This window comes from Massilia sp. Root351 (assembly GCF_001425045.1).
In the GTDB taxonomy this organism is placed as follows: Bacteria; Pseudomonadota; Gammaproteobacteria; order Burkholderiales; family Burkholderiaceae_D; genus Rugamonas.
This window is the reverse complement of the sequence record NZ_LMDJ01000007.1, coordinates 57,672-115,342: the sequence shown is the minus strand read 5'-3', so window position 1 is coordinate 115,342 and position 57,671 is coordinate 57,672. Positions and strand designations below refer to the sequence as shown.

At 67.9% G+C, this 57,671-nt stretch carries 42 protein-coding genes (2 of these 42 cut by a window edge); 22 read left to right on the top strand and 20 right to left on the bottom strand.

What is annotated here, in order from left to right; genetic code table 11:
* A protein-coding gene (locus ASD15_RS11565) for a hypothetical protein (protein ID WP_057154999.1) crosses the window boundary here: on the bottom strand, positions 1-905 show its 5' portion. It extends 697 nt beyond the left edge of the window; only the first 905 of its 1,602 coding nucleotides appear in the window; it begins with the start codon at positions 903-905; its stop codon lies off the left edge, out of view.
* 179 nt (positions 906-1,084) lie between these two features.
* On the bottom strand, positions 1,085-1,567 hold the full coding sequence (locus ASD15_RS11560) for a cache domain-containing protein (RefSeq protein WP_307188278.1): 483 nt from the start codon (positions 1,565-1,567) through the stop codon (positions 1,085-1,087).
* Between the two features lie 203 nt (positions 1,568-1,770).
* Between ASD15_RS11560 and ASD15_RS11555 the strand changes: the two genes are divergently transcribed.
* Positions 1,771-2,898 carry a hypothetical protein gene (locus ASD15_RS11555; protein ID WP_057154998.1) on the top strand — a complete coding sequence of 376 codons (1,128 nt, stop codon included), beginning with the start codon at positions 1,771-1,773 and terminating at the stop codon, positions 2,896-2,898.
* Positions 2,895-4,397 carry a choice-of-anchor X domain-containing protein gene (locus ASD15_RS11550; RefSeq protein ID WP_157200905.1) on the top strand — a complete coding sequence of 501 codons (1,503 nt, stop codon included), beginning with the start codon at positions 2,895-2,897 and terminating at the stop codon, positions 4,395-4,397. Before ASD15_RS11555 ends, ASD15_RS11550 begins: the two co-directional genes overlap by 4 nt.
* Before the next feature lie 22 nt (positions 4,398-4,419).
* Here the strand turns inward: ASD15_RS11550 and ASD15_RS11545 are convergent, their stop codons facing one another.
* Complete coding sequence (locus tag ASD15_RS11545; protein WP_057154996.1) at positions 4,420-4,875, bottom strand: hypothetical protein; 456 nt, start codon at positions 4,873-4,875, stop codon at positions 4,420-4,422.
* Positions 4,876-5,026: 151 nt separating this feature from the next.
* Here ASD15_RS11545 and ASD15_RS11540 point away from each other — a divergent pair, with 151 nt between their 5' ends.
* The gene (locus ASD15_RS11540) at positions 5,027-6,097 is read left to right on the top strand and encodes a hypothetical protein (protein WP_373888171.1); all 1,071 of its coding nucleotides are present in this window, start codon (positions 5,027-5,029) and stop codon (positions 6,095-6,097) included.
* 39 nt (positions 6,098-6,136) lie between these two features.
* Complete coding sequence (locus ASD15_RS11535) at positions 6,137-9,628, top strand: ATP-binding protein (protein ID WP_082551769.1); 3,492 nt, start codon at positions 6,137-6,139, stop codon at positions 9,626-9,628.
* Positions 9,629-9,651: 23 nt separating this feature from the next.
* On the opposite strand, the gene ASD15_RS11530 is transcribed toward ASD15_RS11535, so the two are convergent.
* A complete protein-coding gene (locus tag ASD15_RS11530; protein WP_229418156.1) occupies positions 9,652-10,581 on the bottom strand; it encodes a LysR family transcriptional regulator in 930 nt (309 codons plus the stop codon).
* A 118-nt stretch (positions 10,582-10,699) separates the two neighbouring features.
* On the opposite strand from ASD15_RS11530, the gene ASD15_RS11525 reads away from it, so the two are divergent.
* A complete protein-coding gene (locus tag ASD15_RS11525) occupies positions 10,700-11,539 on the top strand; it encodes a phytanoyl-CoA dioxygenase family protein (RefSeq protein WP_057154992.1) in 840 nt (279 codons plus the stop codon).
* Between the two features lie 13 nt (positions 11,540-11,552).
* Positions 11,553-12,368 (top strand): sugar phosphate isomerase/epimerase, encoded by an 816-nt coding sequence (locus ASD15_RS11520; RefSeq protein ID WP_057154991.1) that lies wholly within the window; start codon positions 11,553-11,555, stop codon positions 12,366-12,368.
* Positions 12,369-12,375: 7 nt separating this feature from the next.
* On the opposite strand, the gene ASD15_RS11515 is transcribed toward ASD15_RS11520, so the two are convergent.
* From ASD15_RS11515 to ASD15_RS11505, 3 genes are all read right to left on the bottom strand, one after another.
* Positions 12,376-14,385, bottom strand: a complete 2,010-nt coding sequence (locus ASD15_RS11515) for a CHASE domain-containing protein (RefSeq protein WP_057155036.1) — start codon at positions 14,383-14,385, stop codon at positions 12,376-12,378.
* 106 nt (positions 14,386-14,491) lie between these two features.
* Complete coding sequence (locus tag ASD15_RS11510) at positions 14,492-15,589, bottom strand: HD-GYP domain-containing protein (RefSeq protein ID WP_057154990.1); 1,098 nt, start codon at positions 15,587-15,589, stop codon at positions 14,492-14,494.
* Positions 15,590-15,669: 80 nt separating this feature from the next.
* Entirely contained in the window at positions 15,670-15,951 is a 282-nt protein-coding gene (locus tag ASD15_RS11505; RefSeq protein WP_157200904.1) for a hypothetical protein, read from the bottom strand.
* A 132-nt stretch (positions 15,952-16,083) separates the two neighbouring features.
* On the opposite strand from ASD15_RS11505, the gene ASD15_RS11500 reads away from it, so the two are divergent.
* From ASD15_RS11500 to ASD15_RS11455, 11 genes are all read left to right on the top strand, one after another.
* Positions 16,084-16,572: a MarR family winged helix-turn-helix transcriptional regulator gene (locus ASD15_RS11500; protein WP_082551768.1), complete on the top strand. Its 489-nt coding sequence runs from the start codon at positions 16,084-16,086 to the stop codon at positions 16,570-16,572.
* A gap of 582 nt (positions 16,573-17,154) precedes the next feature.
* Positions 17,155-19,554 carry a M1 family metallopeptidase gene (locus tag ASD15_RS11495; protein WP_057154988.1) on the top strand — a complete coding sequence of 800 codons (2,400 nt, stop codon included), beginning with the start codon at positions 17,155-17,157 and terminating at the stop codon, positions 19,552-19,554.
* A complete protein-coding gene (locus ASD15_RS11490) occupies positions 19,551-20,066 on the top strand; it encodes a DUF6702 family protein (protein WP_082551767.1) in 516 nt (171 codons plus the stop codon). Before ASD15_RS11495 ends, ASD15_RS11490 begins: the two co-directional genes overlap by 4 nt.
* Before the next feature lie 127 nt (positions 20,067-20,193).
* The gene (locus tag ASD15_RS33655) at positions 20,194-20,538 is read left to right on the top strand and encodes a hypothetical protein (RefSeq protein ID WP_307188277.1); all 345 of its coding nucleotides are present in this window, start codon (positions 20,194-20,196) and stop codon (positions 20,536-20,538) included.
* Positions 20,477-22,096 (top strand): PAS domain S-box protein, encoded by a 1,620-nt coding sequence (locus tag ASD15_RS11485; RefSeq protein WP_307188276.1) that lies wholly within the window; start codon positions 20,477-20,479, stop codon positions 22,094-22,096. The genes ASD15_RS33655 and ASD15_RS11485 overlap by 62 nt, the downstream gene beginning before the upstream one ends.
* Positions 22,097-22,183: 87 nt before the next feature.
* Positions 22,184-23,638, top strand: a complete 1,455-nt coding sequence (locus ASD15_RS11480; RefSeq protein WP_057154987.1) for a hypothetical protein — start codon at positions 22,184-22,186, stop codon at positions 23,636-23,638.
* A 45-nt stretch (positions 23,639-23,683) separates the two neighbouring features.
* Positions 23,684-25,747: a TonB-dependent receptor gene (locus ASD15_RS11475; protein ID WP_057154986.1), complete on the top strand. Its 2,064-nt coding sequence runs from the start codon at positions 23,684-23,686 to the stop codon at positions 25,745-25,747.
* A gap of 44 nt (positions 25,748-25,791) precedes the next feature.
* On the top strand, positions 25,792-26,553 hold the full coding sequence (locus ASD15_RS11470) for a 2OG-Fe dioxygenase family protein (protein WP_057154985.1): 762 nt from the start codon (positions 25,792-25,794) through the stop codon (positions 26,551-26,553).
* Positions 26,554-26,687: 134 nt separating this feature from the next.
* Entirely contained in the window at positions 26,688-28,040 is a 1,353-nt protein-coding gene (locus ASD15_RS11465; RefSeq protein ID WP_057154984.1) for a hybrid sensor histidine kinase/response regulator, read from the top strand.
* Between the two features lie 28 nt (positions 28,041-28,068).
* On the top strand, positions 28,069-28,911 hold the full coding sequence (locus ASD15_RS32900) for a response regulator (RefSeq protein ID WP_082551766.1): 843 nt from the start codon (positions 28,069-28,071) through the stop codon (positions 28,909-28,911).
* A gap of 259 nt (positions 28,912-29,170) precedes the next feature.
* Positions 29,171-31,186 carry a patatin-like phospholipase family protein gene (locus ASD15_RS11455; RefSeq protein ID WP_157200903.1) on the top strand — a complete coding sequence of 672 codons (2,016 nt, stop codon included), beginning with the start codon at positions 29,171-29,173 and terminating at the stop codon, positions 31,184-31,186.
* A 7-nt stretch (positions 31,187-31,193) separates the two neighbouring features.
* Here the strand turns inward: ASD15_RS11455 and ASD15_RS11450 are convergent, their stop codons facing one another.
* Positions 31,194-32,426: a DUF1501 domain-containing protein gene (locus ASD15_RS11450; protein ID WP_057154982.1), complete on the bottom strand. Its 1,233-nt coding sequence runs from the start codon at positions 32,424-32,426 to the stop codon at positions 31,194-31,196.
* 31 nt (positions 32,427-32,457) lie between these two features.
* Entirely contained in the window at positions 32,458-33,891 is a 1,434-nt protein-coding gene (locus ASD15_RS11445) for a DUF1800 domain-containing protein (RefSeq protein WP_057154981.1), read from the bottom strand.
* 179 nt (positions 33,892-34,070) lie between these two features.
* Between ASD15_RS11445 and ASD15_RS11440 the strand changes: the two genes are divergently transcribed.
* Genes ASD15_RS11440 through ASD15_RS11420 form a run of 5 tightly spaced genes read left to right on the top strand, consistent with a single transcriptional unit; the run spans position 34,071 to position 40,959 of the window.
* The gene (locus ASD15_RS11440) at positions 34,071-34,739 is read left to right on the top strand and encodes a CerR family C-terminal domain-containing protein (RefSeq protein WP_057154980.1); all 669 of its coding nucleotides are present in this window, start codon (positions 34,071-34,073) and stop codon (positions 34,737-34,739) included.
* Positions 34,736-36,163 carry an efflux transporter outer membrane subunit gene (locus tag ASD15_RS11435; protein ID WP_373888170.1) on the top strand — a complete coding sequence of 476 codons (1,428 nt, stop codon included), beginning with the start codon at positions 34,736-34,738 and terminating at the stop codon, positions 36,161-36,163. The genes ASD15_RS11440 and ASD15_RS11435 overlap by 4 nt, the downstream gene beginning before the upstream one ends.
* On the top strand, positions 36,163-37,347 hold the full coding sequence (locus tag ASD15_RS11430; protein WP_229418155.1) for an efflux RND transporter periplasmic adaptor subunit: 1,185 nt from the start codon (positions 36,163-36,165) through the stop codon (positions 37,345-37,347). Before ASD15_RS11435 ends, ASD15_RS11430 begins: the two co-directional genes overlap by 1 nt.
* Before the next feature lie 9 nt (positions 37,348-37,356).
* On the top strand, positions 37,357-40,485 hold the full coding sequence (locus ASD15_RS11425; RefSeq protein WP_057154979.1) for an efflux RND transporter permease subunit: 3,129 nt from the start codon (positions 37,357-37,359) through the stop codon (positions 40,483-40,485).
* 12 nt (positions 40,486-40,497) lie between these two features.
* The gene (locus ASD15_RS11420) at positions 40,498-40,959 is read left to right on the top strand and encodes a GyrI-like domain-containing protein (protein ID WP_057154978.1); all 462 of its coding nucleotides are present in this window, start codon (positions 40,498-40,500) and stop codon (positions 40,957-40,959) included.
* Positions 40,960-41,051: 92 nt separating this feature from the next.
* On the opposite strand, the gene ASD15_RS11415 is transcribed toward ASD15_RS11420, so the two are convergent.
* From ASD15_RS11415 to ASD15_RS11365, 11 genes are all read right to left on the bottom strand, one after another.
* The gene (locus ASD15_RS11415) at positions 41,052-42,434 is read right to left on the bottom strand and encodes an efflux transporter outer membrane subunit (protein ID WP_057154977.1); all 1,383 of its coding nucleotides are present in this window, start codon (positions 42,432-42,434) and stop codon (positions 41,052-41,054) included.
* On the bottom strand, positions 42,431-43,729 hold the full coding sequence (locus tag ASD15_RS11410; protein ID WP_082551765.1) for an HlyD family secretion protein: 1,299 nt from the start codon (positions 43,727-43,729) through the stop codon (positions 42,431-42,433). The genes ASD15_RS11415 and ASD15_RS11410 overlap by 4 nt, the downstream gene beginning before the upstream one ends.
* Positions 43,726-45,402 (bottom strand): MFS transporter, encoded by a 1,677-nt coding sequence (locus tag ASD15_RS11405; RefSeq protein ID WP_057154975.1) that lies wholly within the window; start codon positions 45,400-45,402, stop codon positions 43,726-43,728. The genes ASD15_RS11410 and ASD15_RS11405 overlap by 4 nt, the downstream gene beginning before the upstream one ends.
* Positions 45,403-45,463: 61 nt before the next feature.
* Entirely contained in the window at positions 45,464-47,767 is a 2,304-nt protein-coding gene (locus tag ASD15_RS11400; protein ID WP_082551764.1) for a catalase, read from the bottom strand.
* A 113-nt stretch (positions 47,768-47,880) separates the two neighbouring features.
* The gene (locus ASD15_RS11395) at positions 47,881-48,828 is read right to left on the bottom strand and encodes a hypothetical protein (protein ID WP_229418154.1); all 948 of its coding nucleotides are present in this window, start codon (positions 48,826-48,828) and stop codon (positions 47,881-47,883) included.
* Between the two features lie 59 nt (positions 48,829-48,887).
* On the bottom strand, positions 48,888-49,301 hold the full coding sequence (locus ASD15_RS11390) for a hypothetical protein (RefSeq protein ID WP_057154974.1): 414 nt from the start codon (positions 49,299-49,301) through the stop codon (positions 48,888-48,890).
* Between the two features lie 119 nt (positions 49,302-49,420).
* On the bottom strand, positions 49,421-50,374 hold the full coding sequence (locus ASD15_RS11385; protein WP_082551771.1) for an alpha/beta fold hydrolase: 954 nt from the start codon (positions 50,372-50,374) through the stop codon (positions 49,421-49,423).
* 189 nt (positions 50,375-50,563) lie between these two features.
* Positions 50,564-51,661 carry a LacI family DNA-binding transcriptional regulator gene (locus ASD15_RS11380; RefSeq protein ID WP_057154972.1) on the bottom strand — a complete coding sequence of 366 codons (1,098 nt, stop codon included), beginning with the start codon at positions 51,659-51,661 and terminating at the stop codon, positions 50,564-50,566.
* A gap of 123 nt (positions 51,662-51,784) precedes the next feature.
* The gene (locus ASD15_RS11375; protein WP_229418153.1) at positions 51,785-54,082 is read right to left on the bottom strand and encodes an alpha-glucuronidase family glycosyl hydrolase; all 2,298 of its coding nucleotides are present in this window, start codon (positions 54,080-54,082) and stop codon (positions 51,785-51,787) included.
* Positions 54,083-54,119: 37 nt separating this feature from the next.
* Positions 54,120-57,014, bottom strand: coding sequence for a glycosyl hydrolase 115 family protein (locus tag ASD15_RS11370; RefSeq protein ID WP_057154971.1), 2,895 nt, complete (start codon positions 57,012-57,014; stop codon positions 54,120-54,122).
* A 52-nt stretch (positions 57,015-57,066) separates the two neighbouring features.
* A protein-coding gene (locus ASD15_RS11365) for an SGNH/GDSL hydrolase family protein (RefSeq protein ID WP_229418152.1) crosses the window boundary here: on the bottom strand, positions 57,067-57,671 show its 3' portion. It continues 649 nt past the right edge of the window; only the last 605 of its 1,254 coding nucleotides appear in the window; its start codon lies off the right edge, out of view; the stop codon is at positions 57,067-57,069.

Below are 57,671 nucleotides of genomic sequence, written 5' to 3'. Positions count from 1 at the left end.
GCATCCGGGTCCGGGATCGCATCAGGCGCCGCCGAAGTGCCCGGTTCCGCCGCAATCTCCAGCGTCTCTCCGTCCGCTCCCTCGGCATCGGCCGTCCACAGGCGCACGCCGGCGGGGGCCGCGATCAGGCAGGCCATGCGCCGCCCCACCATGCCGGGCGAACTGGCCAGCCGGGCCGACAGCACCACTTCAGTATGGAAACTCTCGCTGACCGGATTGATCACCAGCCGCACCAGCCCCTGTCCCGACGGCACCAGCGCCACCTCGCCGCGCCGCGCGCCGCCATGCGCCGGCAGCCAGGCGTAGGCCGACGCGCTGAAGCTCAGGTCCGCCAGATGATCTTCGCACGTCATGACGTGCCAGCGCGCGGCGGCCGGGTCCCAGTACTGCAGCACGTTGCGGGTGTAAGCCAGCGCCAGCAAGCGCTGCGCGGCAAAGCCGAAGTCCGCCGCCGCGAACATGCAGACCGCGTTCGGCGGCGCCGGGATCTTCAATTCGGCCTGCCCCACTTCCGGCTCCGGCGGCCGTGATTCCAGGCTGGCCGCCAGCGGCAGCGCCGTCAGCGGCAGGCCGTGCGGCGCATGCCGCGGCAGCGGCGCCTCGTTCACCGGCAGCGGCGCCGTGCTCGGCCCCCACCACGCGGGCAGGCGCTGCGCCGCCGGCGCGCACGCCTGCAGCGCCGCGCCGCATTCCGGACAGTACGCAAAGCCTTGCGGATAGATGGCCGCGTGCGCGCAGCCCGCAGGCAGCGACGCGCCCAATAGCTGCGCCACGTCCGGCAGGCGGCTGCGCGCCTGCGCCTGCCACTCGATGCGGCTTAAGCCCTGGCTGGACGCCAGCTGAAATTGCCCACTTTCATCGTCCTCCAGCCAGACGCTGTCGGAAGTCTCCCACCTGTATGCCATGTATGTGCTCGAATTAATCCGCTTGCGGAACCTGAGCTCCGCCTGGGCAAGCTCAAGTTGTTCTTTGCATCATAACGCAGCGCCTTGCGGTTCGGGCAAGACACCACAAAAAAATACGCCCCATTTTACTGGGGCGTATTGCGCTGTATCGCGGATTTTAGCCGAACTTTCGCGGCAGACTATTTGTAGATGCCGACGCCTATCAGCACATCGCCGAATTTCTCGATATATGTGGATTTGTCTTCCATGTTCTTGCTCACCGAATTGGGCCATTTGTACGAGACCCAGCCCTTGCCGGCCGGGCTGTTGGCCACTTTCAGGAATTCCTTGATGGGAAACACGCCGCCGGCGTTCAGCTCGGTCAGGTTCTTGTTGACCATCTTGGCGTTCTGGCCATGCGCCAGCGCCACGCCCTGCTGCTCGCCCGTGGTGCCGAACATGAAGACGTACAGATCGCCCTTGATGAATTCGCCCTTCGGGTCGTTGAAGGCGGCAATGGCCTTGTCGCGTCCGTTCTTGTCCATGTAGGCGCCGGCTTTCTTCACCATGGCCACCGCCTCGTCGGCTGTGCCGCGGTGGGCGGCGTCCTGCGCGCGGGCGGCGCCACCGATGGACAAGGCCAGCACGGCGGCAAACAGGACCTGGAATGCATGTTTCATCATAAAACGTCTCCTTGGGGATAGGCGCGGACAGATCGTTGCTGCCCGTCACTCAAACATAGCACATGCCTTACAGCAACACTAAGACTTCCGCAAGCGGGTTGCGCAAAGCAGACGCCAGAGTCTGATATGCATCAAATTGCCGCCCAGCCAGCGGCATAAGCTGGACAGCGGGGTCTTCCCGCACTGCTTCCGAAAGGACTGTCATGCCTGCTCACATCACCATCCGCGACGGTTCGCCATACTGGTGGGCCAGCACCGATATCTGGGTCGTGCCCGGCGCCGATCCGAACGGCGCGCCCGGCACGCCGGTGGCCGGCCAGCCGGCCTACCTCTGGGCCCACGCCGTCAACAGCGGCAACACGGTTGCCAACGGCACCCGCATCGATTTCTACTGGGCCGACCCGAGCGCCCAGGTGGTGGTCGGCACCGCCAATCCGATCGGCTCGGCCTTCGTGGACCTGGACCTGGACCCGGCCGGGCAGGACGTGCTGTGCCTGGTGCCCTGGGTGCCGGTCATCGTCAACGGCGGGCACGAATGCCTGCTGGCCGTGGCGCACAGCCCTGGCGACAGCAACCCGATACCCGATCCGCTGCCGAACGGCTATGTGTTCGACCCGCCCGCGCACGACCAGATCGCGCAGCGCAACATCACCGTGCTGATGGCCAGCATGCTGGCGGCAGCCATGGTGATCAGCGTGCGCGCCCTGCCGCGCCAGGACAAGGAAGCCTTCATCAGCGTGGAATACGGCGGCGAACTGGACCAGCGGCAAATGGCGCTGCTGGGCCTGGACAAGCTGGACTTGCGGCCGGCGCCGCAACGCTCCGTGCAGGTGGAACTGAGCCTGGAGCCGGTTTGCGGCGGCAAGCACCGGCATGGGCCTGACCGCGGCGACAGCGCGGGCACTGGCGGCGGTGAAGCAGGCCGGCAGGGCGGCCAGGAGCAAGTACTGGCGGTGAGCATGTCCAAGACCTACGCGGCCGGCTCCGAAGTCGGCGGCGACGAGACGCTGGAGCAGGAACCCGGCGTGGTGGAAGACGACATGGGCGCGGCGGGCGGCGCGGCCCGGCCCGGCGGCGCGGCAGCCGGCAGCGGCGCCGTCCACAGCGGCGAACCGGAAGGCGCGGACTACGGCAGGCACGGCGGCCGCGGCCTGCGCGTGAACCTGCGGCGCGGCATGGCCGCCGCCGTGTACGCCGCCTTCAGCGCGGACGGCCTGCGCCCCGGCCAGTACCAGCTGGTGCACATCATCGAACGCAGCCAGGGCAAGGTGGTGGGCGGCGTCAGTTATGTCGTGGCTCGGCCCAACCCAGGGCAAGGAGAGAAAAAATGAGCGCTACCCCCATGCAGGTGCTCACGCGCCCGTTCGCGATTGAGCCGGTCACCAGCATCATGCTGCCGGACGGTATTTTCGACAACGCCATTTATGGCCTGCGCATTGCCGCCCACATCACCAATCTGTCCTCCAGCGAACTGACCAACGTCACCGTGTGGCTGGAAAGCGTGGGCGACCCCGGCATCGCGCCGGTAGCGCGCACCTTCCATTTCGCCAGCATCCCGGCCGGCGCCGCCATCCAGGTGATGTGGGACGCCGACTTCCAGCACGCCAGCCCCGGCAAGCCGCTGGTCAGCATCCTGGCGCGCGCCGACGGCTTTACCGCGCGCCGCTCGATCCAGCAAATCTTCGTCTCGGAAACCCGTTTCGACGCCGTCAACAACACCTACACTTGCACCGTGCAGGAAGGCACGCTGACGGTGTCCGGCCTGAAAGGCCACTTGCCCGGCAGGCGCTGGGGCCAGACCGGACCGGATGGCAAAGAGTGCATCTGTCCGCCCGGCGGCGGCCCCGTGGTGCCGACCGGGCTGACCATGGTGTGGGTGCCGAATCCGCCCTTCGCCGGCGTGCACGGCGAGCTGCCCTTTGCCGACCCGTGGTGGAAGATCCTCGCCATCATCATCGCCATCATCGCCGCGCTGGTGGCCATCATCGCGGCCGCGCTGGGGGCGGGCAAGGCCAGCTTCAGCGTGGGCGGCAGCGTCGAGGAAACCGACCCCAGCGTCACCTGCTGCTCGCTGGACGGCGCCGCCTCGGGCCAGCCGGAATATACGGTGGCCGGGGTGGCCTCGGCCATCGCCTCGGTGGCCATCGCCGTGGCCTGCTCGGACGCGGCCGACCCGTTCTGGCGCGGCCAGGAAGCCACGGCGCCGGCCCCCGGCGAACTGACCGTGGGCGAACGCGTGGTGGCCGAATGGACCATGCTGGAAGCGCCCAATGCCGGCGTGCCCTACGCCACCGACGTCAGCTGGACCTACCAGCGCATCACCACCGGCGCCACCTACAGCCACAGCGTGACGGAAACCCAGACCAACATCCATACCGCCGGCGCGGTGGACGTGGAAACGCCGCCGCAGGTGCAAGCCTTCAGTCCCTTGTGGGTGCGCGCCAGGTTCCACCGCGAGGACGGCAGCCTGTTCCACGGCACCGACCTGTATTCCTTCGCCATCTTCCAGGCGCCGCAGGGCTTGAATTTCATCGTCCCGCTCACCGACGACGGCCTGGGCTTCGACCCCGGCGCCAACGACGGCGTCTACGCGGGCAGCCTGAACCTGGAGCTGGCCTACCGCATCCTGCTCAAGTTCAAGCAAACCGTCTATGGCATGTGGCGCCTTTTCCTGTTCGCGCAGGACGTGAACCTGACCAAGCCGGGCACGCCGCCGGAAATCGCCGCGCAGCACATCGGCGGCTTCTTCGTGGCCAGCGCCGTCGCGATCACCTTCGACGACACGCTGCCCTGCCCGCTGAAGGCGCAGGCCAGCATCATGGTGGTGTAGCGGGCGGGCCGGGAGGCAGGACCTACTCGGCCACGATCTTCTTGGGCGGCGGCGGCGGCGCGAAGGCCACGGTTTCGCCGCCGGGCGCGCTGTCCATCGCGTCCGAGTACTCGAGCCAGCGGTTCAGCGCGTCCATGCGGCGGATCACGATGCCCTTGCTGCTGATATAGCCGACTTGCTCGAAGTTCTCCGGCTTGCTGACCATCTTGCTGGTGGTCGGCAGGTTGTCGAGCAGGCGCTCGAAGCACTTGCGCGCCTTCTGCTCCCATTTCGCCAGCGTCGGCTCGGCGAAGCGGTTGCTCTCGTAATAAATGGTCAAGGTGCGGTCATGGTTGCCGAACCCGACGATGGCTGCGCCCTTGCGCACCGTTTGCAGCACTTCTTCCTTGATGGCCGTGGTCGGCACGAACAGCGCCGCCCGTCCGTCGCCATCGTCAGGCCGTTCCAGCGGCAAATCCATTCCCTTCACTGAGCTCATCGCTGCCTCCTGGCCTGTAGTGTGACACCGGATCTATAAGTTGCCGTCCGGCTATATTCCAACGATTTTACGCGCCTCCCCTGCGCTGTACAAGGAAATTGCAAGGCATATAATGCTCCTGCCTCCAATATGTATTACTTCTGATTAAAAAATGACACAGTTGTCCGATCTCCCGCCTTCCGCCTCCCCCGCCCCGGCCGGCGCCATGCCCGCAGCCGCCGTCGACACGGCCGCCCGCAACGTCGCCGACCTGCTGGCCATGGCCATCGAATACGCGCCGCCGCAGCGCGCGCTGGTGGTGCACGACCGGCGCTGCGAGCTGAACCAGGCGTTGACCGAAGCCTACCGCCGCGCCCTGCCGGACGGCCGTTTCATCGATTTCGACACCGTGGCCCCGGACCAGGTGCTGGCCGCGTTCGCCGAACTGGGCCGGGACGACCTGGTGGTGCTGATCCAGTCCACCAGTTTCCGGCTGGAAGCGTTCCGCATCCGCATCGAACTGTTCAAGCGCGGCCTGAAGGTGATCGAACATGTGCACCTGTCGCGCATGCCCGGCGAGCAGGGCCTGCACTACATCGCCTCGCTGGCCTACGACCCGGCCTACTACCGCGGCGTGGGCCGCGCCCTGAAGGCGCGCATCGACGCCGCGCAGTCGGCCGTGGTGGACAGCGGCGACGGCGCGCTGCTGCGCTTCGACTCGCCGCTGGAACCGGCCAAGCTCAATATCGGCGACTACCGCGACATGAACAACGTCGGCGGCCAGTTCCCCATCGGCGAAGTGTTCACCGAAGCGCAGGACCTGGAAGCGGTCAGCGGCCGGGTGCGCGTGTTCGTGTTCGGCGACACCTCCTTCCACGTGAACCACCCGGCCAAGCCGATCACCATGATCGTCGAGCAGGGCCGGGTCACCGGCGCCATCGATTCCACGCCCGAATTCGACAACATGCTGGCCATCATCCGCGCCCACGAAGGCGAAGTGTGGCTGCGCGAACTGGGCTTCGGCATGAACCGCGCGTTCTCGCGCCACTGCCTGGTCAACGACATCGGCACCTTCGAGCGCATGTGCGGCATCCACCTGTCGCTGGGCGCCAAGCACGGGCAATACCAGAAACCGCAGTTCAAGCGCAAGGATGCGCGCTATCATGTGGACGTGTTCGCCGTGACCGAAGCGGTCTGGCTGGACCAGCAAGCGGTCTACCGGGACGGCGCCTGGCAGGTTTAAGGGCCAGGCCCAAGGGCATACACATCGGGAACGGAGCTCATGCACGCAGTGATTACTATGCTGGAAGCGCTGTTCAACCAGATTCCGCTCAGCCTGCTCGAAGTGTGGGGCCGGCTGGGTTACCTGATCGGCATCGCGCTGATGCTGTGCGCCTATGGCGGCGTGACCTTCCGCGCCGGCGGGCGCTGGGCGCCGGGCCGCACCAGCCAGTGCTGGAACAGCCGCGCGCTGATCGCCGCCGTCTTCACCTTCGCCATGGTGTTCATCACCGGCTACCTGGGCTCGTCCATCGTGCTGGTGCCGGGCGCGCAAACCTTCGAATCGCTGAAGGACTTGTCGGTCTTCCTGTGCATCGTGCTGTTCGGCTATCCGGCGCTGCTGGCGGCGCCCTTCGCCTACGGCCTGTCCGACCTGGTCGAAGGCGTGCCGCCGGCCTTCCTCGGCGACTGGCTGTTCGGTTACTTCATCAATCCGGCCTGCTTCTGGCTGGCGCACCAGCTGATCGGGCGCGATCCCGACTTCCGCCGCGCCCGCACCTGGGGCTGGTACGCGCTGTTCGTGCTGGCCTTCATGGCCATCGAACCGCTGCTGTGGGGCTACATCACCTCGCCCCAGTTCACGCCCGAGCTGGCCTACCGCAGCGTGACCCCGGCGCTGGCGTTCACCACCCTGGTCACCTGGGCCCTGGCGCCCTTCGCCATGCTGCTGGCACTGCCGCTGGCGCGGCGCTGCGGCATGTTCTGGGCCGACGTGCCGCGCCATGTGCAGGAACGCGCCTTCGGCCAGCCGGCATGGCGCTGGGCCGGCGCGGCTACCGGCGGCCAAGCGGACGGCGCCGGCGACGGCGGCGTGCCCATCCCGGCCCTGCTGGCTGCGCCTTTCATCGCACTGGTCCTGCTGCTGGTGGGCGCCACCGCCTTCCTCACGCTGCGCAGCGCGGAAACCTCGGCCGACAAGCTGGCCACGCGCCTGCACCAGGAAATCGCCGACAACATCAACTTGCGGCTGGACGACTACCTGGCCGCGCGCCAGGCCGCCGGCAGCCCGGCCCCGGCGCGCGAGCCTGCCGACGCGGCCCAGCTGGCCGGCATGCTGCAAGGCCTGCCGCTGGCTGGCCATGGCCGCGCCATCGTCATCGACCGGCTGGGACGCGTGGTGGCGCGCTCCCGGCCTGCCGCGCAGCAGGCCGGCGGCGCCGCCGACCCGGTGGCGCAGGCCGCGCTGCAAGCGCTGCTCACGCGCGCCGGCAGTTACATGGCCATCCAGGCGCCGCTGCAGCTGGACTTTGACGTGCTGACCAGCAAGCCGCTGTCGCGCGAACGCTGGCTGCTGCAGGCCACGCCCTACCTGGACCGCAACGGCGGCCACGACTGGCTGCTGCTCACCGCCATGCCGCAAGCGTGGTACCAGGACGGCGTCCGCGCCGGCAACAGCCAGTCCGCCATGGTGGTGGCGGTGGCCCTGCTGCTGTCGCTGGTGGCCGCCAGCCTGCTGTCGGCCATGGTGACGGCGCCCATCCGCCGCATCGCGCGCGCCAGCGGCGCCATGGCGGCGGGCGACCTCAGCCAGCGCGTGCCGGTCAGCCGGCTGGCCGAGCTGGGCGAGCTGGGGCAGGCCTTCAACAACATGGCCGGACGGCTGCAAAACTCCTTCGACCAGCTGCACGCCATGGCCGACCAGCTGGCCGCGCGCGAACGGGCGCTCGAGCAAAGCGAGCGGCGCTACCGCAACCTGTACGAAGACGTGCCCATCCCGCTGTTCCGCACCAACCGCGACGGCATGCTGGACGAAATCAACGACGCCGGCATGCGCCTGCTGGGCGTGCAGCGCCGCGAGCAGGTGCGCAGCCAGAACGTGCTCGACCTGTACGCCGACCCCGCCAGCCGCCTGCGCTGGCAGGCAGACATGGAACGCGACGGCGGCATTTCACGCCGCACCGCCGTGCTGATGCGCCGTCCCGGCGACGGCAAGGAAATGTACGTCAATGTGGTGGCGCGCCCCGTTGCCGACCCCGATACCGGGCAGCTGGCCTACATCGAAGGCTGCGTGGAAGACATCACCGAGCGCAAGCAAGCCGAAGACGAGCTGCGCCGCCACCGCGCCCACCTGGAGGAACTGGTGCGCGAACGCACCGCCGAACTGTCGGTGGCGCTCAGCCGCGCCGAGGCCGCCAGCCATGCCAAAAGCGTGTTCCTGTCCAATATGAGCCACGAACTGCGCACCCCGCTCAACGCCGTCATCGGCTTCTCGCAATTGCTGCAGAACGACAGGGACGTAGGCGAGCCGCAAAAGGAGCAGCTGGCCATGATCAACCGCTCCGGCCACCACCTGCTTACGCTCATCAACGACATCCTGGAACTGTCGAAAATCGAATCCGGCCGCACCGAACTGCAGCTGCTGCCGGTCGATCTGCACAGCCTGTTCGATTCGGTGCTGGGCATGCTGCGCCTGCGCGCCGCCCAGCACGGCATCGCACTCAAGCTGGAAGCAGCCGGCGTGCCGCAGGTGATCCTCGCGGACGGCCCCAAGCTGCGCCAGGTGCTGCTCAACCTGCTCTCCAACGCCGTCAAGTTCACCGAGCACGGCAAGGTCACGCTGTCGGTGCGCGGCAGCGCCGCCGAAGGCGACACGGTGCGGCTGCGCTTCGCCGTGGTGGACACCGGCCCCGGCATCGCCGAGGACGACCGGCACCGCATCTTCCAGCCCTTCATCCAGGCCGGCAGCGCCACCAGCCAGGCCGGCACCGGCCTGGGCCTGACCATCAGCCGCGAGTTCGTGCAACTGATGGGCGGCGACCTGCAATTGCAGTCATCGCCCGGGGCCGGCTCCACCTTCAGCTTCGCGCTGACGGTACGCCAGCGGCCCGGCGCGCTGTCGCCGGCGCAGGCGCGCGACCGGGTGGCAGGCTTGCCGGCATCCGAGCGCGGCAAGACCATCCTGGTGGTGGACGACAACGCCGACGGCCGCCAGCTGCTGCACACCCTGCTCGCGCCGCTCGGCTTCGCCCTGCACGAAGCGCGCGACGGGGTGGAAGGCCTGCAGCGCATCCTGGCGCTGCAGCCGGACCTGGTGCTGCTGGACTGGCGCATGCCGAACATGGACGGGCTGGAAGTGACGCGCCAGGTGCGCGAGCAGCCCGGCCTGAAGCAGCCGCGCATCGTGATCCTGACCGCCAGCGCCTTCGAGGAAGAGCGCCGCGAAGCGCTGCAGTCGGGCGCCGACGATTTCCTGCGCAAGCCGCTGGAGCAGGACGACCTGTTCGCCATGCTGGAACTGCAGCTCGGCCTGCATTTCCTGCGCGAGCCGCTGTCCGCCTCGGCCGCCGCGGCGCACGCGCCGCTGCTCGCTGCGGACCTGGCGCCGCTGCCGGACGAGCTGCGCAGCGCGCTGAAGCAAGCCGTGGCCGACCTCGACCCGGCCCGCATCGAACGCCTGACCGGCCAGCTGGCCGCCAGCGCCCCCGACCTGGCCACACGCTTGCACGCCATGCTGGAGCGCGCCGAGTTCAGGCAGCTGTGGGAACTGCTGTGATGGTTTGCCTGGCCTGAATTGGCTCAGGCGGCCAGCAAGGCCTTGTCCCACGGCGGTACCGGCTGGTACTCCGCCACCAGGAAATCGATCAGCGCGCGCACCCTCGGCGACGGCTGGCGGCTGGCGGGATACAGGGCGCTGAGGTAGTTGAGCGGCAGTTCCCAGTCCTCCAGCACCGGCACCAGGGTGCCGTACAGCAGCGCTTCGCACGCCAGGAAGGTGGTGCTGTAGACGATGCCGAGGCCGCGCAGCGCGGCCTGGTGCAGCACCAGGCCGTTGTTGGCGGTGAAGGCGGCGTTGATGCGCACGGCGCGGCGCTCCTCCCCTTTCGCGAAATGCCAGGTGGCGCCGTCGGTCAGGTGGCTGAAGTGCAGGCACTGGTGCTGCGCCAGGTCTTCCGGCACGGCCGGCCGGCCGGCGCGCGCCAGATAGGCCGGGCTGGCGCACAGCACGCCCTTGCACGGCGCCAGCGGGCGCAGCGACAGCGCGCGGCTGTCCGGAATGCCGCCCACCCGTATCGTCAGGTCGAAGCCGTGCTCGATGGGGTCGAGCAGCGCGTCGTCCACGTAGAGCAGCGGCGTGAGGCGCGGATGCGGCAGGCTGAAGCGGGCCACGGCGTCCGCCAGCCAGGCGCTGCCGAAGCTGGACGGGGCCTGGATGCGCAGCGGCCCGGCCAGTTCGCCGCCGGCCTCGCGCACGCCGGTAACCACATGCGCCGCCTCCTGCGCCTGGGCCACCGTGGCCATGCACGGCGCCAGGTAAGCCTGGCCGATGTCGGTCAGGCTCACCTCGCGGGTCGAGCGGTGCAGCAGCCGCGCCTGCAGCTTGTCCTCCAGTTGCATGATGTGCTTGCTCACCATGGCGCGCGTCAGCCCCAGCCGGCGGCCGGCCGCGCTGAAGCTGCGCAGCCGCGCCACTTCGACGAATATTTCCATTGCCCTGAGCTGGTCCATGGCGCATTGTCTCCATTTTAGCGACAATGTGTCAACCGTTTGCGGATTGTGACGCTGCCGGGGCGACCGTACAATGGCTGTTCCCTATTCCCATCCTATCCTTCCGGAGTTCCCCGCCATGTTGACCGAAGCACAAAAACAGCAATACGAGCGCGATGGCTACATCGTCCTGCCCGGTTTCAAGCGCCTGGACGAGATCGCCGCGCTGCGCGAACGCGCCGCCAGCATTGTCAACGAATTCGATCCAACCGTGGCGCAGGGCATCTTCACCACCAAGGACCAGGAGCAGAAGGCCGACGAGTACTTCCTGCGTTCGGACAACACCATCCGCTGCTTCTTCGAGGAAGAAGCCTTCGGCCCGGACGGCCAGCTGAAGCAGGCCAAGGAGCTGTCGATCAACAAGATCGGCCACGCCATGCACGACCTGGACCCGGTGTTCCGCGCCTTCTCGGCCGACCCGAAACTGGCGGCCGTGGCGCGCGACCTGGGCCTGGCCGAGGCGCAGGTGTGGCAGTCGATGTACATCTTCAAGCAGCCGGGCATCGGCGGCGAAGTGCGCTGGCACCAGGACGCCACTTATTTCGACACCACGCCCATCAGCGTGACCACGTTCTGGTTCGCGCTGGAGGACGCCACCCTGGACAACGGCTGCCTGTGGGCCGAGCCGGGCGGCCACCGCACGCCGCTGCGCGAGCGCTTCGTGCGCAATGGCGACCATATCCGCGTCGAGAAGCTGGACGCCATGCCGTGGCCGGACGACTCCACCGCCGTGCCGCTGGAATGCCAGGCCGGCAGCCTGGTGTGCTTCCACGGCCTGCTGCCGCACTACAGCGCGCCCAACCGCTCGCCGGTGTCGCGCCACGCCTACACGCTGCACGCCACCGACGCGCGCACCGCATACTCGCCGCAGAACTGGATACAGCGCGGCGCCGATTTCCCGGTGCGCGGCTTCATCTGACAGGCAAAACCACATGCAGATCAAGATTTTCGCCCCGCACTGGGGCAGCAACGGGCTGGCGCCGCAGGCCTTCATCGACAAGGTGCAAGCGGCCGGCTTCGACGGCATCGAGATGTCGCTGCCGCTGGACGGCGCCGCGCGCGGCGACTGGACGCGCCGCATTGCCGAGGCCGGCCTGGCGCTGATTGCGCAGCAGTGGGAAACCGTGTTCCACCCGCAGTTCGGGGCGCACAAAAAGGCGCTGGCCGAACTGCTGCACAACGCCTGCGCCGCGCGCCCGGTGCTGGTCAACAGCCACACCGGCAAGGACTTCTACAGCCCGGCGCAGAACCTGGAACTGATTGCGCTGGCCGACGCCATCTCGCTGGAGCACGGCGTGCCCATCGTGCATGAAATCCACCGCAGCCGTTTCAGCGGGCATCCGATGCTGCTGCTACCCTATCTGGACAAGCTGCCGCAGTTGCAGTTGACGGCGGACCTGTCGCACTGGTGCTGCGCCTGCGAATCGCTGCTGGAAGACCAGCCGGAAACGCTGGCCGCCACCCTGCCGCATGTGCGCCACATCCATGCCCGCGTGGGCCATGCGCAAGGGCCGCAGGTGGCGGACTTCCGCGCGCCGGAGGCGGCGGATGCGCTGCAGGCGCACCTGCAGTGGTGGGACCGCATCGTGGAACTGCGCCGCGCCGCCGGCGCCGGCGTGCTGACCATGACGCCGGAATTCGGCCCGGCGCCCTATCTGCAAACGCTGCCCTACACCGGCCAGCCTACTGTCGACCAGTGGCAGCTGAACCTGGCCATGCTGCAGCTGCTGCGCGCGCGCTACGCCTGAGCACCAGCTACAGGCGGGCCGCCGCGCTGCTTTCCTCCTCGCCGTCCCGGGCCGGCACCGCCAGCGGCAGCACCAGCGTCACGGTGGTGCCCAGGCCGGGCTCGGACTGGATCGCAATCGTCCCGTGCAACACGCCGGTGACGATGTTGTACACGATGTTCATCCCCAGCCCGGAACCGCCCTGCCCCATCTTGGTGGTGAAGAAGGGATCGAAAATCTGGTGCAGCGTGCGCGCCGACATGCCCACGCCATTGTCGCTGAATTCGATCTGCACCTGTGCCCCCTCCAGCGCCTCGGCGCGCAGCCGGATGGTGCCGCTGTTGCGGCCTTCGAACGCGTGCAGCATGGCATTGTTGATCAGGTTGCTCAGCACCTGGCTCACGCTGCCCGGATAGGAATCGAACTCCAGCTCCTCCGGCACGTCCAGCAACACCTCGCAGCTGGCGCGCCGCAGCTGCGCCGCGTAGGTGGCCAGCACGTCGCCCGCCACGCCGGCCAGCCGGAAGCGGCGCCGCTGGCCGCTGCTCTGGTCCACCGCCACCTGCTTGAACGAGGTGATCAGCTCGGCCGCCCGGCCCAGCGAACCGGCGATGATGGCGCAGGCGGTGCGCGCATCGCGCAGGTGGGCGTCCAGCGCCGACCGCTTGATGCCGCCGTCGGCCAGCTTGCGGTCGAAGTCGGCCACCATGTCGCTCAGCGCGGTGGCCGTCAGCAGGCTGTTGCCGATGGGCGTGTTCAGCTCGTGCGCGATGCCGGCCACCAGCGCGCCCAGCGACGCCATCTTTTCGGACGTGATCAAATTGGCCTGCGCCTGCTTCAGCGTGGCCAGCACCAGTGTCAGGTCGCGGTGCGCCAGCTCGGCGTTGGCCTTCTGCGCGGCCAGCTCGTCCAGGCTGCGCTCCAGCCCATGCTGGGTGTGCACCAGTGCCGCTTCGGTCTTCTGGCGCTCGGCGATGTCGCGCCGCAGCTGCTCGGCCAGCGCGCTGTTGCGCTGTGACACCATCAGCAGCAGCGCAATCAGCGCGCTGATCAGGGTGCCGGCAGCGGCGATCATGCCGACCCGGAAGTGGCCGGTGCTGTAGCGCGTGCCTTCATGGCCGCTGAACTCCATCAGCCAGCGCCGCTCGCCCACGTTGAGGCTGGCCTTGGTGTTCAGCCCTGGCAAGGCCAAGGCCCGTTCGCCGCTGCCGATCTTGCCGGCGCTGTCGTACATCAGCGTGTCCATATTGCGCGGCAACACGCTGTCGTCGCGCAGGTAGCCGCCGTCGTGGATCTGGATCGACATATGGCCCAGCAGCGGCGTGTCGATCACCTCGCGCATCAGGTTGTTGACCCGGAACACGATGGCGACAAAGCCGATCAGCGCGGCGCGGCGCTGCTCCACCGTCTCGAGCGGGCCGTTGCGGTAGATCGGCGCGCGCGCCACGAAGCCGGGCTGGCCGCTGGCATCCTGCACCAGCGTGATGCGCTCGGTGGCGATGATCTGCCCGCTGTCGCGCCCCATCTCCAGCGCGCGCCGGTGCGGCGGCAGCGCCCCCAGGTCAAGGCCGAAGGCGTTCTCGTTGCCCACCATGGGCTCGTTGTATTCGATGATGTAGTGCAGGTCGCGCACGGCGGCCGGGTGGATGTTGAATTGCGGGTAGCCGTCCGGCAGCAAGCTGGTGTCGGCCTGCACGCTGTCGGCAAAACCGGCCAGGCGCCCGGCCGGCACCAGGCGCACGAACTGGATGGCCTGGAAGCCCGGATAGCGCTCGCCCAGGCGCAGCTCGTGCACGTAGCGGTTGAACTCGCTGCGGCTGACCTGGCCGCCGCGCACGGCATACATGCCTTTGATGCTGAGCAGGGTGTCGAAGTAGGTTTGCAGGCGGACGGCGGTGTCGCGCGCGATCTTGTCGGTGTCGCGCTGGAATGTGGTGCGCAAGTTGGACAGCTGGGCGTCGGACACGAACAGGCACACCCACACGGTAATGCAGATGCCGACAACGAACGCCAGGTAACCGTGGATGCGCAAATGCATGGCCATGCTCGACAAGGGGTGCGGCCGCCAGCCTGGCCGCAGGGCTGAATCGACTATAGCATAGCCATGTCGCTACAGAAACAGAAGCTATACATCCAAGCAACAGTTATTGCACCGGATCCTGGAATTCCGCCGCGATGGCCATGAATTGCTGTTCCGCCATCAGCATCGCGTCCACCACGTCCGGATCGAAATGCTCGCCGCTGCCCTGGCGTATCAGTTCGATCGCCGTTTCGTGCGTGAACGCGGGCTTGTAGACCCGCTTGGAAATCAGCGCATCGTACACATCGGCCACCGCCATCAGGCGCGCCGAGACCGGGATGGCTTCGCCGGCCAAGCCTTGCGGGTAGCCGGAACCGTCGTATTTCTCCTGGTGCGAATAGGCGATTTCACGCGCGAAGCGCAGGAAGTCGTTGGAAAAGCCCAGGTGCTGCTCCACCCCGGCAATGGCGTCGCGGCCATACACGGTATGCAGCTTCATCTGCTCGAATTCCTCGGCGCTGAGGCGGCCGGGCTTGAGCAGGATGGCGTCCGGGATGCCGACCTTGCCGATGTCGTGCAACGGCGCGGCCTTGTACAGGAAATCGATATTGCGCTTGCTCAGTTCATGCCCGAAGCGCGGGTGGTCCTGCAGTTCGCGCGCCAGCGCCACCACATAGCGCTGCACGCGGTGGATGTGGTTGGCGCTTTCGCGGTCGCGCGTTTCCGCCAGCGTGGCCAGCGCCCAGATCACCGCGTCCACCATCATCGTCAGTTCGGTGGTGGTTTCCGTCACCAGCTCTTCCAGGTGCAGGCGCTGGTGGGCCAGCAGTTCTGCCGAGCGCTTCAGCTGCAGTTGCAGCGCCACGCGGGCCAGCACGGTTTCGGCGATCAGCGGATGGCTGATGACGTCGGCCGCGCCGTCGCAGTGGCCGCGCTGCTCCAGCTCGTGCCGGCCGTGCGGCACCAGCAGCAGCAGCGGCAGGCCGGCCGTGTCGGGGTTGCGCTTGAGCTGCTGGCACACGGCGAAGCCGTCCAGGTCCGGCAGGTGGGCGTCCAGCAGCACCAGGTCGGGGCGCGGCACCTGCTGGGCAATGCGCAGCGCGGACGGGCCGTCGGCCGCCAGCTTGACCTCGTACTGGTCTTGCAGCAGGCCGCTCAGCCACAGCAGGTTGTCCGGCGCCGCGTCGGCGATCAGGAGGATGGCCTTGTTGTTGTCGTTCATGGACTGCGTCCCATAGAAGCTGTCTGCGCTGGAGAGTAGACTCGATAGTTACCAGCCAGCATCATAGCAGGGAGCGCAAGCTATTCGCACAATGCGGGCGTGCCGTCCTCGAACAGGGCGCCGAAGCAGCGCGTGCAGTGGAAGCAGAACAGGTGGGCGATGCGGACGTTGTCCTGGCGCGGCACCAGCTGCAGCTGGCCCTGGCGGCAAGCCGGGCAGAATTCCCGCATGCTGCCGACGGCGGCCACGTCGCCGGCCAGATAGGTATCATCGAAGCGCTCGCCGTCGACCACCGTGACGGGATCGAGTTCAACCAACAACAAGGACGGAGCGTTGCCCCGCAATTCCGGTGTCCGTTTCATCTGATTCATCCCCTCGCCGCTTTCTGGGGAAGCGGACTCTCTCACCATAGCCAAATCGTGATTGACTGACAAGCGAAACTTTTTTATGAGCGTTTGCTTGCAATTAAATAGCGCACTATCTATACTGTGCGCATGGATACCGCTACGACCACCCCCGCCGCCTCGCCCGCCCCCGCCGACACCACGCCGCGCCCAGTGCCGCGCCTGGACGGCCAGCTGTGCTTCGCCCTGTACTCGACCTCGCTGGCGATGAACAAGCTGTACCGCAAACTGCTGCGCAAGCTGGGCCTGACCTATTCCCAGTACCTGGTGATGATGGTGCTGTGGGAAAAGAACGAACAAACCGTGTCGGAACTGGGCGAGCGCCTGTTCCTGGACTCGGCCACGCTGACGCCGCTACTCAAGCGCATGGAGCAGGCTGAGCTGCTGACGCGCACCCGTTGCCCGAACGACGAGCGGCAAGTGATCATCGCGCTCAGTCCCCACGGCGACGCGCTGCGCCACGAAGCGGCCAAGCTGCCGCCGGAAATCCTTGGCGCCACCAACTGCACGCTGGACCAGGTGGTCGACATGAAAGAACAGCTGACCGCGCTGCGCGACAGCCTGATGAAAAACGCCTGAGCCCGCGCGGCGCCTTGCGGCGCGTCAAATCCATGGTGCCGCCGGATGCTGCCCGCAGGCGTAACATGAACTGGACCAGCGGCCTGCGGGAGGGTGAAGTGGCTACGGCAGCTACCACGGTTGATCAGTATTCCGAAGTCTTCAGCCAACATCTGGCACCGCCCAGGAAGTCGTTCATGAACTAAACCTGACGCTCGCGGGGCCGCCGGAGATATCCGCGTGCTATTCGCCGGCGGTGCCGGTCCCCGGCGTGCCGAGTCATGGCCGGGGGCGTCACAATCAGCTCATAGCTCAGTTAAGTAAGCCCTCCCCTCAGGTGCCACAGCTGCTGCGATCACATTCGCTCGCTATCGGCAACGCGCTGTTGGCAATCGGCCATTTGCGCATCCCGGCAGACTACCACCTGAGCACCACCATACCCACCAGACAGCTCAGCCAGGCTGCGCAGCGGAGCTCCGCCACCTTCGCCCTGGCTTGACGCGCAATGTATCAAGTAATTTACAAATGAACACAGCTGGACAAACAATTGCTTGAGTAGAATTGCCGCTTAACTTTTTCTTTAGAAAACAGGGATAGCGGAAGATGAAGCGTTTGCCGATCAGTATTGCAGCACTGTGCCTCTCCTTATCGGCCCATGCCGCCGATGCCTTCGACGACAAATTCCGCCAGCTCGACGAGCTGCTGCCGACCGCCACGCCCTACCGCACCGCCTCCGGCGCGCCCGGCCACGCCTACTGGCAGCAGCGCGCCGACTACACCCTGCGCGCTTCCCTGGACGAGGCCAAGCGCGCCATCACCGGCAGCGGCCAGGTCACCTACCACAACAACTCGCCCGACACCCTGCACTACCTGTGGGTGCAGCTGGACCAGAACATCTACAAGCCGGACTCCGATGCGCGCCGCATGCTCACCGCGCCCTCGCGCGAAGCCTGGACCCGCGCCAAGGGCGCCGAGGACGGCATGAAGTTCGAAGGCATGCGCGGCATCCTGGCCGGGCGCGAGTTCGACGGCGGCTTCAAGATCGGCGCCGTGAAAACCGCCGCCGGCCAGCCGCTGAAATACGCCATCAACCAGACCATGATGCGGATCGACCTGCCCACCCCGCTCAAGCCGGGCGAGAAGTTCAGCTTCGCCATCGACTGGCAGTACAACATCAACGAGCAGAAAGTGCTGGGCGGGCGCGCCGGCTACGAGTACTTCGAGCAGGACAAGAACGCCCTGTTCGAAGTGGCGCAGTGGTTCCCGCGCATGGCCGCCTACTACGACGTGGCCGGCTGGCAGCACAAGCAGTTCATCGGCTCCGGCGAGTTCACGCTGGAATTCGGCGACTACGACGTGAGCCTGACCGTACCGGCCGACCACGTGGTGGCCAGCACCGGCGAGCTGCTCAACCCGGAACAGGTGCTCAGCCCGGCCCAGCGCGACCGCCTGGCGCGCGCCCGCACCAGCGACAAGCCGGTGGTCATCGTGACCCAGGCCGAAGCGGAAGCGGCCGAGAAATCGGTCAGCACCGCCACCAAGACCTGGCACTTCAAGGCCAGGAACGTGCGCGACTTCGCCTGGGCCTCCAGCCGCAAGTTCATCTGGGACGCGCAAGGCTACAAGAAGGACGGCACCAACGTCATGGCCATGTCCTACTATCCGAAGGAAGGCAACCCGTTGTGGGAGAAGTACTCCACGCAGGCCATCGTGCACACCATCGAGCAGTACAACAAGTACAGCTTCGACTACCCCTACCCGACCGCGATCTCGGTCAACGGCCCGGTGGGCGGCATGGAATACCCGATGATCTCCTTCAATGGCCCGCGCCCGGTGAAGGACAAGAAAACCGGCGAGATCACCTATTCCAAGCGCTCCAAGTACGGCCTGATCGGCGTCATCATCCACGAAGTGGGCCACAACTACTTCCCGATGATCGTCAACTCCGACGAGCGCCAGTGGACCTGGATGGATGAAGGCCTGAACACCTTCGTGCAATACCTGGCCGAGCAGGCGTGGGAAGAGAACTATCCGCAGACGCGCGGCGAACCGCGCGCCATCGTCGACTACATGCGCAGCCGCAACCAGGTGCCCATCATGACGAACTCGGAGTCGCTGCTACAGTTCGGCAACAACGCCTACGCCAAGCCGGCCACGGCGCTCAACATCCTGCGCGAAACCATTCTCGGCCGCGAGCTGTTCGACCACGCCTTCCGCGAATACGGCCGGCGCTGGAAATTCAAACGCCCTACCCCGGCCGACTTCTTCCGTACCATGGAAGACGCCTCGGGCACCGACCTCGACTGGTTCTGGCGCGGCTGGTTCTACACCACCGACGCGGTCGACATCAGCGTGGACGGCATCAGCGAAGTGGGCGTGAGCACCAAGAACCCGGAGACCGAGAAGGCCTGGAAGAAGGCGCAGAAAGCCGCCGAGCCGGAATCGGTCACCAGCATCAAGAACAAGGGCATGCCGCGCCGCACCGACGCGCATCCCGAGCTGAAGGACTTCTATAACGCGCACGACGACTTCACCGTCACCAACAAGGACCGCAACAGCTACGCCGAAGCCATCGAGAAGCTGGAGCCGTGGGAGAAGAAGCTGCTGGAACAGGGCAAGCACCTGTACCTGGTGGACTTCTCCAACGTCGGCGGGCTGGTCATGCCGCTGATCCTGCAGATCGAGCTCAAGAGCGGCAAGAAGTATGTCGAGCGGGTGCCGGCCGAAGTATGGCGCTACTCGCCCAAGAAGATCACCAAGGTCATCGTCACCGACGAGCCGATGGTGGGCCTGACGCAGGACCCGAACTGGGAAACCGCCGACATCGACACCAGCAACAACGGCTGGCCGCGCAAGGTCACGCCATCGCGCATGGAACTGTACAAGCAGGAACAGGGCCGCGAGGACATGATGAAGGACTACAACACACCGCTGAAGGGCAAGGATGCCAGGACTGAAGCAGGCGAAGTCAAAGGTGAACCCAAGGGCGAGCCGAAAAAATGATGCGCGGCGGCGTTAAGCGGCTGGCGCTGTGCGCCGCGCTGCTGTTCGGCGGCGCGGCGCTGCACGGCCCGGCGGCGGCCCACAACTACCACATGGGCATCACCGACATCAGCTACAACGCCAATACCGGCAGCACCGAGATCGTGCACACCTACACCGCGCACGACGTGGAGGCGCTGCTGGCCAATCTGTACCAGCGCCAGTTCGACCTGGGCCAGCCCGAGGACCAGGCCGTGTTGCGGCGCTACATCGAACGGCAGTTCAGCATCACCGCCGGCGGCAAGCGCCTGCCGCTGCAATGGATAGGCGTGCAGGCCGACGCCGCCAACGTCACCATCTACCAGGAACTGCCGCAGACCGTGCTGCCGCCCGGCGCCGTGCTGCGCCACCTGGTGCTGTCCGACTTCATCCCCGGCCAGCTCAACACCGTCAACGTCGCCGCCGCCCCCTCCGGGCCGGCCGCCCGGTCGCTGACCTTCTCCGCCGCCACAGCGCAACAGGCGCTGCCGTAGCTGCAACACAGTGTCCTGGACAGCACCGTAGAGCGCTCCCCAATGCGCATCCGGCGTGCTTCCGCCTTACAATGGACTACCTTATCAATCTGTCCATTGCGCGGCAGGGCCGCCGCGGAACCCGTACATGAGCGTAACCAGTCCCAGCCCGAGCAGCGCCATTGAAGCAGAACGCCTGCGGCTGTTTATTTCCAGCATCACCGACTACGCCATTTACACGCTGTCGCCGGAAGGGATCGTCACGAGCTGGAACGCCGGGGCGCAGCGCTTCAAGGGCTACCGCGAGGACGAGATCCTCGCGGTAGCCCTTCTCGCGCTTTTACTCGGCCGAGGACTGCGCCGCCGGCCGCCCCGCACTTGCGCTGGCGGCAGCGCGCGACACCGGCCGCTTCGAGGACGAAGGCTGGCGCGTGCGCAAGGACGGCACGCGCTTCTGGGCCAGCGTGGTGCTGGACCCGATCCGCGACCATGACGGCGTGCTGCTGGGCTACGCCAAGATCACGCGCGACATTACCGACCGCCGCAGGGAGCAGGAAGCGCTGCACGCCAGCGAGGAGCGTTTCCGCCTGCTGGTGCAGGGCGTGACCGACTACGCGATCTACATGCTGTCGCCGGAGGGCCTGGTGACCAACTGGAACGAGGGCGCGCGCCGCATCAAGGGTTACGACTCGGACGACGTGGTCGGCACCCATTTCGAACGCTTCTACACCGAGGAAGACCGGGCCGCCGGCCTGCCCATGTACGCGCTGGCCACCGCGCGGCGCGAGGGCCGCTTCGAGCGCGAGGGCTGGCGCGTGCGCAAGGACGGCAGCCGCTTCTGGGCGCACGTGGTGATCGATCCGATCACCGACTCGATGGGCGGGCTGATGGGCTACGCCAAGGTGACGCGCGACGTCACCGAGCGCCGCGCGGCCGAGGAAGCGCTGGCGCGCACCAAGGAAGCGCTGTTCCAGTCGCAAAAGCTGGAATCGATCGGCCAGCTCACCGGCGGCCTGGCGCACGATTTCAACAACCTGCTGAACGTGATCAGCAACGGCCTGGACATCCTGCGCAACACCGGCGACCGCACCGTCCAGGTCAAGACCATCGACAGCATGACGCGCGCCGCCAGCCGCGGCGCCACGCTGACCCAGCAGCTGCTGACCTTCGCCCGCCAGCAGCCCTTCCAGCCCGAGCGCGTGCGCGTCAACCGCGTCATCGACTCGTTTGAGGCGGTGCTGCGGCGCGCCGTGAAAAGCTCGATGCAGCTGCAACTGCAGCTCACGCCCGGCCTGCCAGAGATCATGGCCGACGTGCCGCAGCTGGAGTCGGCCGTGCTCAACCTGGTGGTCAACGCGCGCGATGCCATTGGCGACACCGGCACCATCGTGATTGCCTCCAGTCTGCGCAGCGAGCCCGAAGGCGGCGCGCTGCCGGCCGGCAACTATGTGTGCCTGAGCGTGCGCGACAACGGCTGCGGCATGCCGCCGGAGATCATTGCGCGCGCGGTGGAGCCGTTTTTCACCACCAAGGAAGTCGGCAAGGGCACCGGGCTGGGGCTGAGCCAGGTGTACGGCACGGTGCAGCAGGCCAAGGGCGACTTGCGCATCGCCTCGCAGCCCGGCCAGGGCACGGACATCACGCTGCTGTTCCCGGCGCTCGCCGCGGCCAGCGACGGCGACGGCGGCTGCCACCACGAGGCGGCCGAGAAAGTGCTGCTGGTGGACGACCAGTTCGACGTGCTCGACATCACCGCCCAGCTGTTCAGCAGCCTGGGCTACGAAGTGCTGTCCGCCAACAACGGCACCGAAGCGCTCGACATCCTGCATCGCACGCCCGATCTGCGCATCCTGTTCAGCGACGTGGTCATGCCCGGCATCACCGGCGTGCAACTGGCCAAGGCGGCGCGGCAATTGCGGCCGGAAATGAAAATCATCCTGTCCTCCGGCTACATGGCGGCCGCGCTCAGCGAGCAAAAGGAGGACCTCGCCCAGTTCGAGTTCATCGGCAAACCCTACCGCTTATCGGACATCATCAAAAAACTGCGCTAGCCCCCGGCAAGAATTAATTGCCTATTTGCCATCGCGCAGGAATTGCGATATGGTACGCCCATCGACACCGATGAGGGGACACGCTGCATGCATGGTCCGCCGCCCAACCCGCTGCGCCAGCTGGACCGCCTGGAGATGCTGGCGATCGGCTACCTGTGCCTGCCGTTGCCAGTCTTCCTGTTCGGCTGGCTGTGGCTGCCCTATGCGCTGGCCGTCACCGCGCCGCTGGCGCTGACCCTGTGGCCGTGCTGGCGCGACCGCCGGCGCGGCGTGCCTGGCCTGAGCCGGCCGGAGCGGGGCGCGGTGATGGCGGTGGCCGTCATGTGGACCATCCTGGCCGGGCTGGCCGGCGGCCTGCACCTGAACCCCAGCTGGCTCATCCGCATGGCGGTGCTGCGCGACCTGGTGGCGCTGCCCTGGCCGGTGGTCTACGCCGGCCAGGACGGCGCGCCGCTGCTGCTGCGCAGCGCGCCGGGCTACTACCTGCTGCCTGCGCTGGCGGGCAAACTGAGCAATCTGGACGGCGCCCGCCTGGCGCTGTGGTTCTGGACCGCGGGCGGCGCCGCGCTGTTCCTGGCGCTGCTGGTGGGCGCCAACAGCGCGCGGCGGCAGAACGGCTGGATGCTGGCCATGGCGGTGGCCGTGCTGTTCAGCGGCATGGACCTGGCCGGCTGGCTGCTGCGCCAGCCCGGCCTGCCCGCCTACGCCCAGCATCTGGAAAGCTGGGCCGGCGCCTACCAATACGCGTCGCAGACCACGCTGCTGTTCTGGTCGCCCAACCACGCCCTGCCGGCCTGGCTGCTGGCCGTGATCGTCTGGCGCCACCGCGCCCAGGGCCTGGGCGCGCCTGCCGCCGCGCTGCTGTTGCTGGGCATCGCGTGCTGGTCGCCGCTGGCCGCGCTGGGCGCTGCGCCGCTGCTGCTGTGGAGCGTGGCGCGCCGCATGCCCGCGTCCGCCGTGCAACAGGAACTGGCCGGCCCCGCCTGCTGGGCCGTCGTGCCGGCGCTGCTGGTGCTGGCGCGCTTGCTCAGCGCCGGCGCGCTGGGTCCGTTCGCCGTGCTGCCCGGCGCGGAGTTGGCCGCCGAGGGCGCGCGCTACGCCCTGTTCGCCGCACTTGAATGGGGCCTGCTCGCGCTGGTGCTGCTGGCCCTGGGGCAGCGCTCGGCGCTGCTCGCGCTGGCGCTGCTGGAACTGGCCCTGCTGCCGCTGCTGCGCTTCGGCCCGCACAACGAACTGGCCACGCAAGCGGCCATCCCCGCGCTCACCGTCCTGATGCTGGCCGCGATCGCCGCGCTGGACCGCCCCGGCCCGCACAAGCGGCTGCGCAAAGGCCTGATGGGCACGCTGCTGGCGCTGCTGCTGGCCGGCGCCGCCACGCCGCTGTTCGAACTGGCGCGCGCCTTCCAGCCCGGCCCCCGCTACCGCGACGACGCCCGCACCTTCCTCGACATCAACGGCACGCCCTGGCCCTACATCACCCGGCTGGACCAGCCCGACCTGGAGCACGTGCTCAAGCCCATCGAACCGTCTGCCGCGCAGTAGCGTGAGGTCGTGCACGCCCGCACGGCGACGGCTATACTGCCCGCCATGCTGAAACTCCATCCGATCCCGTCCGCGCTGGCCGCCGCGCTGTGTTCCCTGCTGGCCCTCCCGTCCTCCCGTGCCGACGACACGCTGATGCAGCGCGTGCTGATCGACGGCTCGCGCGCCAGCCAGCTGGGCGTGGCCGACGCGGCCGGCGACGGCAGCGTGACGCAGCAGCAGCTGGCCGCGCGCACCACCTACCGGCCCGGCGAACTGCTGGAGGCCACGCCCGGCCTGATCGTCAGCCAGCACAGCGGCGAAGGCAAGGCCAACCAGTTCTACCTGCGCGGCTTCAACCTGGACCACGGCACCGACCTGCGCACCACCGTGGACGGCATGCCCGTCAACCAGCGCAGCCACGCCCACGGCCAGGGCTGGACCGACCTCAATTTCCTGATCCCGGAACTGGCGGCGCGCCTCGATTACAAGAAAGGTCCCTACTCCGCCGAGCAAGGCGACTTCGCCTCGGCCGGCGCCGCGTCCATCGTCTACGCCAACCGCCTGGTGCGCGGCGTGGCCAGCGCCAGCGCGGGCCAGAACGGCTACCGCCGCGCGCTGCTGGCGGACTCGCTCGAGGTGGGGCCGGCGCGCAGCGGCGCCGTGCTGTACGCGCTGGAAGCGATGCACAACGACGGGCCCTACACGCGCGGCGACGATTACCACAAGCTGAACGCCGTGCTGCGCTACAGCCAGGGCTACGCCAACAACGGTTTCAATCTCACCGCCATGGCCTACAGCGCGGACTGGAACGCCACCGACCAGATCCCGCTGCGCGCCGTGCAGCAAGGCCTGCTGGGCCGCTACGACGGCGTCGACAACAGCGACGGCGGCAAGGCGCAGCGCTACAGCCTGTCCGGCGCCTGGCAGCGCAGCGGCGAGGACACCGCCGCCAGGGTCAGCGCCTACCTCATCGCCAACAAGCTGGACCTGTACTCGAACTTCACCTACTTCATGGACGACCCGGTAAACGGCGACCAGTTCGCGCAGCCGGACCGCCGCGTCACCAGCGGCGTGGACGCCAGTGTCGCCTGGCATGCGCACATCGGCGAGGCCAGCTCCATCACCACCGCCGGCCTGCAGCTGCAGCACGACAATATCTTCAACGGCTTATACAAGACAGTGGCGCGCCAGGCTATCGCCGCCACGCGCGCCGACCACATCGTCGAGTCCAGCCTGGGCCTGTACGTGGAAAACAGCACGCGCTGGACGCCGCTGCTGCGCACCACGGCCGGCCTGCGCGCCGACGGCTACCGCTTCGACGTGCGGCCCACGCAGCCGGGCAGCGCCTCGGCGCTGGCGCATCCCGCCGCGCGCGCCAGCGACCGCCTGCTGAGTCCCAGCCTGGGCGCCGTCTTCGGTCCCTGGGCGCAGACCGAGTTGTATGCCAACGCCGGCACCGGCTTCCACAGCAACGACGCACGCGGCGCGGTGGTGGCCGAAGGGGCAGCCGGTGCGCCGCTGGTGCGCTCGCGCGGCATGGAACTGGGCTTGCGCAGCGAATGGCTGCCGCGCCTGCAGTCTTCGCTGTCGGTGTACCGGCTGGACTTCGGCTCGGAGCTGAGCTACGTGGGCGACGCCGGCGCCACCGAAGCGGGAGAGCCCAGCCGCCGCTACGGCGTGGAATTCTCCAATTACTACAAGCCCTTCAAGTGGCTCAGCGTGGACGCCGACATCGCCTTCGCGCGCGCCCGCAGCCGTGGCGCCGCGGCCGGCGCGGCCTACCTTCCCGGCGCGGTGGAAGGCGTGGCCCAGCTGGCGCTCACGCTGGACAAGCTGGGGCCCTGGTCCGGCGCGCTGCGCCTGCGCTACTTCGGTCCGCGCCCGCTCACCGAGGACAACAGCGTGCGCTCGCGCGCCAGCCAGACGCTGAACGGCCGCATCGGCTACAAATTCGCCGGCGGCCTGCAGCTCGAACTGGAAGGGTTCAACCTGGCCAAGCGCCGCGTATCGGCCATCGATTACTACTATGCCTCGCAGCTCAAGGGCGAAACCCAGCCGGTGGACGACGTCCATTTCCATCCGGTCGAATCGCGCTCCTTCCGGCTGATGCTCACGCAGAGTTTCTGATCGTCGTAGAATAGAAGACTATCAGATGACTATCAGATGACTAGATGACGACTTACGCCCCGATTTACACCGCGCCCGAGCGCGTGACCGCAGCGCTGCGCAGCGAAGGCTATGCCCTGCTGCACCCCGAAGACGTGGCCGCGCTGGCCGGCACCACGCTGGAAGCGCTGAACGCCCTGATCCCGAGCTGGGACAGGCTGGAGCTGGACAATTACCTGAAGGACGGCGGCCGCTACCGGCGCCGCCGCCATTCCTGCTTTATCCAGCAGGACGGCACGCTGGCGCAGACGGCGCACCGCGCCCACTGGCAGCCGCTCGAGTACAACGCCCTGCACGGCGGCATGCACCGCCTGTTCGAGCCGATGGAGCCCGGCACCGTGGCGCAGCCGGCCTGGCGCCAGCTGCTGACCGCCGTGGGCGACGCCTGCTCCGCCGCGCGTTCGCCGCAGCCGTGGTACATCGAGGCGCACCAGTTCCGCATCGACACCGCCGACGGCATCGGCCGCCCCACCCCGGAAGGCGCGCACCGCGACGGCGTGGACTACGTGGCCGTGCTGCTGGTGGGCCGCCACGGCATCAAAGGCGGGGAGACTCGCATCTTTGAAGCCGACGGCCCGAACGGCAAACGCTTCACCATGACCGAACCGTGGACCATGCTGCTGCTGGACGACGCCACGGTCATCCATGAATCGACCCCGATCCAGCCGCTGGCGCAAGCAGGCGAACAGGGAAGCAGGCCTTCCTGCCACCGCGATACCCTGGTGCTGACCTACCGCGCCGGCCAGTTCCAGGGCGCCCAGCCCTGAACCGTGGGAGGACGGGCGCACCAATGCGCAGTACCTGGCACCAATGGGAATGAAAATTCCCAGTTCGATAGTTAAATCCTTTATAGTTACCTAAGAGTCAGCAGCGCTTGAAAAACAATTTTTGGAGGCAGTCCGTGGACTCCAGCTACGAGATCGAACCGGATGAAATCGAGATCCTCATCGTCGAGGATAGCCCGACCCAGGCCGAGCGGCTGCGCCGGCTGATCCAGTCGGTGCGCTACAAGGCGCGCGTGGCCGCCAACGGCCGCCTGGCGCTGGAGGCAATCCGCGAACGCAAGCCGCATCTGGTGCTGTCGGACATCGTGATGCCCGAAATGGACGGCTATGAGCTGTGCCGCGCCGTCAAGACCGACGGCGCGCTGCGCGACATCCCGGTCATCCTGGTCACCTCGCTGACCGATCCGAAGGACATCATCAAGGGCATCGAGTGCGGCGCGGACAATTTCATCCGCAAGCCCTACGCCGAAGACTACCTGCTAAACCGCATCGGCCACATGCTGGTGAACCAGAAGCTGCGCCGCAACCAGAATATGGAAGTGGGCATCGCGCTCTACCTGGGCGACCAGAAGCACTTCATCAACGCCGAACGCCAGCAGATCCTCGACCTGCTGATCTCCACCTACGAGCAGGCGGTGCAGGTCAACAGCGAACTGCAGGCGCGCGAGCGCCAGGTGATCGAACTGAATATGCGCCTGGCGCACCACGCCGGCGAGCTGGAAACCATCAACCGCGAAATCGCGCTGAAGAACCTGGAACTGGCCGAAGCGAGCCGCATGAAGTCGGCCTTCATCGCCAATATGTCGCACGAACTGCGCACGCCGCTGAACGCCATCATCGGCTTCACCGGCGCACTGCTGATGAAGCTGCCCGGCCCGCTCACCGGGGAGCAGGACAAGCAGCTCAATACCATCCGCAACAGCGCGCGCCACCTGCTCTCGCTGATCAACGACATCCTGGACGTGGCCAAGATCGAAGCCGGCAAGGTCACCTTGTCGGTCGAACCGATCCAGTGCCAGAACCTGATCGCCGAAGTGGCCGACACCCTGCGCCCGCTGGCGCAGCAGAAAGGCCTGGCGCTGGAAGTGGAGCTGGCGCCGCAGGCGGTGACGCTGGAGACCGACCGCCGCGCGCTGACCCAGATCCTGATCAACCTGGCCAACAACGCCATCAAGTTCACCGAGAAGGGCACGGTGCGCATCACGCTTAGCCAGCGCACCGACGCCGACGGCGTGATAACCGAGTTCGCCGTGGCCGACAGCGGCGCCGGCATCCGCGAGGAAGACCAGGCCAAGCTGTTCCAGGCCTTCTCGCAGCTGGACTCGACCTCCACCCGCCACGCCGAAGGCGCGGGCCTGGGCCTGTACCTGTGCCAGAACCTGGCCAACCTGATCGGCGGCTCGCTGTTCTTCAGCAGCGATTTCGGACACGGCAGCACTTTCACGCTGGCGATGAAGAGCAAAAAATAAACCGCCCGCCGGGGCAGCAGGGAGCGGTATGGCAGCGCGCGTCCTTATCGTGGAAGACAACCAGGCCAATATGGACCTGATGTGCTATTTGCTGGCCGCCTTCGGCCATACCCCGCTGAGCGCCTACGACGGCCTGCAGGGCGTGGTGGCGGCGCGCGAGCTGCAGCCCGACCTGATCATCTGCGACATCCACCTGCCGCGCCTGGACGGCTACGGCGTGGTGGCCCTGCTCAAAGGCGACGCGGCCACCGCCGCCATTCCGGTGCTGGCCGCGAGCGCGTTGCCGGTATCCGACGGCGGGGCCGCCTTGCGCGCGGCCGGCTTCGACGGCCATCTGCCCAAATCGCTCGAGCCGGACACGCTGATCCCGTCGATTGAAAGCTTCCTGCCCACGGCGCTGCGCGGCCGGCCCCCGCCCGCCGCCGGCGACGGGGACGACGATGCGCCGCCGGCGGCCGCAGCGCCGCGCGCCCGCGTGCTGCTGCTGGACGCCGCGCCGGACGGCGGCGGCCTGGTGGCCAGCGTCCTGGCCCACTACGGCTATGCGGTGGCGGTGGCGGCGGATGCCGAGCAGGCGGCCCATTGCGCGCGGCAGCAATTCGACCTGCTGCTGTGCGACGCGGACACCACGCAAAGCCGCCACACGGCCTTCGTGCCGGCCGTGCTGGAACGCCACCGGTCCGAGTGGGCCGGCCTGCCGCTGGTACTGGTCACCGCCGCCCAAGACGACGCGCTGGACGGCCTGCTGCCGCCCGGCTGGGCCCCGGCGGTACTGCTGGCGCATCCGCTCGAGCCGCTGCAGCTGGCCGGCGCGCTGGAGCAATGCACGCAGGCGGGGAGCACAACCAGCACAGGGCCCGCCATGGCGTAACTGCCATAGTAGATAGTTAGACATCGTATTTATACGGTATTGCACTGCAACAAAAACGCGCCTATAGTGGAACTGTCTCCTCCAACCGTTCTCCGAACATTGGATTCAGCCCGCGCCTGACGCGGGCTTTTTTTTGTCCGGATTTTTGCAAAAGGAGCAGCAAATCAGCAACGCAGACAGCAGCACCAACGGCCACGCAAGCAACAGCACGAGCAACAACGCGGGCAGCAACGCGTCGTTACCGCTGTGCGACCTCGTCATGAAAGGCGGCATCTCCAGCGGCATCGTCTACCCCAAGCTGATTGCGCGGCTGGCGCGCGGCTACGCGTTCAAGAACATTGGCGGCACCTCGGCCGGCGCCATCGCCGCCGCAGCCTGCGCCGCCGCCGAATGCGGACGCCAGAGCGGGCGCCAGCCGGCCGCCTTCGCCACCCTGGCCGGCCTGCCGGAAGAGCTGCAGGCGCAGGAACACGGCCGCTCGCGGCTGGCGCGCCTGTTCCAGCCTACGGCAGCGCTGCACCGCCATTTCGACCAAGCCATGCGCTACATCGCGGCGCGCGACAAACCGCGCGCCGCGCTCTCCATTGCCGCCGCGCTGATCCACTGGCCGAGCGTGCTGGGCGCGGCGCTGCTGCTGATTGCGCCGCTGGTCATGCTGGCCACCCACCTCACGCTGCTGCGCAGCGCCGCCACCACGCTGGCCATGCTGGGCACCGCCGCCGGCGCCGCCTGGCTCACCCACCGCGCCTTTGCACTGCTGCCGGCCCCCGGCGCCGGCGCACTGCACGCGGCCGCGCGCGCCGGCGGTCCCTGGCGCAAGCTGGCCGGCCTGCCCCCGCAACAGCGCCGCCTGGCCGCCGAAGCGGTATGCGCGGCGGCGGCCGGCACGCTGGTGCTGGCCGTCGCCATCGCCGGCTTGCCCGGCCACGCCGGTCCGCTCAACATCGGCGTGCAGATCCCCTTCCTGCTGCTGGCGCCCCTGTGCATCGCCTGCGGCTTCGGGGTGGGCCTGTGGCGCTGGGGCAGCGCCCTGCTGCGCGGCCTGCACCTGAACTTCTACGGCATCTGCAGCGGCCGCAGCACCGGCATGGAATCCGCCACCGCGCTGACCGACTGGCTCACCGCCTACCTGAACCAGCTGGCCGGACTGCCGCCCGGCCGGCCGCTCACCTTCGGCGACCTGTGGGGACCGCAGGACGAGAGCGCGCCCGGCGAGCGCGCCATCAACCTGGAAGTGGTGACCACGGCGCTCAGCCAGCAAATGCCCTACACCCTGCCCTTCCGCGACAATGCCGGCGCCTTCTACTTTCATCCCGGCGAATGGTCGCACCTGTTCCCGCAAAACGTGATGGACTGGCTGCTGGAGCAAGCGCCGGTGCCGCCGCTGGAAGACGCCGTCACCGCGCCGGATGGCAGCCAGCTGGTGCGCCTGGCCACCAACGCCCACCTGCCGGTGGTGGTCGCGGTGCGCATGAGCCTGAGCTTTCCGCTGCTGCTGTCGGCCGTGCCGCTGTATGCGCGCGACTTCACCGACGACGGCAAGCTGAAACGGGTGTGGTTCTCGGACGGCGGCATCTCCAGCAACATGCCGCTGCACTTCTTCGACACCCTGCTGCCCGAGCACCCCACCTTCGCCATCAACCTGAAGGAAGCGCATCCCAAGTACCCGATCGAAGACGCCGCCCAGTGCGGCCTCGATGGCCGCGTCTATCTGCCGGACGACAACAGCCGCGGCATGCAGCGCTACTGGGCGCCGTCCAGCGACGCCACGCCGGCCGGGGTGTTCCGCTTCCTGGCCAACATTTTCACCACCATGCAAAACTGGCGCGACGAAATCCTGTTCCCCTACCCCGGCTACCGCGACCGCATCGTCCAGATCAGTTTGCGGCCCGGCGAGGGCGGACTCAATCTGAATATGCCGAAGGCAGCGGTGGAGCGCCTGGCCGACGCCGGCGCCTGCGCAGCCGAGATGCTGTACCGGCGCTTCCACCCGCAGGGCGGCGGCAACGGCTGGGACAATCACGAGCAGGTGCAGGTATTGTCCGTGCTGGGCAACCTGGAACGCCTGGCGCGCAAAGCCGGCGCACCCGGCGCGGCGCAGCGCTGGCGGCAAGCGGCCGGCCGCAGCCGCCTGAACATGCCGGAAAAAGCGCTGGCCGGAGCGCTGCTGGCGGACCTGGCCGCCATGGGCGCGCACATCGACGCCAGCGGCGCCAGCGTGGAAGACAGGATGTACCGGCCGCGCCCCGTCATGAAGCTCACCCCGCGCCTGTGAGGCGGCATTACGCCCGCAGCAGCCGCAAGCCGGACGGCGTGGCCGGCATGCGCGGGAACACCTGCGCCAGTTGCCGGTCGCCGAGACGCAGGTGGCGCTCGGCGATATGCGCCAGCACGGTGCGGAAGTCGGTCGTCACCGGCAAATCGCGGCCCTCGTTGAGCTGGCCGTCGCCCACGCCCTGCCAGTCGCCCAGCACCTTGCCGCCGGCCACGCCGCCGCCCAGCACCCACATCGCATTGCCGTGGCCGTGGTCCGTGCCGCCGTTGCCGTTCTCGCGCGCGGTGCGCCCGAATTCCGACATCACCACGATCACCGTGTCATCGAACATCGGTCCCAGCCGCTGCGCCAGCAGCGCCAGGCCCTGCGCCAGCGGCGCCAGGCGGTTGGCCAGCTGCCCGGTGCCCGCGCCCTGGCCGGCGTGCGTGTCCCAGCCGCCCAGCGCAAAGAAAGCCAGCTGCACATTGGGCTCGTTGCGCATCAGGACGGCCAGCCGCGCCGCGTCGTCCGGAAAACCGTAAGGCAGCGGCGCGCCGCCGTCGGCCACCACCGCCTCGGCCATGGTGGCCGCCATCACTTCCTTGTGCGCCTCGCGCCCATCCTGGTAGACCTTGCCGAAGCGCTCGTGGCCCAGGTAAAGCTGGTCGAACGCCGCCGCCAGCACCGGCCGGTCCAGCGGGCCGGGCTTGCCCGCAGCCGCACCGTTGGCGATGTTGATGGCGGCCGCCTGCCCGCTCAGGATGCGCGGCATGGTCGGCCCGACGCTGACCGCGCGCGTGGGGGTGGAGGTGCCGGGCAAGGCGGCAAGCAGGCGGTTCATCCAGCCGTCCGGCGTGCTTTTCACCCCAGGCGTGGCGGACTCCATGTAGTCCTGCGCGTCGAAGTGCGAACGGGTCGCGTCCGGCGAACCGCTGGCGTGCACGAAGGCCAGTTTCTTCTCGCCCCACAGCGGCATCAAGGGCGCCAGCGCCGGGTGCAGCGCGAAATAGCCGTCCAGGTCCAGCGCGCCGTGTTCCTTGTCCGGCGCGGCCAGCGCAATCGTGGGACGCAGCACGGCGTAGTTCGCATCGCCGAGCGGCGCCACCACGTTCAGCCCATCGACCGCGCCGCGCAGCATGACCACCACCAGCTTGCGCCCGGTGACGCCGCCGCGCGCCGTGGCGGCCCAGGCATGGCGGCCCAGGGGAATGGTCAGGCCGGCGCCGGCGGCGAAGGCGTTGAGGAAGTCTCTGCGTTGCATATTCGCTCTCCCGCGCTGTTCAGTGTGACAATCAGCGCTGCATGAAATCGGGACTGCCCAGCAGCATGGCAGTGCGTATTTTTGGCGGGCTGGCAGCCACGATGTCGCGCGTGCGGGCCGACACCGAGCCGCCCAGCGCGGCCTGCAGTTGCGCCGCATCCGTGCCCTGCGCCAGCGTGGCCGCGTAGCCGATGCGCCGGCTCAGCGCGTCCGGGTTGAGCCAGGCTGCCTGCGTGTTCTTGTAGCCGTCCGGCGTCTGGCAGCCGTACAGCGGCATGCCCAGCCGGTCCAGCGCGCCCATCACCGGTTTGACTTCCGGCAGCATCGCCGCGCTGCCGCCCGCCGCGCCTGCATAGGCGGCGCGCGCGGCGGAAATGACGAACTGGTAAGGCGTCTTGAACTTGGCGCCCTGCGCCTCCGGCGCCATGAATTCGGCGCTGGCGAACAGCGTTTTCAGCACCGAGCGGATGTCGCCCTTGCTGGCAAGCCAGGTCTGCGCCATGCGCTCCACCAGGGCCGGCGGCGGCTGATCGGCGACGAAATACTGCGCCAGCTTGTAGCTGATGTGCTGCGCCGTGGCCGGATGCACGGCCAGCACGTCCAGCGCGTATTCGCCCTCGGCCTGCCCCTGCGGCTTGACCAGGCGGCCCAGCCACTGCTTCTCGCCCTGGTCGTGGCGCTTGGGATCGAAGCGGAACGTCTCGTTGCGCGCCACCACCTGGCGCGGCGCGAAGGTCCAGCCGGTGAGCATGCGCGCCAGCTCGGTCACGTCCTTCTGCGTATAACCCTTGTCCACGCCCAGCGTGTGCAGCTCCATCAGCTCGCGCGCGTAGTTCTCGTTCACGCCGCCGGCCTTGGAAAGGTAATTGTCCAGATAGTACAGCATGGCCGGATGCTTGGCAGTGGCGCCCAGCATGTCGCGGAAGGCGCCGAACACATAGGGGCGGATGGCGTCGCGCTCATAGCTTGCCACCAGCGGGCGCACCTGGCCCTTGCCGGAAAAGACGTTGAAATGGTTGAACCAGAAGTCCACCATCACCTCCTCCAGCTGGCGCGGGCTGGCCACCGCGCGCGCGATGCGCGCTTCGGCCGTCTGGCTGGTGATGCGCGCCAGCACTTCGCGCCGCATGGCCCTGGCGTCCTCGGTTTCGTCCCTGACCATGTCGCGCACGGCCAGGAAGTCGCCCAGCACCTCGCCGCTGCTGCGCTGCACCGTGTCCAGTCCCGCCAGGCGCTCGGCCAGCGCGGCGGGCAGCGCCAGCGACTCGGGGTAGAGCTGGCTGTCGATGTAGCCCGCCACGCCCATCCGCGTCACGCGCTCGATGTCGCCCGGCGCCGGCCCGTAGGCCAGCCGGTTCAGCACATGCAGCGCGGCCGCCTCGCCGGCCAGCGGCGCGGCGTGGGCCTGGGCGGCCAGCGCGGCCGCCGCAAAAATCATCGGTGCAAACCAGCGCGCAGCTCTCATGTTTGGCCTCGTTGATGTCGTTATAGCCATGACTTTATACCAGCCCGGAGGGCGCGGCCACACCGCCGTGTATCGCGTGTAAGCAATTGTTACAAGCCGTCGTGACAACGATCCTGCAACTTAATCAAACGATCGATTAAGTTATATCAATTGTTTGAATTATGTGATTAAATGGCGCGATGAACGAAAAAGCAAAGCCCAAAAAATCCCGTGCGGACGGCGAGCAATCGCGCGAACGCCTGCTGCTGGCCTCGATGCGCCTGTTCGCCGAACAGGGCTACTCGCGCGCCTCCACCCGCGAAATCGCGCTGGCGGCGGGCGTCAACGTGGCCGCCATCAGCTACTACTTCGGCGACAAGGCCGGCCTGTACCGCGCCGCCTTCACCGCCATTTCCCCCGCCCCGGCCGACAACATTGCCATGTTCGACCAGCCCCACTTCACGCTGCGCCAATCGCTGGAAGGCTTCTTCCAGCAGATGCTGGCGCCGCTGCTGGAAGGCGACATGATGGAAATCTGCATGCGGCTGTGGTTCCGCGAAATGCTCGAGCCCACCGGCATCTGGGCCAACGAAATTGAAAACGGCATCCGCCCCGAGCAGGATGCCTTCAGCCGTGTGCTGGCGCGCCACCTCGGCCAGCCAGCGCCGGACGACGAAACCCATCGCCTCGCCTTCAGCATCGCCTCCATGGCGCTGATGCTGATGATGGCGGGCGATGTCGTAAAGACCATCAGGCCGCAGCTGATGGCCGGACCGGAAGCCATCGCCACCTGGACCGCCCGCCTGAGCGACTACGCCACGGCATTGATAGAAGCAGAAAAGATCCGCATCAAGGAAAAAACAGCATGAAGAAAAACCAGCACCAAACCGTGCGGGCGATGGCGGTGGCGGCGGCGCTGTCGCTGGGCGGCTGCGCCCTGACCGCGCCGCCCGCCAAGGTGGACCCGGCCGCGCCGCAGCAATGGCTGGCGCCGCTGCCGCACAACGGCAGCCTCACCGACCTGAACAACTGGTGGCAGTCCCAGGGCGACCCGCTGCTGGTGCAGCTGATCGACGCAGCCCAGGCGGCCAGCCCCACGCTGGCCTCGGCCCGTTCGCGCATCGCCCAGTCGCGCGCCGAGCGCGTGGCGGCCGGCGCCGCGCTGGCCCCCAACCTGGACCTGGCCGGCAGCGTGGCGCGCCAGAACCAGCAATCGTCCATCCCCACCGGCACCACCAGCCAGGTGGCGCTGCAGGCCTCGTGGGAGATCGACGTGTTCGGCGCCGGGCGCGCCGCGCGCAACGCGGCCGAAGCGCGCTTCAACGGCGCCAGCGCCGGCTGGCACGAGGCGCGCGTGTCGGTGGCCGCCGAAACGGCCAACCAATACTACGGCCTGCGCGCCTGCGAACAGCTGCTCAAGGTGGCGGTGCAGGACGCCGGCTCGCGCGCCTACAGCGCGCGCCTGACGGAACTGAGCAGCAAGGCCGGCTTCGTGCCGCCGGCGGACGCCGCGCTGGCGCGCGCCAGCGCAGCCGACGGCCGCAACCGCGCCAGCGCGCAGCGCGCCGCCTGCGACATCGGCGTCAAGTCGCTGGTGGCGCTGACTGCTATCGCCGAACCGGAACTGCGCGCCAAGCTGGCCGCGGCCGGGACAGCGGCGGCCGCCGCCAGCGCATCGGCGCCGGCCATCGCCATCGCCGCACTGCCGGCGCAAACGCTGAGCCAGCGGCCCGACGTCTACACCGCCGAACAGGAAGTGGCCGCGGCCAGCTTCGAGGTGCGCGGCGCCCAGGCGCAGCGTTATCCGCGCCTGTCGCTGTCGGGCTCCGTGGGGGCGGCCAACTTCCGCAGCGGCGGCGAGAACACCCAGCTCGACACCTGGACCGTGGGCCCGCTGGCGATCTCGGTACCGGTGTTCGACGCCGGCCGCCGGCGCGCCAACGTCGACGCCGCGCAGGCGCGCTACGAACTGGCCGTGAGCCAGTACCGGGCCAACGTGCGCAAGGCGGTGGCCGAACTGGAGCAAGCCATGGTCACGCTGAACAGCACCGGCGAGCGCGCCGCCGACGCCGAGACTTCGCTGCAAGGCTACCGCGTGGCGTTCACCGCCACCGAAGACCGCTACAAGAACGGCCTGGCCAGCCTGCTGGAGCTGGAAGATGCGCGCCGCAGCCGCCTGGCCGCCGAGAACACGGTGGTCAACCTGCAGCAGGAACGCAGCAACGCCTGGGTGGCGCTGTACCGCGCCGCCGGCGGCGGCTGGACCGCCCCGGCAACGACGAACAACCAATAATGAACTCCAAGACCATGAATACATACGCGCTCAAACCACTGGCTTTGCTCCTGCTGGCCGTCTTCGCCCTGCACGCGCCGCTGTCCTTTGCGGCCGACGACAAGAAAGACGCCAAGGACGCGCCCAAAGCCGCCCTCACCGTCACCACCGCCAAGCCCTCCGCCGCGCGCCTGCCCATCACGCTGACGGCCAACGGCAACGTCACCGCCTGGCAGGAAGCGAGCATCGGCAGCGAATCGAACGGCCTGCGCCTGACCGACGTGAAGGTCAACGTCGGCGACGTGGTGCGCAAGGGCGATGTGCTGGCCACCTTCTCGGCCGACACGGTCAACGCCGACGTGGCCCAGGCGCGCGCCGCCGTGATGGAAGCGGAGGCCAACGCCGCCGAAGCTGCCGCCAACGCCGCGCGCGCCCGCTCGCTGGAAACCACCGGCGCGCTGAGCGCCCAGCAGATCAGCCAGTACATGACCGCCGAGCAAACCGGCAAGGCGCGCATCGCCTCGGCCAAGGCCGCGCTGGCGACCCAGGAACTGCGCCTGAAGTACACCAGGGTGGTGGCGCCGGACAGCGGCGTCATCTCGGCCCGCAGCGCCACCGTGGGATCGGTGGTGGCCGCCGGCACGGAGCTGTTCCGCATGATCCGCCAGGGCCGCCTCGAATGGCGCGCCGAAGTGACGGCGGCCGATCTGCCCAAGATCAAGGCCGGCGCCAGCGCCGTGGTGAAAGCGGCCAACGGCGCAGAGCTGGCCGGCAAGGTACGCATGGTGGCCCCCACCATCGACCCGCAAAGCCGCTACGCCCTGGTGTACGTGGACCTGCCGGCGCCCAAGGGCGCCGAGGCGAACGCCTTCAAGGCCGGCATGTTCGCCAGCGGCCGCTTCGAGCTGGGCGCATCGGACGCCATGACCGTGCCGCAGCAGGCCGTGGCCGTGCGCGACGGCTTCAGCTACGTGTTCCGCCTGAACCCGGACAAGCGCGTGAGCCGCATCAAGGTGCAGACCGGGCGCCGCCTGTCCGACCGCATCGAGATCCTCGGCGGCATCGACTCGGGCGCCCAAGTGGTGGTGAGCGGCGCCGGCTTCCTCAATGACGGCGACCTGGTCAACAACGTGGCCGCCGCCGCTGCCCCCGCCCCGGCCGCCGTGCCCGCGCAGGCAGCCGCCAAAGCGGTCAAGGCCAAGTAAGGAGCCGCAGTGAATTTCTCATCCCTATCGATCAAGAATCCGATTCCGGCGATCATGCTGTTCGCCCTGCTGTCGCTGGCCGGGCTGCTGGCCTACCGCGCCAACCCGGTGCAGGACTTCCCCGACATCCAGCTGCCCATCGTCACCGTCAGCGCTTCGCTGCCGGGCGCCGCGCCGGCCCAGCTGGAAACCGAAGTGGCGCGCAAGATCGAAGACTCGGTCGCCACGCTGCAAGGCATCAAGAACATCTACACCAAGGTCCTGGACGGCAACGCCACCGTGACCGTCGAGTTCATCCTCGAGAAGAACATCTCGGACGCCGTCAATGAAGTGCGCGACGCGGTGGCGCAAGTGCGCGCCGACATGCCGGGCGAGCTGCGCGACCCCGTGGTCAGCAAGGTGACCACGGCCGGGCGCGCCGTGCTCACCTTCACCGCCGCCTCCAAGCCCGGCGCCGGCCGGCCGCTGGACGACCAGGAACTGAGCTGGTTCGTCGACAACGACGTGTCCAAGAAGCTGCTCAGCGTGCCGGGCGTGGGCGCCGTCAAGCGCATGGGCGGCGTGTCGCGCGAGATCCGCGTGGAGCTCGACGACAGCCGCATGGCCGCCCTCAAGGTGTCCGCGCTGGACGTGTCGCGCCAGCTGCGCCAGGTGCAGAAGGAAGCGCCGGGCGGACGCGGCGACGTCAGCGGCGCCGAGCAATCGGTGCGCACCATCGGCACCGTGCAGACCGCCGCCGCGCTGGGCGCGATGGACATCCCGCTGCCGGACGGGCGCCACATCCGCCTCGACCAGATCGCCACCGTCAGCGACACCGTGGCCGAGCCGCGCGCCGTGGCCGAGCAGGACGGCAAGCGCGTGGTCGCCTTCGAGATCCTGCGTACCAAGGGCGCCAGCGAAACCCAGGTCGCCGCCGACGCGCAAAAAGCGGTCGAGGAACTGCGCGCCAGCTACCCCAACATCGAACTGAAACTGTCGATCGACAACGCCTTCCCGGTCGAGGAAAACTTCGACGGCTCGATGGAACTGCTGTACGAAGGCGCGCTGCTGGCAGTGCTGGTGGTGTGGTGGTTCCTGCGCGACTGGCGCGCCACCCTGGTGGCCGCCGCCGCGCTGCCGCTGTCGGTGCTGCCGGCCTTCCTCGGCATGTACTGGTTCGGCTATACCCTCAACACCGTGACCCTGCTGTCGCTGGCCCTGGTGGTGGGCGTCCTGGTGGACGACGCCATCGTCGAAATCGAGAACATCTCGCGCCACCTGCGCATGGGCAAGACCCCGATGGAAGCGGCCATGGAAGCGGCCGACGAAATCGGCATGGCGGTGATCGCCACCACCTTCGCGCTGGTGGCCGTGTTCCTGCCCACCGCCTTCATGGGCGGCGTGCCCGGCCTGTTCTTCAAGCAGTTCGGCTGGACCGCCGTGCTGGCCGTGCTGGCCTCGCTGGTGGTGGCGCGCCTGCTCACGCCGATGATGGCCGCCTACCTGATGAAGCCCGTGCCGCACAAGGAAGAGGAAGACGGCTGGCTGATGACGCGCTACATCACGCTGATGCGCTGGTGCCTGCGCCACCGCCACATCACCGCCATCGCTTCCGGCATCTTCTTCGTCGGCTCCATCATGCTGGTGCCGCTGCTGCCGACCGGCTTCGTGCCGCCGGCCGACCGCGCGCAGACCAACGTCAACATCGAACTGCCGCCCGGTTCCACCCTGGCCGAAACGCGCGCCATCGCCGAGCAGACCCGGTTGGCCGTGATGGACGTGAAAGGCATCACCGGCGTGTTCAGCTCGATCGGCGGCGGCTCCAGCGGCGACGCTTTCGCCCCCGGCGCGGCGGCCGAAGCGCGGCGCGCCGTGCTGACGCTGACCACGGTGCACCGCACCGACCGCAAGGAGTCCCTGCCCGACCTGGAAACCCAGATCCGCGCCAAGCTCGACAACATTCCCGGCGCCCGCTTCAACGTCGGCCCGCCCGACACCGGCGTCAAGATGCAGCTGGTGCTGCGCAGCGAAGACCCGATCGCCCTGACCGAAGCGGCGCAAAAAGTGGAGCGCGAACTGCGCACCATGCAAGGCATCGGCAACGTCAGCTCCAGCGCCTCGCTGGTGCGGCCCGAGATCATCGTGCGGCCCGACTTCGCGCGCGCCGCCGACCAGGGCGTGACCGCCAACGCCATCGGCGAAACGGTGCGCGTGGCCACCGCCGGCGACTACGACTTCGACCTGACCAAGATGAACCTGCCCGAGCGCCAGGTGCCGATCCGCGTCAAGCTGCCCGACACCGTGCGCGCCGACCTGGACGCCATCGGCCGCCTCACCGTGCCGGGCAAGAACGGCCCCGTGCTGCTCGCCACCGTGGCCGACATCAGCATGGAATCCGGCCCGGCGCAGATCGACCGCCTGAACCGCAGCCGCAACGTCACGCTGGACGTGGAACTGGGCCGGCGCACGCTGGGCGAACTCAATGAAGAAGCGCGCGCGCTGCCGTCGATGAAGAACCTGCCGCCGTCGGTGAAGATCGCCGAACTGGGCGACGCGCAGGAGATGGCCGCGTTGTTCGCCAGCTTCGGCCTGGCCATGCTGATCGGCGTGATCTGCATCTACTGCGTGCTGGTGCTGCTGTTCAAGGACTTCATGCAGCCGGTGACGATCCTGGCCGCGCTGCCGCTGTCGATCGGCGGCGCCTTCGTGGCGCTGCTCATCACGCGCAACGCGCTGTCGATGCCGTCGATGATAGGCCTGATCATGCTGATGGGTATCGTCACCAAGAACTCCATCCTGCTGGTGGACTACGCCATCCTGGCGCGCCAGGCCGGCATGAACCGTTTCGACGCCCTGGTGGACGCCTGCCACAAGCGCAGCCGGCCCATCCTGATGACCACCATCGCCATGGGCGCCGGCATGATGCCGCTGGCGCTGGGCTGGGGCGCCGACCCGAGCTTCCGCTCGCCGATGGCCATTGCCGTGATCGGCGGCCTGATCACCTCCACGCTGCTGAGCCTGCTGGTGGTGCCGGCCGTCTTCACCTACATTGACGACCTGGAAGGACTGCTCAAGCGCCTGCGCGAGAAGCTGCGCCGCCACAAGCACGCGCCGGCGCCCGCCTCTGCGCCGGCCACCCCGAGTGAAATCGCCAAATAAGGAGAAAGCCGCATGGAAGTTCGCACGATCGACATCGCCCCCACCAGGGTCGCCTACCTGCGCTACACGGGCCCGTTCGGCCCGGGCATCGTCAGCTTCTGGCGCGACGTGTTCAACCCCTGGCGCGCCGCGCACGGGCTGATGGCGCGCACCACCTACGGCGTGGCGCAGGACGACCCCGGCACCACGCCGCCGGAGCGCTGCCGCTACGACGCCTGCGTCGAAGTGGACGCGGGCTACGTGGCCGAAGCGCCGGCCGCGCTGGCCGAGTTGCCCGGCGGCCGCTACGCCGCCGCGCGCTACCGCGGCAACGGCAGCGACATCGGCGCCGCATGGGGCGCGTTCTACGGCCAGGCCCTGCCGGCCAGCGGCCTGGAAGCCGCCCCCGGCCCCTGCTTCGAACGCTACCCCGCCAACTACACCGAAGACGCCGACGGCGTCTTCGAATGCGAGCTCTGCATTCCGATCAAGTAATTAGTTTCCTTACAGACAAATGGGGTCAGGGTTAATTAATTTTGCAACTAAAGTTGCAAAATTAATTAACCCTGACCCCATATTGGTTTTAGTCAACGATTCCAGCCGCCGCCAAGGGCGCGGTACAGGTCGACCGAGGCAATCAGGGTGCGCGTCTTGAGCTGCAGCCGCAGCACGTCGGCGCTGTAGAGGGTGCGCTGGGCGTCCAGTTCTTCGAGGTAGGAGGCGTAGCCGTTGCGGTAGCGGTTGCGCGCGATGCGCAGCGTTTCGGCGGCCGTCGCGCGGCGGGCGTCATTCTGCACGGCCTGCTCGCGCAGCCGCTCGATGGCGCCCAGGCTGTTGTCGGTTTCGGCGAAGGCGGTGCGCACCGCGTTTTCGTAGGCGTACACGGCCTGGTCGCGCAGCGAGGCGGCGGAGTCGGTCTGCGCTTGCACGCGGCCGCCCTCGAACAGCGGCGCGGCCACGGCGCCGGTCAGCCGCCACAGGTGCGTGGGGTCTTTGATGAAGTCACTGAACACGGTCGATTGGATGCCGCCGGCCGCCGTCAGCCGGAACGACGGCAGCAGCTGGTCGCGCGTGGCGGCCAGGGTGGCGTTCGCGGCCAGCAGGTTTTGCTGGGCGCGCGCAATGTCGGGACGGCGCAGCAGCAGTTCGGACGGCAGACCGCCCGGCACCGGCGGCGGCGCCAGCTCGGACAGCGGCGCGCCGCGCGGAATGGGACCGGGATTGCGGCCGGCGAGGATGGCCAGCGCGTTTTCCTGTTCGAAGATTTGCCGCTGCAGCTGCGGAATCTGTTCGGCGGCCGCCTGGTACTCCGCTTGCGCCTGCAGCCATTCGAGCCGCGAGCTGTAGCCGACCTCGAACTGCCTGCGCGCCAGCTCGCGCGATTCTTCACGCAGCTTGAGCGTGGCTTGCGTGAGTTCGAGCTGCGCATCCAGGCCGCGCAGGTTGAGATAGCCGGAGGCGGCGCTGGCGGCGATCGAGAGCGCGGCCGCGTCGGCGCTGGCTTGCTCGGCGGCGTAGGCGGCGCGCGCTGCGTCGGTCAGGTTGGCGAGCCGGCCCCATACGTCGACTTCGTAGCTGGCCTGGATTTCTGCCTGGAACAGGCTGGTTTCGTATGGGACGCCGTTGTAGGCCAGCGTGCGGGTGCGGGCCGGGCTGCCGCTGGCGGTAATGGTCGGGAGCTGGCTGGCGTGCGCCGCCGCCACGCGGGCGCGGTAGTCGGCGACACGGGCTCGGGCGATGCGCAGGTCGCCATTGTGTTCCAGCGCCGCGGCCACGAGCGCCGTCAGGGCGGGATCGCTGAAGCCTTGCCACCATTGCTGTTCCACCGGCCGCGCGCCGCTTTCCGGGCCGATGCGGGTGCGCCATTCGGACGGCGTCAGCAAGGTGGACTGCGGCGCTGGCCCGACCTTGGCGGCACAGCCGGCCAGCAGCAGGGTCGCGGCCGCAGCCAAGGTAACGGTGCGGCTCACGGCTTGGCTCCGCTGGCTGCAGGCGGCGTGGCGGCACGCGGCTTGGCGGGCGCTTCGTCGTCGCGCACGGAGGAGGTGTCGATGCTGACGATGACGGACATGCCGGGCCGCAGCCGGTGCGCCTCGCCCTGCCCGCCGTCGATCCGTATCCGCACCGGAATGCGCTGGGCGATCTTGACGTAGTTGCCGGTGGCGTTGTCGGCCGGGAGCACGCTGAATTCAGAACCGGTGGCGGGCGAGATGCGCTCGACCTGTCCCGTCATCACGGCGCCGTCCAGCGCGTCCACCTTGAAGGTGGCGCTTTGGCCGACGCGCACGGCATTCATCTGGGTCTCCTTGAGATTGGCGATCACCCACATCTGCCTGGGCACCAGCCCCATGAGCTGCGCGCCGCTATTGACGAAGGCGCCCTGCCGCACGGTCACTTGCCCGAGCTGGCCGTCGGACGGCGCGGTGATGCGGGTGTTGTCCAGGTCCACTTTGGCGGCCTTCAGTGCGGCTTCGGCGTTGGCCACCGCCGCCTGCAAGGACAGCTTGTTGACCACCACCGACTGCGCGGACTGCTTCGAGATCTCGAGGTTGGCGCGCGCCTGGGCCACGGCGGCGGCAGTCTGCGCCTTGCCGGCTTTTTGCTGGTCCTGCTCGCGGATGGACAGCGAACCGTCGGCCACCAGCGCTTCCACGCGCTTCAGGTCCGCCACCGAGCGCACCGCCTGCGCTTCGGCGTTGGCCAGCGCAGCCTGGTTCAGCAGGATGTTCGCTGCGGCGCTGCGGTGCGTTTGCTCCCAGTTGGCCAGTGCGGCCTGTTGCGCGGCCAATTGCGCTTGCGCCTGTTCGTAGCGCTGCTGGTAGACACGGTCGTCGATCTGCACCAGCAGGTCGCCTTCCTTCACGTGCTGGAAGTCCTGCACGTTCACGGCCACCACGTAGCCGGACAGCTGGGTGCCGATTACCGTCACCTGCCCGCGCACCAGCGCGTTCTCGGTGCTGACGATGGGCGTGCTGAAGGGCGGTAGCCGCCACGCATACAGCACCACCAGCACGCCGACCAGCGCCACCAGCAGGAAGCCGGCGGCCGAGAGCCATTGCTGGCGCCGGTCGGGCTGCGGCGGCGCGGGCGGCACCGGCGGCACGGGCGCGCCCGAGGCCGCTGCACCCGCTGCACCCGCTGCACCCGCTGCTGGCGGCGGCGCTGCGCCGGACTGCTGCGGGGCGGACGGGACGGACGCAGGGGCGGCGGACGGCGCGGCGGGAGCGGCGGCTTGGGCTGGTTCTGGCGGCGTGTTTGTACTCATTTCGATCCGGAGTTATTGAGGGAGACATGGGCCATGCCGGTCTGCGCATTGTGCGCCGGCACGGCCGGCCTGCAGGCAGTACAGATATTCCACAGGTGGTGCAGCAGCATCCAGGCGATGGTGGCCACCGCCACCACGGCGATCATCAGGAACACGTCGTTGTAGGCCAGGATGTTGGCTTCGCGCGTGGCGGCCGCGCCCAGCTGCGCCACGCCCAGCGCGTGGCGCGTGGCGGGGTCGGCCAGCGAACCGGCCAGCGCCGAGCCGGCCGACTGCACCCGCGCCGCCACCTGCGGGTCGAGCAGCGTCAGGTGCTCCACCAGTTGGCTGGAGTGGAATTTCTCCCGCACCACCTGCACGGTGCCGACGATGGCCGAGCCAAGCAGGCCGCCGATGTTCTGCGACATGGTGAACATCAGCGAAAAACTGATCAGGTTGCGCGGCGCGGCGATCACCGCGCCAAAGCCGGAGACAAAGGTCGGCCCGAGGAAGAAGGTGCCGCCGAAGGCCAGCAGGAACTGGCTGACGTACATCTGCTCCGGCCGCGTGAGGTTGGTGGCGCGGCTGTCCATAAAAGCGCCCACCGCCATCATGGCCAGCGCGATCATCAGCGAGGGCTGGATGCGCGCGGGCGTGATGGTGAGCGCGCTGATGGCGATGCCGCCCACGCTGCCCACAAGCGTGATCAGCCACAGGGTCTGCATCTGGTCGTTGTTCAGGCCCAGCGCCTGCAGGAAGCCCACCGTGCCCGCCGCTTCGGACTGCACGATCCGTATCAGCAACACCGACGCGGCCAGCCGCAGCATCATGCCGGTGCTGAGCCAGCGCGTGTTGAGCAGCGGCGCGGCGCGGTTGTGCTCCACCAGCAGCGCCGCCGCGATCAGCACGATGGAGCCGGCCAGGCAGTAGCCCAGCCACGGCGATTCAAACCACCACACGGTGCGCCCCAGCGCCAGCACCGCGCACAAGAGCGCCACGCCGGGCGCGAACAGGCCGAAGGTGACGAAGTCGAGCTTCTCGAAGGCTTTCACGCGGTCGCCCGGCGGCAGTTTGAGCAGCAGCACGCAGCCCATGGCCAGCAGGGCCAGCCCCAGTTCGAAGAAGTACAGGCCGCGCCACTCGCCTATTTCCAGCAGGTCGGACGAGAACAGGCGCGCCATCGGCAGCGCCAGCTGCGGGAAGCCAACCCCGATCACCACGGCCTTCAGGCGGTGCTGCGCGGGGAAGGCCTGCAGCACGTAGTACAGGCCCAGCACCGTCAGCGCGGCGCCGCTCATGCCGTGCGCCGCGCGCACGGCGATGGCCGAGGCCAGTCCGTGCACGAACAAGTGCGCCAGCGTGGCTACGGCGTACAGGCCAAGGAACAATTCGGTGAACAATTGCAGCCCGTACTGCTGGCGGAATTTCACCAGCAGCAGGTTCATGGAGACATTGGCCATGACGTAGGCGGCCGGCAGCCACTGGATCTCGGCAGCGTACACGCCCAGCGAGCCTTGCGCGTACGGCAGGTTGACGGTCACCAGCGCGTTGCCCAGGCCCCCGGTCAGGGCCACGATGAAGCCGACGATCAGGTAGGCGAGGCGGCGCCGGTCCGAGTGCAGCGGCGTGGAGGGAGAACCCGGCAACAGCGGGCGCTCATGCGGTAGCCATGCTTGCGGTGCGTATACGTCCATGCATCGTCGCCGTAGTGGTAAGCCTTCTTGAGAGCATAGCACTACGGCGAGCTTACGTCGCCTATACCAATGGAGGATCGGTTTCCCGCTCGAACGCGCGGTGCCCCGCCAGCGCCGCCTTGAACGCGGCCAGCGCGTCCGGCAGGTCGGACGGGTCGGTGCCGACCAGGGCCGGATCGTCCGAGCCGTCGGGCAGCTTGGGCGGAATGCCGGCCTTGCCCAGCAGCGCGGTGCCGGCCCCGACCACCAGCAGCGGCTTGCAGTGGCGGTATTGCTGGCGCACGAAGTCCAGCGCCAGCGCGTCTTTCATCAACTGCTCGGCAGCCGCCGCGCCGTCCGGCACGGCCACCGCGTCGAACAGCACCGGCGGGGCGTTCTCGAAGGTCTTCTCGACCGGCAGCGTGGCGCCGCCGGCGCAAGCGACGGGGTTCAGCGTGCCGGCCAGCAGGTGCGGCACCGCGCCGTCGGCCAGCAACGCGGACTGGATGGCCTTGGCGCTGGCCTCGTCCACGCCGGGCGCAAGCAGGATGGCCACCTGGCGCGCCTTGATGCCCTGCTCGCCCGGCCGCGCCAGCAGCGACAGCGATGGGGACGGCGGATAGTGCGGCAGCGGCAGCGCGGTGGCCAGCGGCTGCGGCGGCGGCACCGGCATGCCCAGGCCGGCCGCCACGCCGTGGGCCAGCGTGGCGTCCACATTGGCCAGCATGGACAGCATGCGCTCGCGGATGGCCGGGATCTGCACCTTGCTCAGCTCGAAGCGGAAGCCGCCCACGATGTGGGCCTGCTCGGCCGGGCTCTGGCTGATCCAGAACAGGCGCGCCTGCGAGTAGTGGTCGGCGAACAGCTCGGGCTTGCCGCGCACTTTGTCCTCTGTCACGGCCTGCTCGCGGATGCTGGTGAAGCCGGCCATGCCGGCCTGGAACGGACAGCCGCCGCCCAGCGAATTGGGCTCGTACGACACCCTGCCGCGATGAATGGCCTGGCGGTGCATGCCGTCGCGCTGGTTGTTGTGCACCGGGCACACCGGCGAGTTGATCGGGATCTCGTGGAAGTTCGGCCCGCCCAGGCGGCTGATCTGCGTGTCCACGTAGGAGTGGATGCGCCCTTGCAGCAGCGGGTCGTTGGTGAAGTCGATGCCGGGAATGATGTGCGCGGTGCAGAAGGCCACCTGCTCGGTCTCGGCGAAGAAGTTGTCCGGATTGCGGTTGAGCGTCATGCGGCCGACGATCTGCACCGGCACCAGTTCCTCCGGCACGATCTTGGTGGCGTCCAGCACGTCGAAGGGGAAGCTCTCGGCCTGCTCTTCGGTGAAGACCTGCAGGCCCAGCTCCCACTGCGGATAGGCGCCCGCTTCGATGGCTTCCCACAGGTCGCGCCGGTGGAAGTCCGGGTCGGCACCCATGATCTTGTTGGACTCTTCCCACACCAGCGAGTGGGTACCGGCCAGCGGCTGCCAGTGGAATTTGCAGAACACGCTCCCCCCTTCGGCGTTCACCAGGCGGAAGGTATGCACGCCGAAGCCCTGCATGGTGCGGTAGCTGCGCGGGATGGCGCGGTCGGACATGGTCCACATCAGCATGTGCATCGATTCCGGCATCAGCGAGGTGAAGTCCCAGAAGGTGTCGTGTGCACTGGCCGCCTGCGGCATGCCGTTATGCGGCTCGGGTTTCACGGAGTGCACCAGGTCCGGAAACTTCATCGCGTCCTGGATGAAGAACACGGGCATGTTGTTGCCCACCAGGTCCCAGTTGCCTTCGTCGGTGTAGAACTTCACGGCGAAGCCGCGCACGTCGCGCGCGGTGTCGGACGAGCCGCGCTCGCCGGCCACGGTGGAAAAGCGCACGAACACCGGCGTGCGCTTGCCTGCCTGCGCAAACGGCGCGGCGCGCGTGACGCTGCCCAGGTCCTGGTAGGACTCGAAGTAGCCGTGCGCCGCCGAGCCGCGCGCGTGCACGATGCGTTCGGGGATGCGCTCATGATCGAAGTGGGTCAGCTTTTCCCGCAGGATGAAGTCTTCCATCAGCGTGGGGCCGCGCAGGTGGGCTTTCAGCGAATTCTGGTTGTCGCCGATCGGCACGCCCTGGTTGGTGGTGAGCCGCTGGCCGCCGGCGTCGCTGCGCACGCGTTCCAGGTTGCCGTCGTTGGGATTGACGCCCAGCGGCGGCGCCCCGCTGCCAACCTTGGGCGAGCTTTGCGTTTCGGACGCCGTGCCGGCGCTGGCCGCAGGCGCTCCCGCATCGACGTGCATGCCCTCGGGCGGCGTGCGCGCGGCGTCGCCGTGTTCGGCGGGCTTGTTGGCGTTGTAGGCGATGCTGGCGGCCAGGTCGATTGCGCTGGCTGGTTGGCCTTTTTTACTGGTGGTCATGAGATCCTCAAGAAATTCAACGGAACAGGGCGAGCAGGATGATGATGGGCAGTGGCACACCGAGCATCCATAGCAGGATTGAGCGCATGGCGGTCTCCTAGACGTATTGGTGATCAGCGGCGCGGCAGCGGACTGTCGGCGTCGCGCAGTTTGCCGCCGAAGGTGGCGGCCCAGCTGGCGATGAAGGCGCCCAGCAGCAAGGCCACGAACATCCACAGCGCGGACTGTGCGCCGGCTTTGCGGGCTTGCTCGGCGGCGTTCTTCGCTGCCGTTTCGGCGTCGGTGCGGGCTTTCACCAGGCGGGCATGGACGTCTTCCACGCGGCGCTCGGCCTCGGCCCGCTCCACGCCGGTGCGCTTGGCAACCAGGCTTGCCAGATACTGGCGGTCGTCGACGGCCATCGCGGGAGCGCCTGCGGGCTGCTGCAGCAGGATGCGGCCCACTTCGGCGCGCAGGGCGCCGTTGTCGGTCTCCGGCACGACGGTGTCGCTGCGCAGCAGCATGTCGATGTAGTAGGCGGCGGGACTGGCGGCCAGGCCGGCCGGGTTGCCTCCGTTGCCCTTGCCTGCAACAGCGCCTGCGCCTGCGCCCACCGTGGCGCCGACGGCTGTCGCCGCGCCGGCGCCGGCGTCAATCGCACCGCTCAGCGCTGCGCGCACGGCGCCGGCCATCAGCGCGGCCGTCAGCAAGGTCGCCACCGCCCAGGCCAGCAGGCCGTGCGCGGTATCGCGGAAGTAGACTTCGTCGGCGTGCACATTGGCCCATCTCACGCGCAGCCTGCCCGCCAGGTAGCCGCCCACGCCCGCCGAGGCGAGTTCCATGAAGGCGACCCAGACGACGGCCGACTTGCCGATCGGCGCGTCGTTGTAGGACCAGGGGGAAATGGCTGACAGGCCCAGGCCAACGCCCAGGATCAGCAAAATAAAGGAGAGTGCGGCGGCGGCCACTGCGCCTGCCAGCACTGCGCTCCAGGATACGCCGGAGTGTCCGGCTTCGGCCTGCGGGATGACCGCGATGCCGGTGGCGCGGGGTGCGTCGGAAGCTGGAATGGAAGGGTGCATGCAGTTCTCCTGCCGACGGCGCGCGGAAGCCGCGCGCGCCGGTTATCAGCTGGTGGGAATTACTTGCGGTTGCCCAGCAGCTTGGACAGGCCATAGCCCGCGGCCAGGGCGATCAGCACCGACGTGGCAGGGCTGGTGCGCACGTAGTTGCGGCCCGTTTCGGCAAAGCGGGTGTACGCTTCGCCGAGCTGCTTGGCGCCGGTGGCGGCTTTTTCGCTCATGTGGGTGGCGGTGTCGGCGACGCGGTCAACCGCGGTGTGGGCCGCACCGGCCAGGCGGTCGGCGGTTGGCGGCACTTTCTCAGCCATCTTGTCCACGGTGGCGTGGGCGGAGCTGGCCAGGCGGTCAGCGGTCGGCTGCACTTTTTCCGCGGTACGGTCGATGGCGCTGTGAATGTCGGCGCGGGTATCGCGGCCGAACTGGTTGACAGGATCGCGGGTGGAATTGCTCGATTTTTCCGTAGTGTTGTCCATGATGGTTCCTCAGTGTCGTTGATGGGCTTCATTGCCTGAGTAACGATATGCCGATCAGCTGCCGCACACAGTGCGGCACCTAACAAACACTGGGGAATCATTTTTTGGCGCGGCGCGGCTTACTCGATGAAGCCCAGCAAGGCAGGAATGGTCTGCTCGGGCGCTTCTTCCATGATCCAGTGGCCCGCTCCCTTGATGATGCGCCCATCCACGTTCTCCGCCACCAGCTTGCCCTGGTTGATGAGGAAGTCGCCACCCGACTTTTCTCCGGCCAACACCAGCATCGGCATGGTCAGCTTGGTCTTGCCCAGTTCCGCAAACTGTTCAGCGTCCTGCGGGAAGGTCTTGAAGTACTGGAAGCCGGCGCGCACGCCGCCCGGCTGGGCGTAGGCTGCGGCGTACAGCTTGCGGTCCGCTTCCTTGATGGACTTGCTCTTGTCGGCGGCAAAGTCGTTCCAGAAGTGTTCGAAGTAGGTGCGCTCGCGGCCGGCCACCAGTTTCTCCGGCGTTTCGCCGAAGAAGTGGAAATGCCACAGGTCGCGCAGCAGGAACATATTGGTCCAGTTGCCGATGCCGGGCAGGAAGGCGTCCATCAGCGCGACTTTCTTGGTGTCGGCGGGGTACTGGGCGGCATAGGCGTAAGCGACCATCAGGCCAATGTCGTGGCCCACCACGGTGGCCGGTTCCCGGCTGATGCTGCCCACCAGCTCGTGGATGTCCTTGGCCATATTGGTTTTCAGGTAGCCGTCCGCCGCTTTCTCGGAGCCGCCCACGCCGCGCATGTCGGGCACGATCACGGTGTGCGTCTTGGCCAGCTCGCCCATGATGGGCTTCCACATATGGCCGGTCTGGGTGTAGCCGTGCAGCAGCACCACCGGCGTGCCTTTGCCGCCTACCAGGTAATGGATCTTGGTGCCGTTGACGGCGGCGGTCTTGCTGGCGAAGCCGGCGGGGGCGGCTGCAGGGTGCGCCGCAGGGGCCGCTGCCGATGCGCTGCCCACTGCGGCGGCCATGGTAACGGCGGCGATGCCGCGCAGGACGGTACGGCGGATGGTGTTTGCTGGAATGCTCATGTTCATGCTCCGGAAGGTTTGATGGCGCCGTCGGCGACTGCGCTTCCATGGACACACTATATGATTCACCAACACATCAATCAATCACATAAATACCAAGAAATCATTCAGTATTTATGAATAATTGGCGCGTGAGTAGGCCTCCAGCGTAGCCGCACGCTGGAGGGGACGCCTCTCACTTTGGGACGATCAGGGCTTGGCGGCGATCTTGATCGGCGGGCGCATGCGCGGCGCGGCGTCGGACTGGCGCCGGATCAGCGAGAAGTCCATCAGCACGTGCTCGGGCGCCTCCGGCGCGCCGTCGCGCAATGCGCGGATCTGGCGCACCAGGTACTGCACCGCCGCTTCGGCCATGCCGGTGATCGGCTGGCGCACGGTGGTCAGTTCGGGCCAGATGGTGGTGGCCAGCGCCGTATCATCGAAACCGGCCACGGTCAGGTCGCCCGGCACGTCCAGGCCCAGGCGGTGGGCGATGGCTACCGTGGCAGCGGCCATGTCGTCGTTACTGGCGAACACGGCGGTCGGGCGCTGCTCGAGTCCCAGCAGCAATTCCGCCGCGTCCAGGCCGGAACGGTAGGTAAACATGCCCTGCACCGTCAGCTCGGCCGCGTCCTGCGCGCCGCGGTCGGCGATGGCGGCCTTGAAGCCGGCCAGGCGGCGCGCGCTGGCGGTCTGGTTGGGGTGGCCGATGACAAAGCCGATGCGCTGATGGCCCAGCGTGATCAGGTGCGAGGTCATGGCGTAGGCGGCCTGGTAGTCGTCGATGCTGACGGCGCACACGCGCGGATCGGGCTGGCCGCAGGCCACGGTGACGGCCGGCAGCGAGGACTTGGCGATCATGTCGATCAGGCCGGGCATGTCGCACAGCGGCGGCGGCAGGATGATGCCGTCCACGCCGTTGTCGATCAGGCGCTGGGTCTGCTCCTTCCAGTGTTCGCCCGCTTCGCACTTCTCCACCACCAGCTGCACGTTGTTCAAGCTGGCCTGGTTCAGCAGGCCGACCAGAAATTCACTCAGGTAGCCCGCGCTGGGATTGCTATACAGAAAACCGATGCGGATAGGCCGCGAACCGGCGAGGCGGCGCGCGGCCTGGTTGGGCACGTAGTTGAGCGCGGCCACGGCTTCGTCCACCTTGCGGCGGGTGCTTTGCCGTACCTTGGTGTCGCCATTCATGACGCGCGAGACCGTCATCGGCGACACGCCGGCGAGTTTCGCCACGTCGGACATGGTGGGGACGCCGGAGCGGGACTCCGGTCCCTCGGCTGCTTTCGCCTTAGTTCTTGCCATCTGCTCAGAAAACCTGTGTTAAAAAGTGGACTTTACCACAAGCTGCAATGGTTAAACTGTCCGGCCATGCAACAAATGGTCACACGTATGTTACCGCAATCATTGTGGCCGGACCAATCAATATCATCCGCGCCCCGGCGCGTAGGGGAATTTCAGCGACTTGTAGTAATCCAGCGGCCTGCCGGGCGCCTTCACGCCGGCCGGCAGCGGCAGGCCGGACACCGACTGGAAGTAAGCCACACTGGCGTCGCGCCACCAGACCGCTTCCTGGTACTGCTTGTCCAGCAGGACCGCCACGTCTTCATGGCGGCGCGCATCGATGACGGGTTTCAGGCGCGCCCAGCGCTGGCGCATCTGGTCCGCCTGCGCCACGCCGCTGTCGTATCGGGCCAACAGTTCATCCCACAGCTTGCGGCCGGAGGCCATCTTGTAGTCCCACGGCAGGTGGTGGAACCACAGCAGCATGCTCTCCGGCGTGGTGCGCGGATCGGCGTACTGGCGCGCCAGGTCCGGCGCGTACTGCGCCACGGCGTTGCTGCCGCTGGCGGTGCGGTCGAAGCCGATGCCGCCCTGGTCGGCGCGGTGGTAGTAGACCGGGTTCCAGTCCGGCCGCTCCAGGTTGGCCACCCATGGCGCCGGGCCGTGGTGGTGGCCGGTGCCCATCAGGTGATGCAGGCCGAGCGGCGTCATGTAGTTCACCACCGCTTCGCGCGACATCATCATCAGATCGGCCACTTGCGTCACCACGGCCGGATCGGACGAGAACGTCTGCGCCGCCCACTCACGCGCCAGTGCGCCCGCTTGCGCTTGCGGATTCCACGCCAGGCGGCCGAAGGCGTACCAGTTGGCCTGGTCGAAATGCGAACCGCTCCAATTGCGTTCGCTGCCGATGTTGGCCACGCCGGCGATGCCGGTCAGGCGCGACTTGCCCTGCTCCGCGCCGGCTTCCAGGATCTGCGCCACGGTGGCGCTGCCCCCTTTGCCGCCGGTGCCGGTGTGCATATCGGTGGCCAGCGTTTCCTGGTACATGGTGCCGAGGTAGGCCAGGTGGGTGGCGTAGCCCAGGTACTCCTTGGTGATCTGGAACTCCATCATCAGCGGCGTTTTCGGCATGGCGCCGAACAGCGGGTGGGCCGGTTCGCGCGGCTGGAAGTCGATCGCGCCGTTCTTCACCTGCACCAGCACGTTGGCGTCGAAGGTGCCGTCGAGCGGCTTGAATTCGTCGTAAGCCTGCTTGGCGCGGTCGTCCGGCTTCTCATGCGCGTAGACGAAGGCGCGCCACATGACGATGCCCTTGTGCGGCGCCACGGCCTTGGCCAGCATGTTGGCGCCGTCGGCGTGGCTGCGCTTGTAGTCCTGCGGGCCGGGCTGGCCCTCGGAGTTGGCTTTCACCAGGAAGCCGCCGAAGTCGGGGATGGCCTTGTAGATCTCGTCGGCCTTGGCTTTCCACCAGGCGGCCACGGCCGGGTCGAGCGGGTCGGCGGTCTTGGTGTCGCCCAGTTCCAGCGGCGTAGAGAAGCGCGCCGACAGATAGACCTTGATGCCGTACGGGCGCAGCGTGTCGGCCACGGCGGCGGCCTTGGCGATCCATGGCGCAGTCAGGATGTCCGGCTTGGAGTTGACGTTATTGAGCACCGTGCCGTTGATGCCCAGCGAGGCGTTGGCGCGGGCGTAGTCCACATAGCGGCGGTCGCGCACTTCGGGCAGCGCCCACCAGTTCCAGATCGATTCGCCGGCGTAGCCGCGTTCCACGGTGCGGTCCAGGTTGTCCCAGTGGTTCAGCACGCGCAACTGCAGCTTGGGCGCGGAACGCTCATCCAGCGCGCCCAGGCCTGCCAGGCCGGCCGGCGCTTCGGCGCCGGTGCCGATCTTGCGCAGCAGCGCGAAGGCACCGTACAGCAGGCCGATGTCGCTGTTGGCGGCGATCAGCGTGACCTTGCGGCCCTGCAGGCGCGTGCTGCGCAGCAGGTAGCCTTCCTGGCCCAGCGGTTCGAGCTGCAGGCCCATGCCGGACAGCGCAGGCATGGACGCGGGCGTGGCCAGCACCACGGCGCCGTCCTGCACGGCGGCAGCCAGCGGCGGCGCCTTGCCCAGCAAGCCGCCCAGGCCGCGCTGCAACTCGGCCACAGCCGCCTGCAGCGGCGTGCCGGCCGGCGCGGCGATGCTGCCGCCATCCGCCGTACCGGTGCCGGCAGCCACGATGGCGCTCGCCACCGGGCGCACTTGCACGCGCGCCGCCTTGCCGAGCGGACGGTAGCGCAGCCACAGGTCGTAGCCGTCCTCCACCACCCCTGGGGCAGCCTGCGCCCCGGGCGCACCCTGCCCTGCCAGCGCGGGCAGCGGCAGCAGTGCCGACAGCGGCAAGGATAGCGGCAAGATCACCGCCAGCATCGGCGCGAGCGCCTTGAACATTCTTCTCATCTTCAGTCTCCGTTGTACAACGATGTTAGCGCAATCTTCAGGGCGCCTTCGGGCTTTCCTGCGGGCCAAGATAGCTCGGTTTCAAGCCGCCCGCGTCGACCACCAGCTTTTGCAGCACCAGCGCCGGATCGAGCGCCCAGAACTTGAGCGTATGCGCGCCCGCGGCCAGCTTGTGCCTGGTCTTGAACACCACCGCGCCGTCCGATACGGCCCGCTCCCAGAAGCGCTGCGAGCCGTCCGCGTGCACGTTCACCACTTGCGGCTGCTCGTCGTCGAACGACACCGCGTAGCGGAAGCCCTCGCCCGGCTGGAACTTCAGCGTGGGCGCCAGCGTGGTGTGCAGGGTCACTTCGCCTGCGCTCTGGAGATGCACCTTGTACTCCAGCCGCATGCCCTCTGCCGCGCCGGGCAGGGACAGCGCCGCATTGGCCGGCAGCGTGGTCATGGCCGACAGCGTGCGGCCATGGTCCGGGATGCGCAGCCATTGCCAGCCTTCCTTGGCAACGGCGTTCGCATAGTGCTCCGCCTCGATCGCGATCACACCCTGCGACTCCACGAAGCTGCCGGCGGCGGCCTGCACCGGCCGGCGCACCGGCACCTTGATGCGCGTCTTGCCGCCCGGGCCCTCCACCGTCAGCGTCGCCTCGATCGTATTGCTGCCGGCCGGCAGCGATGCCCATGGCACGTCCGCCCAGCGTACATTTACCGTCACGCGTTTCTCGCGCACCACCCGGCCGGCCGGGCTGCTCAGCACCACCCACGGCTCGCTGGCCTTGATGGTGTAGTTGAACGGCTGCAGGCCACGATTGAACACTTCCAGCCAGCGTGCCTGCCTGCTCTCGGCATCCAGTGCCGGCAGCGCCAGCTTGTCCGCATTCTGACCCGGCCACGCGAATTCGCTGCCCTCCACCGCCACGCCCATGTCGCTCTGCCTGAAGGGCTGCACTTCCGTCACCGGCGGCATCACGTTGCGCGGCGGCTGGTTCCAGTAGGTGTAGCCCAGGTGCGTCTGCGACATCATGTGGTTCCACTTGCCGTCGCTGATGTCTTCCATATACTGGCGCGCCAGTTCCGCGTCCTGCTTGAACAGGCCGCGCGCGCGTTCGGCCAGGTCGTTGGTGGAGGCGCGGCCCTGCTTGCCGTATAACTGGTTCTGCGCAGCCAGCGCGTACAGTTCATTCACCACCGCGCCCGCGTTCACCGGATACTGCACCAGCTGGAAGAAAGCGTCGCGCAGGCTGGACGGCAAGGCGGCGTCGATGCGGTTGGCGCGCCCGGCGATATCCTTGTACTCGGCCACGATGCGCGCGGCCTCGTTGTAGTTCACCTGGCTGTAGGTGCCCGGCTCCAGCTGCTCCGGCTTGCGGCGGCCGTTGTACTTGGTGTACTTGGCCACGATGTCCGCAATCTCGTCCGCGTGTTCAGTGCCGAACTCGCGCGCCGCCCACAGCTTCAGGTACTCCGGCAGGCGCTCGGCCGGCCACACCGATGGATTCCACGCATAGCTGAGGAAGAACTCGATCGGCACTTCCATCGGCTTCAGGTCGCCCACGTTGACGATCCACATGCGCTTGGCGTCGTACTCCCACGCCAGCCGCATCTGCTCCCAGATCTTCGGAATCGGCGTCACGTTGAGCCACTTGTAGGAGCGCGGGCCGCCCACATAGTCGAAGTGGTAGTACACGCCGGCGCCGCCGGCGCGCTTGCGCTCTTCCGGCGTGGGCAGGCGGCGGATATTGGCCCAGTTGTCGTCGCACCAAAGCAGCAGCACGTCGTCCGGCACGCGCATGCCCTTCTCGTAGTATTCCTGCACTTCCTTGTACAAGGCCCACACCTGCGGCACCTTGCTCAGGTCCGGGTTGATCTGCTGCGCGATGATCTCGCGCTGGTCCTTCACGATGCGCTCCAGCAGCGCCACGTTGGCATCCTCGGACATCGGCTCGTCGCCGTCGCCGCGCATGCCCAGCGTGACGATTTTCTCGGTGCCCTTGGAGGCGCGCAGGCCGCCGCGCCAGAAGTCCTTCAGCACCGCTTCGTTCTTGCTGTAGTCCCAGGCTCCCTTGCCGTAGCGGTCCCACTCCTTGTGGGCGCGCATCATGGGCTCGTGGTGCGACGTGCCGATCACCACGCCATATTCCTCGGCGCGCACCCCATTGAGCTTGTCGTCGTCGAAGAAGGCGGCGTCCCACATGGCCGGCCACAGGTAGTTGCCGCGCAGGCGCAGCAGCAGCTCGAACACTTTTTCGTAAAACTTGTGGTTGTAGCCGCCGTAGTGCTGCTTGGCCCAGCCGGTCAGCGCGGGCGCTTCGTCGTTCAGGAAAATGCCGCGGTACTGCACCGCCGGCGCGTCGTTCACGCGCGCCGGGGCGCTGGCATAGATGGCCTTGCGCTGCCTGGGCGTCACGTCCGCCCACCAATACCAGGGCGATACGCCGATCTGCTCGGACAGCTCATAGATGCCGTAGATGGTGCCGCGCTTGTCGCTGCCAGCGATCACCAGCGCGCGCTCCACGCCGGGCATGGGGTTCTTCAGCGTCTGCACTTGCCACGCTTCCCATTTGCCCTTGATGGCGGAAACGTCCAGCGCGCCGGAGCGCACCAGCTTGTCGATCAGCGCGCTCTTGCCGACGGTGCCGATGATGACCACGTCCGCGCCTGCGGCCGAGCCCCCCTTCTGCAGTTCCGGGCGGGTGTCGCCGACGCGCTCGATATCGGCCTGCAGGTCGCCCGCCGCGCGCAGCACACCGGCGTGGTCGGCGGCATCGACAAACAGCTTCGCGGTGCTGCCCGACTGCAGCAGGGCCACGGCATCGGGACCGGCGGCGGCGCCATTGCGGTCGAATGCAACAAAGGTTTTTTGTCCCAGCGCTAGCGCCGGCAAGGCGCAGGCCAGCATGAGGACAGCACAAGCCGCCCTGGTGAGGAATTTCATTCGTATGTCTCCGAGCGGCCCAGTGTCCTGGCCTGATTTTGTAGTAGTTTTTTTAGCGTTTCACACTGCACTGGCGCAGGGCGTTCAGCGGCACGGCGTCGGCCATGGCGCGGAAACCTGCCGGCGACGGGTGCAGGCCGTCGCCCTTGTCGCGCTCTTTCAGCAGGCGCGAAGGCTGGGCCGGATCGCGCAACGCCGCGTCGAAATCGGCCACGCCGTCGAACACGCCGGAGTTGCGTATCCAGTTGTTCAGCGCCACGCGGTCCGCCTCGTTGTCCACATTGGGGCGGTAGTAGTCCGAACCCATGTACGGCGAAACGGTGCCGCCGATGACGCAGATGCCCTGCGCGTGCGCGCGTTCCACCAGTTGGCGGTGCGCCGTCATCAGGTCGTCCAGCAGCTTTTTGCGCGCCTCGGGCGTATCGTCGCCGTTGCGGTGCTGTCCGCCCAGGTCGTTCACGCCTATCATCACGATGGCGTGGGTGACGCCGCTGCGGGCGATCACGTCGCGGTCGAAGCGCGACACCATGTTAGGCCCCAACCCGTCGCGCAGCATGCGGCCGCCGCCGATGCCGGCGTTGACCACGCCCATGGCCTGCCCCTCGCGGGCGAAGCGCGCCGCCAGCAGGTCCGGCCAGCGGTCGTTGCCATCCGTGG

Coding starts and splice junctions, on each gene's coding strand:
- ASD15_RS11560 (WP_307188278.1), bottom strand. CDS start 1,567: ATGATGAAACATGCATTCCAGGTCCTGTTTGCCGCCGTGCTGGCCTTG.
- ASD15_RS11555 (WP_057154998.1), top strand. CDS start 1,771: ATGCCTGCTCACATCACCATCCGCGACGGTTCGCCATACTGGTGGGCC.
- ASD15_RS11550 (WP_157200905.1), top strand. CDS start 2,895: ATGAGCGCTACCCCCATGCAGGTGCTCACGCGCCCGTTCGCGATTGAG.
- ASD15_RS11545 (WP_057154996.1), bottom strand. CDS start 4,875: ATGAGCTCAGTGAAGGGAATGGATTTGCCGCTGGAACGGCCTGACGAT.
- ASD15_RS11540 (WP_373888171.1), top strand. CDS start 5,027: ATGACACAGTTGTCCGATCTCCCGCCTTCCGCCTCCCCCGCCCCGGCC.
- ASD15_RS11535 (WP_082551769.1), top strand. CDS start 6,137: ATGCACGCAGTGATTACTATGCTGGAAGCGCTGTTCAACCAGATTCCG.
- ASD15_RS11530 (WP_229418156.1), bottom strand. CDS start 10,581: ATGGACCAGCTCAGGGCAATGGAAATATTCGTCGAAGTGGCGCGGCTG.
- ASD15_RS11525 (WP_057154992.1), top strand. CDS start 10,700: ATGTTGACCGAAGCACAAAAACAGCAATACGAGCGCGATGGCTACATC.
- ASD15_RS11520 (WP_057154991.1), top strand. CDS start 11,553: ATGCAGATCAAGATTTTCGCCCCGCACTGGGGCAGCAACGGGCTGGCG.
- ASD15_RS11515 (WP_057155036.1), bottom strand. CDS start 14,385: ATGCATTTGCGCATCCACGGTTACCTGGCGTTCGTTGTCGGCATCTGC.
- ASD15_RS11510 (WP_057154990.1), bottom strand. CDS start 15,589: ATGAACGACAACAACAAGGCCATCCTCCTGATCGCCGACGCGGCGCCG.
- ASD15_RS11505 (WP_157200904.1), bottom strand. CDS start 15,951: ATGAAACGGACACCGGAATTGCGGGGCAACGCTCCGTCCTTGTTGTTG.
- ASD15_RS11500 (WP_082551768.1), top strand. CDS start 16,084: ATGGATACCGCTACGACCACCCCCGCCGCCTCGCCCGCCCCCGCCGAC.
- ASD15_RS11495 (WP_057154988.1), top strand. CDS start 17,155: ATGAAGCGTTTGCCGATCAGTATTGCAGCACTGTGCCTCTCCTTATCG.
- ASD15_RS11490 (WP_082551767.1), top strand. CDS start 19,551: ATGATGCGCGGCGGCGTTAAGCGGCTGGCGCTGTGCGCCGCGCTGCTG.
- ASD15_RS33655 (WP_307188277.1), top strand. CDS start 20,194: ATGAGCGTAACCAGTCCCAGCCCGAGCAGCGCCATTGAAGCAGAACGC.
- ASD15_RS11480 (WP_057154987.1), top strand. CDS start 22,184: ATGCATGGTCCGCCGCCCAACCCGCTGCGCCAGCTGGACCGCCTGGAG.
- ASD15_RS11475 (WP_057154986.1), top strand. CDS start 23,684: ATGCTGAAACTCCATCCGATCCCGTCCGCGCTGGCCGCCGCGCTGTGT.
- ASD15_RS11470 (WP_057154985.1), top strand. CDS start 25,792: ATGACGACTTACGCCCCGATTTACACCGCGCCCGAGCGCGTGACCGCA.
- ASD15_RS32900 (WP_082551766.1), top strand. CDS start 28,069: ATGGCAGCGCGCGTCCTTATCGTGGAAGACAACCAGGCCAATATGGAC.
- ASD15_RS11455 (WP_157200903.1), top strand. CDS start 29,171: ATGAAAGGCGGCATCTCCAGCGGCATCGTCTACCCCAAGCTGATTGCG.
- ASD15_RS11450 (WP_057154982.1), bottom strand. CDS start 32,426: ATGCAACGCAGAGACTTCCTCAACGCCTTCGCCGCCGGCGCCGGCCTG.
- ASD15_RS11445 (WP_057154981.1), bottom strand. CDS start 33,891: ATGAGAGCTGCGCGCTGGTTTGCACCGATGATTTTTGCGGCGGCCGCG.
- ASD15_RS11440 (WP_057154980.1), top strand. CDS start 34,071: ATGAACGAAAAAGCAAAGCCCAAAAAATCCCGTGCGGACGGCGAGCAA.
- ASD15_RS11435 (WP_373888170.1), top strand. CDS start 34,736: ATGAAGAAAAACCAGCACCAAACCGTGCGGGCGATGGCGGTGGCGGCG.
- ASD15_RS11430 (WP_229418155.1), top strand. CDS start 36,163: ATGAACTCCAAGACCATGAATACATACGCGCTCAAACCACTGGCTTTG.
- ASD15_RS11420 (WP_057154978.1), top strand. CDS start 40,498: ATGGAAGTTCGCACGATCGACATCGCCCCCACCAGGGTCGCCTACCTG.
- ASD15_RS11410 (WP_082551765.1), bottom strand. CDS start 43,729: ATGAGTACAAACACGCCGCCAGAACCAGCCCAAGCCGCCGCTCCCGCC.
- ASD15_RS11405 (WP_057154975.1), bottom strand. CDS start 45,402: ATGGACGTATACGCACCGCAAGCATGGCTACCGCATGAGCGCCCGCTG.
- ASD15_RS11400 (WP_082551764.1), bottom strand. CDS start 47,767: ATGACCACCAGTAAAAAAGGCCAACCAGCCAGCGCAATCGACCTGGCC.
- ASD15_RS11395 (WP_229418154.1), bottom strand. CDS start 48,828: ATGCACCCTTCCATTCCAGCTTCCGACGCACCCCGCGCCACCGGCATC.
- ASD15_RS11390 (WP_057154974.1), bottom strand. CDS start 49,301: ATGGACAACACTACGGAAAAATCGAGCAATTCCACCCGCGATCCTGTC.
- ASD15_RS11385 (WP_082551771.1), bottom strand. CDS start 50,374: ATGAGCATTCCAGCAAACACCATCCGCCGTACCGTCCTGCGCGGCATC.
- ASD15_RS11380 (WP_057154972.1), bottom strand. CDS start 51,661: ATGGCAAGAACTAAGGCGAAAGCAGCCGAGGGACCGGAGTCCCGCTCC.
- ASD15_RS11375 (WP_229418153.1), bottom strand. CDS start 54,082: ATGAGAAGAATGTTCAAGGCGCTCGCGCCGATGCTGGCGGTGATCTTG.
- ASD15_RS11370 (WP_057154971.1), bottom strand. CDS start 57,014: ATGAAATTCCTCACCAGGGCGGCTTGTGCTGTCCTCATGCTGGCCTGC.